Raw genomic sequence first — 57,671 nt, forward strand, 5'->3', positions numbered from 1 at the left:
GACCGGGTGTCCGGTCCCGGCGGCGCGTACGGTGACATCGTGTACGGCCACCGACGTCACTCGCCCTTCTGCGCGGTCTTCTGGATCTCGCCCAGGACCTTCGCCGGGTCCCCGTCGGCCACCGCCGTGCCGATGCGCTGTTTCACGGCGCCGTCGACCGCGGCCCAGGCGGGGTCGTCGGCGGGAGCGAACTCCGCGTCGGCGAGGGCGTCGACGAACGGTTTGTAGTAGGCGGCGTCGGCGCTGTCCGAACTGAGCGCGTCACCGGCCGACTTGGTGACCGACAGGAACCCCTCGGTGGAGACGAACTTGGCGGCGTTCTCCTTCTGGTAGACGAAGTCGAGGAACTTCTTCACCGTCGCCTTGTTCGACCCGCCGCTCTTCTTGAACGCGACCAGGTAGTCCTGCACGCCGAGCGTCTTGTGGGTGCTGCCGTCCTTGCTCGGCAGGGCCGCGACGCCGTAGTCGAGTTTCGGATCGACCGGGTCGATGAAGCCCTTCCGCATGAAGACCGCGCCGTTGAGCATGCCGATCTTGCCCTGGGCGAACTCGTTGAAGACGTCCTTGCGGTTGGTGGCCTCCGGGTTGGGCTGGGTGACCTTCTCCTTCGTCAGTTTGCGCAGATAGGTGAGGGTGTCGACGTTGGCCTGCCGGTCGATCGCCCACCTGCCCGAGGCGTCGGTCCAGCCGCCGCCGTTGTTCATCGCCCAGATCTGGAACTCGGCCTGCGCCTCCTCGGCCCCCAGGGGCAGCCCGAGGCCGATGTAACCGGCCTTCTTGATCTTCCTGGCGTCGGTCTCGACCTCGGCCCAGGTGGACGGCGGCCGGGCGATGCCGGCCTTGGCGAAGATGTCCTTGTTGTAGAAGAACAGGCGGGCGCTGGACAGCAGGGGCAGGCCGTACTGGACGCCGTCGTACTGCGCTTTCCGCCGGAACAGCGGGAGGAAGTCGCTCAGTACCGCGGGGCTGACGACGTCCTGCGCCTTGTGGAGCAGGCCGTCGCGGGCGAAGTCGGAGAACTTGTTGTAGTTGAGGATGTCCGGTTCCTGCTTGGTCTGGACGTACGTCTTGACCTTGGAGTCCATCTGCTCCCAGTCGACGACTTCGAGGTTCACCCGGTAACCGGGGTTCGCCGCCTCGAAGTCCTTGATCAGTGCCGTCCAGTAGGCCTGGGTGTCGTCGTCGTACTTCGCCGCGACGAACCGGATCGTCCTGCCGCCGGATCCGCCGCTGTCCGAGGAGCTGCCCTTGCCGCATCCGGTGATGGCCAGTGCCAGGGCGAGTCCCCCGGCGAGACCTGCGAGGTGCCGTTTCACGGACTGCCTCTCCGCACGCATCGCGTGCTTCGACTGACGCGTGCCCGCCTGATTGCAAGCTCGCGTTCATGCTTGTTTATGCTCGATTCGCGGTGCTATCAATCATCGAACGACATGATGCTCAATCAATTGCGCACGGTGTCAAGGGCCGCCACATCACGCATCGGTCACGCCGTGCGCCCCAGAGGGGAGATCTCCCTATGAGTCAGACCGAGATCGAGATCGCCACCCAGCCCGACTGCTGGCGGCAGGCCATGGCAATGGCCCAGCACCCCGAGGACAACCTCTCCGCGTCGCTGCCCCGGCCCGGCGAGCGGGTGGCTGTCATCGGCTGCGGGACGTCCTGGTTCATCGCCCAGGCCTACGCGGTCCTGCGGGAGTCGGGCGGCCACGGCGAGACCGACGCGTTTCCCGCCTCCGAGATGCCGGCGGGGCGTACCTACGACCGCGTGCTCGCGCTGACCCGGTCCGGCACCACGACCGAGGTGCTGGAGCTGCTGCGCCGGCTCCGCGGACGCATCCGCACGACGGCGGTGACCGCGGTACCGCGATCGCCGGTGACGGAAGTCGCCGACGCCGTGGTCCTGCTGGACTTCGCCGACGAGGCCTCGGTCGTCCAGACCCGGTTCGCCAGCACCGAACTGGTGCTGCTGCGGGCGCGGTTGGGCGAGGACCTCGGGCATCTGCCGCGGCAGGGGCGATCGGCGCTGACCGAACCACTGCCCCCAGCGGCCCTGGAGGCCGAGCAGTTCACGTTCCTGGGGCGGGGCTGGGCGTACGGCATCGCCCAGGAGGCGGCGCTGAAGATGCGCGAGGCGGCCTGTGCCTGGACGGAGGCGTATCCGGTGATGGAGTACCGGCACGGGCCGATCAGCGTCACCGGACCGGGCCGTGTGGCGTGGTGGTTCGGGGACCCGGCGGCCCTGCCGTCCGGTCTCGCCGACGACATCGCGCGCACCGGCGGGCAGTTGGTGGCACTGGGCCGGGACCCGCTGGCCGACCTCGTCGTGGTGCACCGCCTGGCCGCCGCCCTCGCCTCGGCCCGTGGGCTGGACCCGGACAATCCACGCCATCTGACCCGCTCCGTGATCCTGGCCTGACCCGGCGGACGGGGGCGGATCTCGGCGGGGTCGCAGAATTTACCCCTCCGTTACAAGCGGTTTCGGGGCTCGCCGAGGCCTCTCGGCGAGCCCTGAAACGGGCGGCCACCAGGCACGACAGCTGGTCGACGACAATCCCCGGGGCACTCGGGGGCCCACGCACCCGACCTGTTGACAGGTGGCGATTACAGCAAGAGCATGTGCGAAATCGCTTGAAATCTTGCATGAGCACGCAGCACCAAGCAGATCGCACGCCCTGCCCGGCACCGCATCGTCCTGGCCGTGCACTCCGCACGCCAGCCGCACCTCGCACCGCCGCTTCGAGCCCCCGTCCTGTCCGACAGGAGGACACGAGTGCACGCCCGACTGAGCAGCCCCGGCGGCCTGTTGATCGCTGCCGCTCTGACCGCCGCCCTGTTAGTGGCGCCGGTCACCGCATCCAGCGCTGCGGCAGCGGCCTCCGCCCGCCCTGCCGCAGCCTCCATCGGCGCGCCGAAGGTCACCCGCACCGCGCATGCCGTCACCGTCTCCGTGCCGGCCTCGGCCGACGCCCCCGGCTACACCCTCGACGTGGCCACCGACCAACTCGCCCTGACCACACGCCGCGCCGGGAAGACCGTGCTCGCCACCGCCTCCAGTGACACCGGCGCCCTGCGTTTCACCGCGGCCGACGGCACCTGGCAGCACGCGACCGCCGTCACCGACTGGACCTGGAAGAACGGCGTCCTGACCGTCACTGCCGAGAGCACGCTCGACGGCGCCACGGTGGAGGCCCGGATCACGCCCCGCGCCGACCGCTACGAGCTCGACTGGGACGTCCACGGCGGCGCACCGAAGCAACTCGGTCTCGTCTACGACCTGTCCTCGGCCGGCCACTGGTACGGCCACGGAGAGGCGCAGACGCCGCAGGGCGGACCGGGGGTCGACCAGCCCTGGCCCCTGGACAGCGGCCAGGTGGAGCACAGCGGCTTCGGCCCCGCCTCGTACAACATGATCGATCCGTTCTGGTACACCTCGGCCTCGACCGGGCTGCGCGTCGACACCGGCGACACCATGGACGTCTCCCTCAACGGCGGCAAGGACGGCCTGGGCCGTTTCACCGTCGACACGGCCTCCACCTACAAGGCCACCGTCTTCGTCGAGTCGACCCCGCTCGCCGTGTACCGCGACTACATCGGCATCGTCGGCAGACCGGCCAAGAGCGACGCCACGTACGAGCAGTACGCCAAGCCGCTGTGGAACTCCTGGGCGCAGTTCTACACCAAGGTCGACCAGCGGAAACTGCTCGCCTACGCCACCGAGCTCCACGACAACGGCCTGGGCGGGCACACCATCCAGCTCGACGACAAGTGGGAGTCGAACTACGGCAATCTCACCTGGGACCCCACAACCTTCCCCGATCCCAGGGGTCTGTCCGACAAGATCCACGACATGGGGTTCGACTTCGGCCTCTGGGTCACCCTGTGGATCAACCTCGACTCCGCCAACTACCAGTACGCGGCCGACCACGGCTATCTGCTCATGGACGCCAAGGACACCAGCAAGCCGTGCGAGGTGACCTGGTGGAACGGCCAGGCCGGGATCATCGACCTGGCCAACCCCGACGCCAAGGCCTGGTACGAGGGCAACCTCAAGACCCTGATGGACAAGTACCGCATCGACGGGCTGAAGTTCGACACCCGCTTCTTCGACGAGAAGTGCGCGCCACGAGCAGGCCACCAGGCCACGGACTACCAGAAGCTCGGCACCGAACTGGCCGACACCTACGACCTCCAGGGCGCCGGCATCCGGGTCCACTGGAACTCCACCGCCCACCGGGCGGGCTTCGTCACCCGCCAGGTCGACAAGGGCACCGGCTGGGACTCCCTGAAGGCATCGGTCAGCCAGAACCTGGCGATCTCCACGATCGGCTACCCGTTCGTCGAGTCCGACATGATCGGAGGCTCCGGCGGGCAGGCCGCTCCCAACAAGGACGTCCTGATCCGGTGGGCGCAGTCGGCGTCGCTCATGCCCCTGATGTACGCCTCCACCTCACCGGTGGAGACCAACGATGTCACCACCGGCCAGAAGGTGACCTACGACCAGCAGACCATCGACCTGTACCGAGCGGCCATCAAGGCGCACGAGCGACTGGCTCCCTACATCTGGGACCAGGTGCAGGCCACCCTGCGGACCGGCGACCCGATCATGCGTCCGCTGTTCTTCGACTTCCCGAAGGACCAACCGAGTTACACGGTCGCGGACGAATGGATGCTGGGCCCCGCCGTGCTGGCCGCGCCCAAGCTCGGCTCCGGCGCCACCCGCACGGTGTACCTGCCGTCCGGCGCCTGGTTCGACGTCAACCACGGCACCGTCATCCACGGCCCCGCGACCCTCAAGGGGTACGCGGCCCCGCTCGGAGTGACGCCCACGTTCGTCAAGCTCGGCGCCAAGGGCGCCACGAAGGCGATCCGGGCCCTGAAGCGCGACGACGTCCCGGCCGCGTCCGTCCTGATCGGCCCGGACGCGGCCAGCACCGGGTCGGGCAAGCCCTTCGAGGTCACCACCACCGCCACCAACTGGGGCACCACGGCCCTCAGGGCCGTCCACACCTCCCTGACCGTGCCCGACGGCTGGACCGCGCGGCCCACCGGCGCCGCGACCGCGCCCTCCCTGGCACCCGGCGCCGCGTACTCCACCACCTGGACGGTCACCCCGGCCGCCGACGCGGCATGGGGCGGCCACGACCTCACCGCCACGGTGACATACAGGACCGCCGCCGGCAGGACCACCGCCGTCGACGACACCGTACGGGCCACGGTGGAAGCGGCCCCCGGCGCCGTCCACGATCCGTACCGCACGACACAGACCACCGACGCCCAGTACGCACAGGCCGGCGACCAGTTCGCCATCTGGGCGGGCGGCCAGGACCTGTCCGGCTGGAAGGACGAGAAGGGCGCCGTCTACCTGGCCGGCGCGGCCGGCGAACACTCCACCGTCCAGACGCAGTTGGTCTCGCAGAGCGGCGCCAGCCCGGCGGCCAAGTCCGGGCTGGCGATCGCCAACGACCTGACCGACCCGGCGAAGGGCGGCTACGCCGTGCTGGCCATGACCAGGAGCTACGGGCTGGAGTTCATGACCGACAGCAACGGTGACGGCGTCCTGGACACCTGGGCCGGTGGCGGCTCGACGTACTATCCGGCCCATCTGCGGCTGGTCCGCGACGGCACCACGTACACCGCGTACACCAGCAAGGACGGCGAGACCTGGACGACGGTGGGCAGCGCGCAGGTGCCGTCGGCCGCGGGGAGTGAGGACGCGGGACTGGTCGCCAGCGCCGTCAACGCCAACTACCCCGGCTCCACCAGCGAGGCCGTCTTCAAGACCTTCTCCGTCACTTCCTGAAATCTGCCCGGCCTTCGACCCAGTCCAGTACGAGCCTGAGAGGGGCCCGGACCATGTCACGCGTTCCGACGGCCGTCGCCGCCTTCGTCGCCGGGATTGTCATAGCCGCGACAACCACGGCGATCGCCGGCACCGGCAGATCCACCTCGGACGTCAACGAGAGAGCGACGACCACCTGGCTGACCGTCAAGGTCGCCGACGCCATGGGCACCAGGGACACGATCACCTGGGTACCCACCGGCTCCTTCGCCTCCTCCGCCGAAGTCCGTGTCCCGCGCTACCCGACCAGGGCCATCCAGGGCAAGGACACCAGAGACCTGTCCCTGTCCGCCGTCCGCAACGAGCAGGTCTCCGCGCAACTGGCCATCGCCTCCGGACACGACCTGCACGACGTGCGGGCGAGTGTCGGCGACCTCACCGGACCCGGCGGGGCGCGGATCTCCGGCGCCGGGACACAGGTCCGGTTCGTGAAGTACGTGCCCGTGCAGCGTTCCAAGACCGAGATGGACTGGTCGGCCACCATCGACCAGGTCAGCTCCCCGACCGAGGTCTCCGGCGACCGGAACCCGGACGTCGTCGGCGACGCACTGCAGGAGGGCTCCTCGGTCGACGTGCCCGCCTACGCGGCGCAGCCGTTGTGGTTCACCTTCCACATCCCCAAGACCACTGCCCCGGGCACCTACACCGGCACGGTCAGGGTGACCGCCGCCGACGGCACCAAAGTCACCTACCCGCTCTCCATCGAAGTGGCGAACGCCGCCGTGCCGGACGCGAAGGACTACGACTTCTTCCTCGACGTGTGGGCCCAACCCGAGACGATGGCACTGAACAGCGGTGTCGAGCCCTGGTCGGACCGGCACTGGAAGCTGATCGAGGCGTACGACAGGGACCTGGCAGGCCACGGCCAGAAGGTCGTCAACACCACCATCGTCGACAACCCGTGGCACCACCAGTGGTCGCTGGGGACCCGCCGGTCGCAGACGGCCACGCCCTACTCCAGCATGGTCGCCTGGAAGTGGGACGGCACCCGGTTCTCCTTCGACTTCTCCCGCTGGGACAGGTACGTCCGTACGGCACTGAAGGCAGGCGTCGGGCCCGACATCGGGGCGTTCTCCATGCTGGCCTTCCAGGACGGCGAACACCTCACCTACACCGACACCCGGACCGGCAAGAGCGTCTACCAGAACGTCGACCTCGGCGGAGACCGCTGGCGCGAGGCGTGGGGGACCTTCCTGCCCGCCTTCGTCACACACCTACGGGCCAAGGGCTGGCTGGACCGCACCTATCTGTCCTTCGACGAGCGGCCGGTCGCCTCCATGACGGTCGTCCGGGACTTCGTCCACGAGGTCGCACCGGAATTCGACCGGCGCATCTCCGTCGCCGGCTCGGCCGGCACCGCTGACCTCGCCTCGGACCTGTCCGTCAGCTGGGACACCATCGACCAGATGACGGCCGAACAGGCCAAGGAACGCCGGGCCGAGGGCAAGGTCACCACCTTCTACGTCTACGGCACCCCGGCCCACCCCAACACCCTGTCCTACTCCCCCGCCGTAGAGGCCCGGATGCTGCCGTGGATCGCCGCACAGCGCCACCTGGACGGCTTCCTGCGCTGGTCGTACAACAGCTGGACGTCCGACCCCTTCAGCCAGCCGGTCTACATCTTCACGCAGGGCGACGAGTACCTGGTCTATCCCGGCAAGAACGGCCCGATGTCCAGTGTCCGCTGGGAGCAACTCAAGGAAGGCATCGAGGACTTCGAGCTCATCGACCAGCTGCGCAAGAAGTCCGGCGGCACCCGCGACAGCGACGCCCTGACCCAGGCCCTCACCACGGCGACGCGCGACCTCGACGGCCGTACGAAGGACGTCACCGATGTCGAGACCGCGCGGGCCGCGGTGGTGAAGGCACTGACCTCATGATCATGAGAAGAACGTGGCTCGCCCTGCTCACCTCCGCGCTGCTGGCCGCCTGCTGCCTGGCCGCGCCCGCCGTACAGGCCGCCACCCCTCGGACGACGCCGGCTGCCGCATCACAGGCACACACCGTCACCTACGACCAGTACTCCGTGCGGATCGACGGCAAGCCGGTGTACCTGTGGGGCGCCGAGCTGCACTACTTCCGGCTGCCGAGCCCCGACGCCTGGCGCGACGTGCTGCAGAAGATCAAGGCCGCCGGATTCAACTCCGTGTCCCTGTACTTCGACTGGGGATACCACTCCACCGCCCCCGGCTCCTACAACTTCACCGGCGTCCGCGACGTCGAGCGGCTCCTCGACGAGGCCGAACGCGCCGGCCTGTACGTCATCGCCCGCCCCGGCCCCTACATCAACGCCGAGGTCTCCGGCGGCGGCTTACCGGCCTGGCGCAAGACGCACGCGGGCGTGAACCGCACCGCCGACGAGGGGTACATGAAGGACGCCCGGGAGTGGATGAGCCGCATCAACCCGATCATCGCCCGGCACCAACTCACCCGCGGCACGGGCTCGGTGATCCTGTACCAGGTCGAGAACGAGTACCAGGGCGGCGGCCTGTCCGCCGACTACATGCAGACCCTCATCGACTGGGCGCGTGAGGACGGCATCGACGTCCCGACCTTCGTCAACGACGGCGGCCCCAACAGGAACTGGGTCAGCGGCAAGGGCGCTCCGGACATCTACGGCTTCGACGCCTACCCCCAGGGCTTCGACTGCTCGGCCCCCGACGCCTGGAAGGACCTGCCCGACTATTCCTACGTCAACGACTTCAAGCCCGAATCCCCGCTGATCATCCCCGAGGCACAGGGCGGCGCCTTCGACCCGTGGGGCGGCTCCGGCTACGCAGCCTGCCGCCAGCTCACCGGTACCGACTTCACCCGCGTGTTCAGCAAGATGAACATCGCCGCGGGCGTCACCGGCCAGTCCTTCTACATGACCTACGGCGGCACCAACTGGGGCTGGCTCGCCGACCCCAACGCCGTCTACACGTCGTACGACTACGGGGCGCCGATCACCGAGTCCCGGCAACTCACCGACAAGTACCAGGAGTTCAAGCGGCTCGGCTACTTCGTCAACGCGGTGCGGCCGCTCGCCCGCACCGACCGGGCCGAGGCGCCCGCGCCGAGCGACGACGCCCTGCGCATCGACCGGCGGGTGAGCCCCGACGACGGCACCCAGTTCTTCACCGTCCGGCACGCCGACACCCGGGTGAAGGGCACCGACAGCACCACCTTCTCCCTGTCCGGCCGGGACGGCGACTACCCGCGCGTTCCGCAGCAGGGCACTGTCACGGTCGCCGGTCGGGACGCGAAGATCCTGGTCGCCGGCTATGACCTCGAACGGCAGCGGCTCGTCTACTCCACCTCCGAGATCATGACCCACGCCCGCATCGGCGCCGACGACGTGGCGCTGCTGTACGGGAGGAGGGGCGAGGCGGGAGAGACCGTGCTGCGGTACAGGTCCCGGCCCAAGGTCACCGTCCTGGACGGCAAGGCGGACGTCACCTGGGACGCCGAACGCGGTGACCTGCGGCTGAACTACACCCACCAGGGCCTCATCCGGGTCCGCGTGGGCGACCTCGTCCTCCTCATCGCCGACGATCAGGAGACCGCGCACTGGTGGCGGCAGGACACCGGCGCCGGACCGGTACTCGTACGCGGCCCGTCCCTCCTTCGTACCGCTCAAGTCGACCACGGGACATTGAAGTTGACCGGCGACTCGACCAAGGCCGGGAAGATCGAGGTCATCGCCGACGCCCCACGCGTGACATGGAACGGACGCCGCACCGCGGTCACCTCCGCACCCCGCCCGGTGGAACTCCCCGCCCTCACGGACTGGCGCTCGCACGGCGAAAACCCGGAGTCCGCACCCGACTTCGACGACTCCGCATGGACCGCGGCCGACCATCTCACCGCCAACAACCCCGACCTCGCGGGGAACTTCCCCGTCCTCGCCATGGACGAGTACGGCTTCCACCAGGGCGATGTCTGGTACCGGGGCCGCTTCCGCACCACGGGCCGCACGAGTTCGGTGACCCTGAACGCGAACACCGGCCCGCACGGCCTCTACGCCGCCTGGCTCAACGGCCGCTACCTCGGCCATTCCGGCGACGGCAGGCACACCTTCGACATCCCCGACGGAGCCCTCGCGGACGGCGGCGACAACGTCATCTCCGTCCTCGTCGAGAACGCCGGGCACAACGAGGAATGGGGTCACGACTACTCCAAGGAACCGCGCGGACTGCTCTCCGCCGACCTCATCGGCGCCGACTCCACCCTCACCTGGAAGATCCAGGGCACCCGAGGTGGCGAACACCCCCTCGACACGGCACGCGGCGGATACAACAACGGCGGCCTGTACGGCGAGCGTTCGGGCTGGTCGCTGCCCGGATACCCGGACGGATCCTGGACCCGTACGACACTGGCCGCGCAGTCCGCGAGGTCCGGCCCGGGCGTGCGCTGGTACCGCACCACGGCCCGGCTCGACCTGCCCCGCGGCCAGGACACGCCCCTCGCCCTCGAACTCACCGACGGGAACGGCGGAAAGGACTACCGGGCCCAGATCTTCGTGAACGGGTGGCTCATCGGCCGCTATCTCGCCGACACCGGTCCGCAGTCCCGTTTCGTCATCCCGAGCGGTCTGCTCGACGAGCACGGCACCAACACCATCGCCCTCGCGGTCTGGTCCACACGCGACGGCTCCGGCCCTGGCTCCGCACTCCTCGTCGACCTCGGCGCGAGCGCGGGCGGCATCCCCATCGGAACCGTACGGGCACCGTCGTACGACGCGAAGACGTACACGGATCCGCCGAGAGGTGCCCAAGTGACCGTGACCGCCGCGCCCTTCCTGAGCGCGGGTGAGGCGGGCCGGGCGACCGTCTCCTTCCACGTCCCACGGAAGGCGGCGAGCGATGTGGACCTGTCGCTGAAGGCCCCCGACGGCTGGATGACCAAGGCGGACGGCCCGACACACTTCGCCCGGGTCGCCCCCGGTGCCACGGTCACCGCCGAGTACACCGTCACGCCGCCCGCCGACACGGTGCCGTACGCCCTCCTGTCGGCGACTGCCTCCTATCGGCAGGGCGGACGCGCCGCGACGACCACCGGGGAACGGGCCGTGCAGGTGCCGCCGGCGGCACCCGGCGGGGACGTGTACGTGAGCGATCTGCCGCTCGTGCGGGCCGTCAACGGCTGGGGCCCGGTCGAGAAGGACACCTCCAACGGTGAGAACGCGGCCGGTGACGGCCACACCCTGACCATCGACGGCACCACTTACCCCAAGGGCCTGGGCGTGCACGCCGACAGCCAGGTGCGCGTCTATCTCGGCGGCGTCTGCACACGGTTCACGGCCACCGTCGGTGTGGACGACGAGGTCGGGGACAGCGGCAGCGTCTCCTTCAAGGTCACCGCGGACGGGCGCGACCTCTTCACGAGCCCGACCCTCCTCGGCTCCGACCCCGGCGCGCCGGTCGACGTGGACGTCACCGGCGCCCGCTGGCTGGACCTGTCGGTGGACAGCGGCGGGGACGTCTCCACGGACCACGCCGACTGGGCCGCCGCCCACCTCACTTGCACGGGAGGCACCGAATGAGCATCGCCAAGCGATGGCGTTCCGCTCTTGCCTGCCTCGCGTCCGCCCTGCTGCTGACCGGGCTCGTGTCCACGGCCCCGGCCAACGGCGCCACCGAACCTTCCGACCGGACGAAGGCCGCCGCACCCTCCGCCCCCGCCTCACCCCACGCCATCACCTACGACCGCTACTCCGTCACCGTCGACGGCAGACGCGTCCTGCTCTGGTCCGGCGAGTTCCACTACTGGCGGCTGCCCAGCCCCGGCCTGTGGCGCGACGTGCTGCAGAAGATGAAGGCCGACGGGATGAACGCCGTCTCCATCTACTTCGACTGGGCCTACCACTCCCCCGCCCCGGGACAGTACGACTTCTCCGGTGTCCGTGACGTCGACAGGCTGCTCGACATGGCCCAGGAAGCGGGGCTGTACGTCATCGCGCGCCCCGGCCCGTACATCAACGCCGAGACGGACGGCGGCGGTTTCCCCGGCTGGCTGATGACGCAGAAGGGCCGCGCCCGCTCCACGGCCCCCGACTACCTGGCCGCGGCGCACGAGTGGCTGCGGCACATCGACAAGATCCTCGCCCGCCACCAGGTCAGCAACGGCACCGGACCGGTCCTGCTCTACCAGGTCGAGAACGAGCTGTACGACCCCGACGGCCGGCCGTACATCGTCGACCTGAGCAAGCAGGTGCGCTCCGACGGCATCACCGTCCCGCTCGTCGGCAACGAGCCGAACGCGCAGTACGCGGGCGGCGACGGGCTCGACTTCGTCGGCGAACTCGACCAGTACAACTCCTTCTGCAAGGGCCAGTGGTGGCTGCCCACGCTCGGACGGCAGGACGAGACCAAGCCCCTCGCCGTCCTCGAGGCGGGCACCGGCTGGTTCCAGACCTGGGGCAACACCGGCTACGACGAGTGCCGCGAGAAGATGGGTCCCGCCTACGAGAAGATCGTCGACAAGCACGAGATCATGCAGGGCACCACCGTCCAGAACCTGTACATGACCTACGGCGGCACCAACTGGGGCTGGCTGGCCGATCCGCGGCAGGTCTACACGTCGTACGACTACGGCGCCCCGATCACGGAGGCCCGGCAGACCGGCGCCGACTACGACGAGCTGAAGCGGCAGGGCCTCTTCTACACCACCACCGCCCCGCTCACGGCCACCGAACCGGCGGACGCGCCCACACCGTCCGACGACGCCGTCCACATCGAGGCGCGCGCCAACCCCACCGCCAAGACGCAGTTCCTGTACGTCCGCCACACCGACCCCATGGCCGGCTCCGACGCGACCACCACCTTCGACTGGAAGACCCCGGACGGCACCTATCCGGTGAGCGTGCGGCTGAACGGGCAGACCGGCAAGATCCTCGTCGCCGGCTACGACCTCGGCGGACAACGCCTCGTCTACTCCACCAGCGAACTGATGACCAGCACGAAGGCCGGAAGCAGGGACGTGGCGGTCCTGTACGGCGCCGAGGGCGACCCCGGGCAGACGATGCTGCGATACACCTCGAAGCCGGAAGTCACCGTGCTCGACGGGACCGCCAAGAGCACCTGGGACGCCCAACACGGCGACCTCCGACTGGACTACGACCACAAGGGCCTGACCCGGATTCTCGTCCACGGCGGTGGCAGCCCCGACCTGCTGCTGCTCATCGGCACCGACGCCGAGGCGGCCGGTTTATGGCGGCCGGACGGCACGACCCTGGTCCGCGGCGCCGAGCTGGTCCGCACGTCGGCCGTCCACGGCTCCGCCCTCGCCCTCACCGGCGACGCGGCGAAGCCCGGCCCGCTGGAGGTGTTCGCGGCCCCGGGCATCCACACGGTCACCTGGAACGGCACCCCGGTGACCACCGAACGCACCTCCTCCGGCAGCCTGCTCGGCAGGATCCCCGGCCCCCGAACGGTCACCCTGCCCGAACTGACCGACTGGCGGACATCCGCCGAAAACCCCGAATCCGCCCCGGACTTCGACGACTCCACCTGGACCTACGCCGACAAACTCACCACGGACAACCCGACCGAGCCGGGCACCCTGCCCGTCCTCTACCAGGACGAGTACGGCTACCACTACGGCTACGTCTGGTACCGCGGCCACTTCAAGGCCACCGGAACCGAGAAGTCCCTCTCCCTCACCGCTCTCGCCACCAACCCGGACACCGCCTCGAAGGCGGTCGGCGGCTACTCGGTGTGGATCAACGGCCAGTTCGCCGGAACCAGCCAGACCGGCCGCCACACCATCTCCCTCCCCGCAGCCCTGCTGAAGAAGGGAGCGGACAACGTGATCTCCGTGCTCGTCGGCACCATGGGCCACAACGAGGACTTCACCTGGAACAGCGACGACCACAAGCAGCCCCGCGGTCTGACCGAGGCGTACCTCTCCGGCTCCGACGCACAGATCACCTGGCGCATCCAGGGCGCCAGGGGCGGCGAGCGGCCCGCCGACACGGTACGCGGGCAGATGAACAACGGCGGCCTGTACGGGGAGCGTTCGGGCTGGACCCTGCCCGGCTACCCGGACCGCTCCTGGGCCCACACCGCTCTGCCGGCCGCAGACACCACCCCCGGGCTCGCCTGGTACCGCACCACCTTCGACCCCCGCCTGCCAAAGGACCAGGACGTGTCCATCGGCGTCACGATCACGGACGACCCGCAGCGCGACTACCGTGCGCTGATCTACGTCAACGGCTGGCTGATGGGCCAGTACATCAACGACACCGGCCCCCAGCACAACTTCCCGATCCCCAACGGCATCCTGCGCACCGACGGCAGGAACACCATCGCCATCGCGTCGTGGAGCGAGGACGCGAAGAGCGGCGGCCTCGGCAAGGTGAGCCTGACGACCCTGGGCAACGTCACCTCCTCCCTGCGGGTCGCCGACGTGGCCTCCCCGGCGTACGACCCCGGCCGGTACGCCGATCCGACGGTCCCGGCCCGGGTGGGTGTCGACGCCCCGGACACCGTCGAGCCCGGCGGCCACTACCAGGTCACGGCCACGGTCTCGGTACCGCGCGACGGCCGCACCCTGCGCGGCACGTCTCTGTCGCTCGGCCTGCCCGAGGGCTGGAGCGCGAGCCCGCACTCCCCGGTCGGGCTGGGCACCGTGAAGCCCGGCCGGTCGGCCGAGGCGACCTGGACGGTCACCGTGCCCGACGACCAGAAGACCGGCACGATCGCCGTCCTGCGCGCCACCGCGCGCTTCACCCGCAGCTCGTCAACAGGCCCGGCACCGGGCTCGGCACCGGGCTCGGTCACCGGCTCCGTCACCGGCGAGAAGACACTCGCGGCCCAGCCCCCACCGCTCACCACGGGCGAGCACTACGTCAGCGATCTGCCCTTCCAGTCGTCCAGCAACGGCTGGGGACCGGTCGAACGCGACCAGTCCAACGGCGAGAACGCCCAGGGCGACGGACTCCCGCTGCGGCTGCACGACATCACCTACGCCAAGGGCCTCGGCGTGCACGCGGCCGCCTCGGTGCGGGTATGGCTCGGCGGCACCTGCACGAGGTTCACGGCGGCACTGGGCCTGGACCAGGAGACGTACGGACGGCCGGACGGTCCCGCCACGGTCGCCTACAGCGTCCTCGCCGACGGAGTGACCGTCTACGAGAGCGGAACCGTCGACCGCGACACGGCGACCAAGGCGATCGACGTGGACGTCACAGGGGCCCGGCGGCTCGAACTCGTCGTCTCGGACGCCGGGGACGGCAACGCCCTCGACCACGCGGACTGGGCCGACGCCAAGCTCAGTTGCGGAGGCGCGGCCTGATGCCCCGACACGGACAGGCGGTCGGACCACAGCGCAAGAACGCCGGACGAAGGGGAGGACCCGTGCTCGGACAGCTTGGACACCCGCTCGGTCACCGAAGACTCACGGCCATGGTCACGGCCGTGGGGGCCGTACTGGCGGCCCTGTCACCGGCGACTTCCGCTGAGGCCGGAACCCGGCCGCAGGCGTGGACGGGGACGTGGTCGACCGCGCAGCACGCCTCCTACGACCCGGGTACGTCCGAGGTGACCGTGCGGATCCCGGTGCACGTGAGCGCGGGCGGGACGAGCGTGCGGATCCGGTTGACCAACGAGTTCACCGACCAGCCGGTGACGATCGGACACGCGACCGTGGGGCGGCGCACGAGCGGCTCGTCCGTGTCCGGCCCGCGCGAGTTGACGTTCGGCGGGAAGGCAGCCGTGACGATCCCGGCCCACGGGCAGGCCGCGAGCGACGGCGTACGGATTCCCGTCGCGGCCCGCAGCGACCTGGTGGTCAGCCTGTACTTCCCCGGCAGGCTCACCCACGTCAGCCAGCACTGGATGGGGGTGCAGACCGTCTACTGGACGCCCGACGGCGGCGGCGACCACGCCGGGGACGCCGGTGGGGAGGCGTTCACCAAGACGGACTCCACCTTCCCCTTCCTCACGGGAGTCGATGTGCGGGGCGGTTCGGCGCGGGGCTCCGTGGTCGCGCTCGGTGACTCCATCACCGACGGGGCCGCGTCCACCTCGGACGCCAACCGGCGCTGGCCCGACTACCTCGCGGCGCGGCTGTCGGCCTGCACCTCCACTGCCGGAGTGCTGAACGAGGGCATCAGCGGGAACCGCATCACGGCCGGCACCGACGGCAACCCCTCGGCACTGGACCGACTGGAGCGCGATGTGCTGTCCCAGCCGGGCGCCCGCACGGTGCTCCTCTTCGAAGGCGTCAACGACTTGAGTTGGGGCGGCGCCACCGGCGACCAGGTGATCGACGGCATGAAGGAGATCGCCCGCCGGGCCCACGCGCGCGGGCTGCGGGTGATCGGCGCGACCGTCGTTCCGTACCGGGGCTGGGGCGACTACTGGACCGAGGCCAAGGAGGCCGACCGGCAGAAGGTCAACACGTTCGTCCGCGACGGCGGCGTCTTCGACGGCTACGCCGACTTCGACAAGGCGGTCCGCGATCCTGACGACCCCACCCGCTACGCCGCCGCCTTCGACTCGGGCGACCACCTGCACCCCAACGACAGCGGTATGAAGGCGTTCGCCGACGCCGTCGACCTCGCCGGTCTCCGGGTGGCCCGCGACTGCCCCTCGGCCCGCGTCCGGTTCAGCCCGTCCCGTCCGAGTCTGCCGGCCGGACGCGCCACGGAGATCACCGCGACCGTCACCAACTCCGGCCCCAGGGCGGTCACCCGGGTCACGACCGGGCTGCGTCTGCCGCACGGCTGGAGCGCCGAGGCGGAGAGGCCGACGGTCACCAACTCCCTTGCACCCGGCGGGAGTTCCACCATCACCTGGCGCGTGACGCCGTCCGCCGACGCGCCATGGGGGCCGTACGACATCGGCGTGGCCACCTCCTTCCGGCAGGACGGCCGGACGCGCCATGACACCGACACCGAGACAGCCGATGTCGCGCCTGTTCCGTCCGGGGTCCGGCCCCCGTACCGCACGTTCTCCACCGCCGACGACGCCCAGTACGCCCAGAGCGGCGAGCAGTTCGCGATCTGGGCGGGCGGTCAGGACCTGGCCGGCTGGAAGGACGAGAAGGCCGCCATCCATGTGCCGGACTCCGTACCCGCCTCCGGCAGTGTCACCGCCCGCCTCGTCGAGCAGACCGGCAGCGGACCCTCCGCCAAGGCCGGGATCGCCGTAGCCAACGACCTGACCGCCCCGGAGAAGGGCGGCTACGCGGTGCTGACCATGTCCAGGAGCTACGGCGTCGAGTTCATGACCGACAGCGACGGCGACGGGAAGCTCGACACCTGGGCGGGCGGCGGCTCCTCGTACCACCCGGCCTGGCTCAGGCTCGTCCGCGACGCCACCTCCTATACCGCGTACGCCAGTAGCGACGGCACCACCTGGCAGCTGATCGGGACCGCGACCGTGCCGTCCGCGGCCGACGGCGGCCTCGACGCCGGGATGGTCGCGAGCGCCGTCAACCTCGACCACCCCGGCCAGACCACCACAGCCGTCTTCGACTCCTTCTCGACCACCCCCTGAGAGGCCCCCTGTGAACGTCAGCCGTAGACGCTTCCTGACCACGGCCACCGCTCTCGGCTCAGCGGTGCTCCTCGCCCCGCCCGGCGCCGCCCACGCGATCGGCGCCGGCATCCCCGACTACCGGCCCACGAAGGCATCCCTCGACACCCATCCCGTACCGCGCTGGTACAAGGACGCCAAGTTCGGCATCTTCGTCCACTGGGGTGTCTACTCGGTCCCCGCCGGCTCCGCCCGGCAGATGGCCGCCGAGTGGTACCTCTGGTACCAGAGCTTCGACACCGACCCCACCTGGAAGTACCACCGCGACACCTACGGCCAGGACTTCCTCTACGACGACTTCATCCCGCAGTTCAGGGCCGAGAACTACGACCCGGACGCCTGGGTACGGCTGTTCGAGCAGGCGGGTGCCGAGTACTTCGCGCTGACCAGCAAGCACCACGACGGATTCGCCCTGTGGCCCAGCAAAGTGACGGACCGTCACGCGGGCAAGTACGGGCCGAAACGGGACCTGGTCGGCGAGCTGATGGCGGCCGCCCGCAGACGCGGCACGGTACGGCCCGGCCTGTACTACTCGCTCGGCGAGTTCTTCAACCCGGCGCTGGGACGGCCGATGAAGAACTTCTACACCGGCGCAGAGGTCCCGATGACCGGCTACCGCCCCGTCGAGGACTACGTCGGCGACTACGAACTCAAGCAGCTGTACGAGATCATCGACCGCTACGACCCGGAACTGCTGTGGGCGGACGGCCAGTGGTTCCGGCCGGCCGGCAACCCGCCGTGGCGCAGCGAGGAGCCCCTCGCCCACTATTACAACCAGGCCAAGAACCGCAGCCGCCCCAAGGGTGTCGTGGTCAACGACCGCTTCGACACGCATTTCGACTACGCCACCTACGAGCAGCGCACCAACCCCACGATGGACGCCCAGAAGTGGGAGTGCTGCATCACGATGGGCTACTCCTGGGGCTACAACAAGTTCGAGATCGAGGAGGACTACAAGACCTCCGAGTTCCTCGTCCATCTGCTCGCCGATGTCACCAGCAAGAACGGCAACCTGCTGCTGAACATCGGGCCGAAGCCGGACGGCACCATCCCGGACGTCATGCAGCGGCGGCTGCGGGACATCGGCGCCTGGCTGAAGGTCAACGGGCCCGCGGTGTACGGCTCGACGCCCTGGCTGCGGGCCGAGGAGGAGGGCAGCCCGCTCGGCATCCGGTACACCGTCAGCCCGGGCAAGTTCAACATCATCGTCCTCGGCACGCCCAGCGGCACCCTCTCCGTACCCGCGGACATCCCCCACTCCGCGACGTCGCGGATCCGGCTGCTCGGCCACAACCGCCCGCTGAAATGGACCCGTTCGGACGGCAAGCTCCACATCAGCGTCCCGGAGACCCTGCCCAGCGAGATCGCCAACACCTTCACCGTCGACTGGGAGCGGCGGTGACCGGCGTGAGCACACGGACGGACACGCTCGGTCCCACCCTCAGCGTCACCACGGAACCGGCCGAACCGGCCGTCGGCGACGCCGTCACCGCCACCGCGGTCCTCGTCAACGACGGCCCGTTCCCGCTGCGCGGCGCCGTGCTGTACCTGGTGGACCCGGGCGCGACTTCCGCAGCCCGCACCATCCCGCTCGGCGACCTGCGCCGCGGCGAGAAGATCACCCGAAGTTGGCGCACGTCGATGCCGTCCGACGCCGCCGGGGACATCGCGTTCACCGCGCACCTCGTCTTCGACGTGGACGGACGCAGCTCCGACTGCGCACGGGCCGCGAAGACCGTCAGCGTGCCCTACGAGCCGAACGGCGTGCGGGATCCGTACCGGACGTTCGCCACGACGGACGACGCCCGGTTCGGCCAGTACGGCAGCCAGCTGGTGATCTGGACCGGCGGCGCCGACCTGTCCGGCGGCCGTGACGAGAAGGGCGGCATCCGCCTTCCCGGCGCCGTCGCCGCATCCAGCGTGGTGCAGGTCAAGACGGTCGGTCTCACCGGGAGCGACAACCCGAGCGCCAAGTACGGGATCGCCGTGGCGAACGACCTGACCGCGCCGGAGAAGGGCGGTTACGCGGTGCTGACCATGTCGCAGTCCTACGGTGTGGAGTTCATGACCGACAGCGACGGTGACGGGCACCTCGACACCTGGGCGGGCGGCGGTGCCTCCACCCATCCCGCCTGGCTGCGCCTGATCCGCTCCGGCACCACCTACACCGCGTACTCCACCACCAACGGCCTCGCCTGGAACGAGATCGCGAGCGCGACCGTGCCCTCCGCGACCGGCGCCCTGGACGCCGGCGTGGTGGCCAGTGCGGTGAACCTCAACCATCCCGGCACGACGGTCCGGGCCGTGTTCGACCACTTCACCGTGGAGGAGTCGTGACCGCCTACCGCCCCGAGGAGGACTTCCTCCCGCCGCCCGTCTCGCTCACCGTCACCCCGGCCGCCCCGGAGCCGGGCAAGGCCGTGACTCTGACCGCCACCCTCACCAACACCACCAGGATCGCGCTGCGCGGCACCGTTCTCTATCTCGCCGTGAACGGCACCGGACAACCGGACGGGCTGGGCGGCCTCGCGCCCGGCCGGTCGGTGACCCGCACCTGGCGGACCCGTCTCGCCGACGACGCCGAGGGCCGGATCGTGTTCACCGCGCACGCCCTGTTCGACGTGCACCGCCACGGCTCCGACTGCACGCGCACGACCTCCTCCGTGATGTTGCCGTACCGCTCGCTGTCCGGAGCCTTCGACAACGCGGGGATCGCCTCCGACGACGCCCTCACCGTCGCCGACATCGACGGTTCGCACTCCAGCCTGTCCGCCGAGGCGCTGGCGTCGGTCGGGCTGACTCCGGGCGCCGAGGTCACGTACGACCGTGTGACCTTCACCTGGCCGGACACCGCGCCCGGCAACCTCGACAACGTCGTCAGTGCCGGCCAGACCGTGCTGCTGTCCGGCTCCGGCACCCGCCTGTCCTTGCTCGGCACCAGCACCTGGGGCACGGGCAGGGGCGACGGCAAGGTCATCTACGCGGACGGCACCGAACAGCCCTTCTCCGTCGCCGTCCAGGACTGGTACGGGGCGAACTCCTCCGCCGCCGTGGTGGTCCCCTACCGCCACATCGCCACCGGGCGGGACGACACCCCCGTCAGCCTGTTCACCTTCGGCGTCGACCTGGCGGCCGGCAAGGAGCTGCGTTCCCTGGTCCTGCCCAAGGTCAGTGACGGCCTCCAGTCGGGCGTCCCCGCCCTGCACATCTTCGCCATGACGGTCAACTGAGCTCTGCCGGAGGGATGTTCATGCACACCAACCGAGGCGACCTCGGCAGCACGGGTGTCACGCGGAGAGGAGTCCTCACGGGCGCGGTCGTCCTGGGCGGCGCGGCTCTGCTGGCCCGCCCGCAGGGCGCGTACGCCGCCGGCGGCGCCGTGTTCGACACCGCTCCGGCCGTGGCCGCGCTGAAGCGGCTGCTGCCCGACCATCACCGGCAGATCACCCTGCGGGCCGTCGCCGACGGCACCGACCGCTTCCGGGTCACCGGCCGGGCCGGGCACATCACGGTGGAGGGCACCAGTACCGGGGTGCTGCTCGCCGGCCTGCACACCTACCTGCGGCGGACCGCGCATGCCTCCGTCTCCTGGACCGGCGAGCAGCTGAACCTGCCGCGCACCCTGCCCGCGCCCGCCGAGGAGATCACGGGAACGGCCAACGTGCCGCACCGCTTCGCCTTCAACGACACCAACGAGGGCTACACCGGCGCCTACCGCACCTGGGACGCCTGGCAGCACGAACTGGACGTGCTGGCCCTGCACGGCGTCAACCGGGTCCTCGTCTACATCGGCGGCGACGCGGTGTACTACGACACCTTCCGCCGCTTCGGCTACTCCGACGCGGCGCTGCGCGCCTGGATCCCGGCCCCCGCCCACCAGCCCTGGTGGCTGCTGCAGAACATGTCGGGCTTCGGCGGACCGGTCTCCCGGCAGCTCATCGAGCGGCGGGCCGCACTCGCCGAGAAGATCGTCGACCGGATCCGCGACCTGGGCATGACACCGGTCCTTCCCGGCTACTACGGCACCGTCCCGGACGACTTCCCCGCCAAGCACGGCGGGGACGCGGCGGTGGTGGCGCAGGGCACCTGGGGCGCCTTCAAGCGCCCCGACTGGCTCGACCCGCGCGCCACGGCCTTCCGCGAGGTGGCCGCCGCCTTCTACCGGGCCCAGACGGAGCGGTTCGGGGACAGCACGATGTACAAGATGGACCTGCTGCACGAAGGCGGAAACCCCGGTGACGTACCGGTGGGCGAGGCCGCGAAGGCCGTCGAGGCGGCGCTGCAGAGGGCGCACCCAGGGGCCGTCTGGGCCATCCTCGGCTGGCAGACCAACCCGTCCAGGGCGCTGCTCGACGGCGTCGACAGGAGCCGGATGCTGATCGTGGACGGTCTGTCGGACCGCTACACCACGGTCACCGACCGGGAGAGCGACTGGGGCGGCACCCCGTACGCCTTCGGCAGCATCTGGAACTTCGGCGGCCACACCCCCATCGGGGCCAACGCCCCGGACTGGGTGGAGCAGTACCCCAAGTGGCGTGACAGGAAAGGCAGTTCACTCGCCGGGATCGCGGCGATGCCGGAGGCCGCCGACAACAACGCGCCCGCTCTGGCGCTGTTGACGGACCTCGCCTGGACGCCCGGAACCATCGACCTGGACGACTGGTTCGCCGCATACGCCCTCTCCCGTTACGGCGGCCCTGACCGGCACGCGGCCGCGGCCTGGCGGACGATCCGCGACACCGCGTACGGCATGTCCCGCGCGGACTCCTGGAGCGAGGCACCTGACGGCCTGTTCGGCGCCCGTCCGAGCCTGACGGCGAACAAGGCCGCCGCCTGGGGCCCGGAGAAGGACCGCTACGACACCACCGCCTTCGACACCGCTCTCACCGAACTCCTGGCCGTACGAACCGAGTTGAGAGACAGCTCGGCCTACCGCTACGACGTCGTCGACGTGGCCCGGCAGGTCCTGTCCAACCGCAGCCGGGTGCTGCTGCCGCAGATCAAGGCCGCGCACACGGCGGGAGAAGAGGCTCTCTTCGGCAAGTTGACCAGGACGTGGCTGGACTGGATGGACCTCCTCGACGATCTGCTGGCCACCTCCGGCCGGCACCTGCTGGGGCGGTGGCTCGCCGACGCCCGTTCCTGGGGCGCCGACCGGACCGAGAAGGACCGCCTGGAGTACGACGTCCGCTCCCTCCTCACCACCTGGGGCGGACGCGCGAGCAGTGAAGAGGGCCTGCACGACTACGCGAACCGGGAGTGGGCCGGGCTGGTCGGCGGCCTGTACCGCACCCGCTGGAAGAAGTACTTCGACGCGCTCGCCACGGGCGAGGACCCGGCGACGATCGACTGGTTCGCCCTGGAGGACCGCTGGGCGCACGCGCACGAGACCCATCCGACCGAACCCCATGGCTCCCCGTACGCCCTGGCCCGCCGTGTGCGCGACCTGCTCGCCGCCACTCCCCATCAGGCGGCCCTCACCGCGGCGGCCGACCGGGCGGCGGTGGCCGAGGGCACACCCGCGACGGTGACGGTCACCTTCACCAACAGGAACGGGTTCACGGCGGCACGCGATGTGACCCTCTCCGTCACCCTCCCCCAGGGCATGACGGCGAAGCCGCTCGATCCGGTGCGCACGGCCTCGGTGACATCCGGCGCCACCTTCGCCGCCCGCTTCGAGGTGTCTCTGGCGGGCGAGCCGACGGAACTGGTGGGCCAGGTCGTCGCGGCGGCGGTGTACGCGGGCGGTGGGAGGGCTGTCGCGCCGGTACGGCTGCTCGCCGCGACCGGAGTCTCGGACGCGTACCGCACGGTCTCCTACAACGACGCGGTGTTCGGCCAGTCCGGCGAGGAAATCGCCATCGAGGGCGCCGGGGCGGATCTGTGGGGCGCCACCAACGAGTTCGGGGCGGTGTACCGGGCGGGCGCCTGCCTCGACAAGACCGTAGCCGAGGTCACGGTCACCGCTCAGGACACGACCGGGGGCTGGGCACGGGCGGGGCTCGTGGTCCGCGACGACCTGGCTGTCCAGGGCAGCGCGGGCTATGTGAACCTGGCCATCACGCCGTCCAACGGGTGCGCGCTGAGCTGGGACGCGGACGGAGACGGCCGTTTCGACTCGATCGAACTGTCGGCCTCCTTCACCACGCCGGTGCGGCTGCGGCTGACCAGGTCCGGTGCCTCGTACCTGGGGGAGGCCAGCACGGACGGCATCACCTGGACGACGGTGGGCACCGCCACGCCTTCGGGTGCGGCGACCGCACAGGACATCGGGGTCTTCATGACCGCGGCCAACGGCTGGACGGGCACACGAGGCATGGCCACGTTCGACGGCTTCAAGGTGACCTGAGCCCTACGACCAGGCATCCAAGGGGTTCCTGCATTCGCCGCTCATCCACGCGTTCGACTCCACCCCGCACACCTTTCACCCAGGAGGACGAAGACGAAGCCCGGTCCAGTGACAACGGAATGGCCGGCGGCCCGCACGGGCAGCACTCGGAGGACCCCACACCGCGTTTCGACCACCACGGAGCACCCTCGTGAGCGATGTCGTCTTCACAGCCGACTTCACCTCGGAACGCCAGTGGGTCGCTGGGCGTTCCTGGGCCTATCCCGACGGCGGCCCGATTAACCCGGGCGACAACAAGCTGGACCACCTCACCTCGGACCCGGCCTACTCCCGTACGGGAACCTTCCGTGCCACCCGCCGGACGGACGGCTGGTGGGACACCGGTCTGCTCACCACCGAAGGAAGCGAGGAGGGCTTCACCGTCCGCACCGGTGACCAGCTCCGGAGCAGGGTCTGCCTGCCCGCCGGGGCGGGTGCGTGGCCGGCGATCTGGACCTGGCGGGACGGAGGCAACGAGGTCGACGTCTTCGAATACCACCCCGACAACCCGGACCTCCTGGAACTCTCCAACCACGTCCGGCAGGGGCAGAAGTATCTCCGCAGTCCGGCCGTGCGGCCTGGCGCGACCGTCGAACTGCAGGTCACGTTCGGCCGCCACGATGTGGTGTGGGAGCTCGACGGGACGCGGGTCTTCGCCGACGGACGGGGTGTGGGCGCCCGCTGGCACGCGTATCTGATCGTCAACCTCTCCGTCTGCGCGGGCCGCTACCACCCGCCTCCCGACCCCACGGCCACCGAGCTCTCCTTCCGAGTCGAGACCCTCACCGTGCACCGCCCCTCGATGCCCTCGGTGCCGCATCCGGCAGTCCCGGAGGTCCGCAGCGAGTGGGTGGCAGGCGCCGAATCCTGATCGGCGATCAGTGCCGGCCACGTAGCAGGATGCGCGCGCCGCACAACAGGATGCGCGTGCCGACCGCACGTGTCCCGGCCCTCGGCATGGGCACCCGGTGGCCATGGAGATGCCGACCTCGCCCTTGATCGACCGTTCACTGCCCGCTCTCGCCAAGGGCTACACGTGGCTGCCGGGCCTGCTGCGCGACCGACCCGACGGGGTGACCCGCACCCGGGTCATGGGCAAGCCCGCGCTCGTCGTACGCGGACCTGAAGCGGTGCGGTTCCTCTACGACGAGGACCATGTGCGCCGCGGCGGCGCCCTGCCGGAGCCGGTGCTGAGAACCGGCGCGGGTGCGCGCGGTGGCTTCGCCGTACGGGACGTGCGCGTGCCGAGCGTGCGTACGCTCACGGCCGTGTGACACCCCGCGACATGGGCCGTGGCGACCGGGGTGTCCGCACTCCGGTCGCGCGCGTCGACGACGCTCTCACGTCATTCCGTCGGCTGCTCGGGGTCCTTGCCGGCTCCTGGTTCCGCCATCCGCCGGTGCGCCGCGGCCTTGACCCCGTCGGGCAGCACCTTTCCGGCCAGCTCCTGAGCCTTCGTCTTCAGCGAGCCGGCCACGGTCTTCTTCTCGCCCTTCACGATCGCCTCGTACACCTGCTCGGCCACCGTGGCGGGATCGTCCTTCTTCATCGTGCCGATCCGGGTGTCGTCCGCCATGCCGGCCCGGCGGAAGAAGTCCGTGTCGGTGCGCCCCGCGCTTCACCATGGCCCGCAGCAGTGGCTTGGCCAGCCGCACGGCGGCAGTGACGTTGAGGTCGATGACCTCCTGGTCGTCGGTGAGGTCGGTGTCCACGAACGCGCCGCCCCGGCCGACTCCGGCGTTGAGGACGACGACGTCGACGGTCAGTCCGTCGAGTGCGTCCAGCAGCCGGTACCGGCCCTCGGCGGCCCGTAGATCGGCGCGCACCGCGCGGACCTCGGCGCCGGTCTCCCGCAGGGACAGCGCGGCGGACTCCAGCCGGTCGTCCTCGGCGTTCACCACGAGGTCGTAGCCGTGCAGCGCGAACTGACATGCCAGCTCGTCGCAAGCACCGGCCCCCTCGTTCGGGTACAGGTTTCCTGTTCGCTGGCTTTCAGACATGTGATGGAGAACAATGCTCATGCCTTCCGTACCATCACTACGACACAGCTGTGCGGCAGCAACCATGGCAACTCACGGGTCACCAGGCTGCGCAGCGTCCGTGCGGGACACCGCACACGCAGCAGTCTGCCGACCGGCGGCCGACGCAACCGGAAGAGGGAGTCAGGACCATGTCCGAAACCAAAGCTGTCACCACCGAGTTGACGGCACAGTACGGAGCGCAGGTGGCCAACGACCTGGAGCGCAACCTCAAGGAGCAAGACCGTATCCGCGAGGAGATCGAGGGACTTGAGGCGCAGTTGGCCGCCCTCCAGCACGACCACACCATCCTGGTGAACGTCCAGGAAGCCCTCGGCCTACCCAGCACGCCCGCGCAACCAGCACCCGAAGAAGCAGTCGCAGCGGTGCCCGCGCCCCGCGAGAAGGCGCCCGCGCCCGCGGCACGCCCGGGCAGGCAGAGGAGGGCCGCCAAGGCAGCCGAGAAGACAGCACCGTCCGCCAAGAAGCAGAGCCGTAAGCAGAGCACCGCCGCCTCATCGGCTGGAGCACGGGCTGTGCCCAAACTCGTCGACCTCGTCCGCGAGAACCTGACTGGCCAGAGCGAGCCGCGCTCCGCCGCCGAGATCTCCACCGAACTCGAACAGCTGCACCCCGACAGGGAGATCAAGACCAAGATCGTGCGCCTCACCCTCGAAGGACTCGTGGCCAAGAACCAGGCGCAGCGCACCAAGCAGGGCCGCTCGGTCTTCTACACCACCCCGGACGCCTCCGAGGCCACCCAGCCCGACTCCAAGGACGAAGCCGAGACCGAGTCCGCCTGACGACTCCGCCTCCTGTTCACATCACAGACTGGACGGAGGGCGTCACCCCCCGTGGGCGCGAGCCGGACTCCGCACCGCATCCTCCGTGGTGCTGCATGGGACGGTGTTCACACCATCAGGCGGGCACCCGACGACGGCGTCCGGCATGGCTCCCATGCCGGACACCTGCCTCGTGTCCGCTGACACCGAGGCCGAACCCTGGGGTTGCCTGCCCTCCGCCGGCGGCATGCCCGCCCCGATCCGCCTACGCGACGATCTTCGCTACGGAGTCACAGGCCAGGTTCGCGATGCGGTCGTCGGTGGTGTCGTCCGCTCCGCCCACCCCGATGGCACCGATGACCTCCCCGTCGGCCGTCACGATGGGCACTCCGCCGGCGACCGGCAGAAGGTTGGCATCGACGAGGTGGGGAGGTGCCACCTGCATCCGCGGGGACGCGGCGAAGGCCGCGAACTTGGCGGTCGGGACGCCGCTCACGGCTGATGTGTACGCCTTGCGTCGCGCGGTCTCCACACCGAGCAGGCCCACACCGTCGTCGCTGAGCAGGACCTTGGTGACGCCGCTTCGGTTGACCACGACAGCGCACACCTTGTGCCCCTCGGCCCTTCCTGCTTCCAGAGCGGCGAGTGCGGCGCCGTGGGCGATCTCGTAGCTGAGCGGCTCTCGCATGGAGCGGTTCCTTCCCTGGCCGGCCGCAGGGTCTCGCGGCCGTCGTCCGTGGCGGAAGGCCAGTATGTCGCCGCCGAGCCATGAATGTGAAGAGGTGCTCGCATTCACATATGCTCACCAGTCAGCGACTGCGCGTCACCGCCCCGGCGCGCCGAGCAGGGACAGGCAGGCGACGTTCACCAGTTCGTCGGTGAGCTGACGCCACGTCAGCGGCCGGTCGGACTCGAAGAGATCGCCGTAGAGCACGCGGTTCTGGCAGGCCCCGTAGATCAGGCGGTAGACGACGTCCAGGCGTCGCTCCGGATCCGGCGCGGCGATCATCGGAATGATCGGCTCCAGGAACCGGCGGAAGACCCGGTCGGCGTGGATGGCAGCCTCCGAACCGACCCGGGCCACCACGGGATCGGTCGCCCCCGCGGCCAGGAAGACGCGCATCAGCCGCTCGTGCGTCTGATAGGTCTCGGCGAGTCCGGTGACCGCCGAGGCGACCAGCGCGGCCGGGTCCGTGCTCAGCGGGGCGAAACGGCGGACGATGTCGGCGTTGAACTGCTCGATCATGTCGTGCTGCAGGGCCGCGATCAGACGGTCCTTGTCACCGAACCGCCGGTAGACGCTGCCGACCGAGACGCCCGCCCGGGAGGCTACGGCCGCGACGGTGAGCGCCTCGGTGCCGCCCTCTTCGAGCAGGGCCGTGCCCGCTTCCAGGATCCGCTGCTGGGTCAGCCGACTGCGGGCCTGCTGCGCCGGCGGCAGATCGAGTGACGGTTCGGTACTCACCGTCCCAGCCTATACACCGACGGCATCCGCTCCGAGGGCCCGCCCGCTCGGCCGCCCGGTGAACCCGGCCCTTGACGACCGCGGAACGTAATGCGAATGTGAATACACAATCCTATTCAAGGACCACGCACGACGGCGCCCTCGCAGACGGCCCTCCCCCACCCCTGCACGCGCCCCGGCTGTGCGCCAGAGCCGCACGGGAGACAGCACATGACCACCACCGCTTCAGAGTTCGACACCGGTACGGGTTACGGCCGCCCGAAGCCCTCGTACAACGCCCGGCTGCGCGAGGTCGGGCCCGGTACGCCCATGGGCGAGGCCCTGCGCCGCTACTGGCACCCGATCGCCAGCTCCGAGACTCTCGTCGCCGGCGCCCTGCCGCAGAAGACCCGAGTCCTGGGCGAGGACCTCGTCGTCTTCCGGGACGGCCAGGGCAACCCCGGCGTCGTGATCGAGCGCTGCACCCACCGCGGCGCCAGCCTCTTCTACGGCCGCGTCGAGGACGACGGCATCCGCTGCTGCTACCACGGCTGGAAGTTCGACGTACAGGGCCGCTGCGTCGAGCAGGCCTGCGAGCCGGCCCTGGGACGCCGACGCGACGCCGCCCGCCAGCCCTGGTACCCCGTCGAAGAACGCTACGGTCTGGTCTTCGTCTACATGGGCCCGCCCGAGCTGAAGCCCGAACTCCCCCGCTACGACGCGCTGGAGAACCCCGCCGAGGACGAGAGGTACTTCGCGAGCTGGCCGGTGCCGCACGCGGCGGTCCTCGGCATGCCGACCGACTTCAGCTGGCTCAACATCTACGAGAACTCGGCCGACCCGACCCACGTCACCTGGCTGCACTCCACACACAGCGGATACCAGATGCTGGGCACCGGCACCTTCGGCTTCCCCGAGAACTTCTACGACCCGGCGACCATCGCCGAGCGTGTGACGTACGAGCGCACCGACCACGGCGTCAAGTACACCCAGCGCTTCGAGGCCGAGGGCGAGGGCGGCGAGGTCACCGAGTACAGCTTCGAGGTCGAGCAGCACCTTCCGAACGTCTTCGGCCTGCCGGACTTCGTGAAGGTGACCCCCGACGCACGGCACGACCAGTTGCTGTGGGTCGTCCCCTCGGACGACACCAGCCACCGGCTCTTCTTCTCCATCCGCGGCAACGACCCCGAACGCATGGTCCGCTTCGTCATCGGCATCACACAGAACGGCAAGCAGAACCACGAACTGACCGACGAGGAGCGCCAGAAGTTCCCCGGAGACGCCGAGGCCCAGGGCTCGCAGGGCGCGATCACCCTGGACTCCGAGGAGACCCTCGCCACCGGAGACCGCGGCGTCGTCATGCTGCGCCGGATGCTTCTGACGATGGCTGACGATGTCGAAGCCGGCCGCGACCCGATCAACATCGTCCGCGACCCGTCGCAGATCCTCCATGTCGACTCCGGCATCTTCACCCTCGGCAAACGCCGGGCGGACGACAGCGACGCCAAGGCCGACGACACCGACACCAACGCCGGTGTCACGGCTGGAATCTGAGCGAGCCCCATGAGCGACGAATGGCTCGACACCATGGTGATCACCAGGCGCGACGCGACCGCGCGGATCGTGGTGCTCGACCTGATCAGCCCCGACGGTGCCGACCTCCCGGAGTTCGCCGCCGGCGCCCATGTCGACGTACTCCTGGAAGGTGAGGGCGCCGCGGGACTGGTCCGCCAGTACTCGCTGTGCGGGCCGCCCCAGGACCGCACCCGGTACCAGCTGGCCGTGCTGGCCGAGACGGCCTCGCGCGGCGGTTCACTCGCGATGCACCGGCTCCGCGCGGGAGACACACTGCGCATCTCGCGTCCGCGCAACAGGTTCGGCGTCTCGGACCGGGCCCGCCGCCATCTGCTGGTGGCGGGCGGCATCGGCATCACCCCCCTGCTGGCCATGGCCCACGCGCTCCAGGCCACGGGCGCGGCATACGAGTTGCACTACTGCGCGCGCAGCCGTCCGGACGCCGCCTTCCTCGACGAGCTGGAACGCGATCCGCGCGTACGGCTGCACTTCGACGACGGCCCGGACGACCAGCGCTTCAGCGTCGACGCCCTCGGTCCGGCCGCCCCCGACACGGCGCTCTACGTGTGCGGGCCCGGAGGCTTCATGGACTTCGTGATCTCCTCCGCGCGGGCGTCGGGCTGGCCCGCCGACGCGATCCACAAGGAGCGCTTCGCCCCCGTGCAGGACGCCGACGCTCACACGGAGGGCGGCGCGTTCACGGTGCGGCTCGCCAAGACCGGTGGCGAGTACGAGATCAAGGACGGCGAGAGCGTCCTCGACGTCCTGCTCGCCAAGGGCATCGACGCTCCCCACTCCTGCCGGCAGGGGATCTGCGGCGAGTGCATCGTGCGCGTACTCGCGGGAGAACCCGACCACCGCGACGACATCCTGACCGACCGGGAACGCGCCGACGGCCTGTTCACCACGTGCTCGTCCCGAGCACACTCACCGATTCTGGAGCTGGACCTGTGACGACGGCATCCACCTCGACCAGCAAGGCGGTTCAGGCGATCGAGGAGGCGGAGTCCGCCTGGCTCGTGGCACTCACCGAGGGCGAAGAGGCCATGACCGCCCTCATGCTCGACGACAGCCGGGCGGTCCACGGCCCGGTCGGGAAGATCGACGACGGCCGGACCTTCGCCCACTTCACCTGGACCCGCCGCCGCCATGTCTTCGCGAAGGCCGAGGAGCTCACCGTCACCGTGCGCGGCAACACGGCCATCACGACGTGCCTCCAGGAGATGCACATCGTCTTCGACGAGAACCTCCCGCCGTTTCCGGTGCAGGAGGCCGTGACGCGCGTATGGGAGGAGACCTCCGAAGGCTGGCGCCTGGCACACATGCACCAGGCCAAGCGCATGCCGCCGGTCTGACGCCCCGAACGGCGGGCAGCCGTGTCCGAACGCCGCTGTTCGATGAACGGACAACAGGCTTCAGGACCGGCCGCCTGCCCAGGAGAGTTCGACATGCAGGGTTCGTGCGGCAGTGAGCCGCTGTCGTGGAGATGAGGCAACACATGTCAGCCACTCAGACCGAGGCACCCACGTCCGGCGCGGTCCGGACCAGCGACCTCCTCATCGCGGGCGAGCGCGTCGCGGCCAGGGACGGCCGCTACTACGAGACGACCGAGGCCCTGACCGGTGAACCGATCGCCCGGGTCGCCGCGGCCTCCGTCGAGGACGTCGACCTCGCGGTGGACGCGGCGGCGGGCGCCCTCGCGGAGTGGTCGGGCCTTCCGCCCGCCGCCCGACGGTCCGTCCTGGAGCGTGCGGCCGCCCTGCTCGGCGAACGCACCGACGAGATCGTGGCCACGATGAGCCGCGAGATGGGCGCCACCCTGCCCTGGTGCGGCTTCAACGTCCATGTCGCCAAGGGCATGCTCGTCGAGGCCGCCGCGCAGGCCTACGCCGCCGTCGGCGAAGTGATCCCCTCGGACGTGCCCGGCCTCACCGCCCTCGGCGTACGTCAGCCGGTCGGTGTCGTCGTCGGCATCGCACCATGGAACGCTCCGCTGATCCTGGGCGTGCGTGCCATCGTGTGGCCGCTGGTGTGGGGCAACACCGTGGTGCTGAAGTCCTCCGAGCAGACACCGCTCACCCAGGCCGCCATCGTCCAGGTGCTGCACGACGCCGGCATACCCGCCGGGGCGGTCAACCTCATCAGCAACGCGCCCGACGACGGACCGGCCGTCGTCGAGGCGCTCATCGCCCACCCCGCCGTCACGCGCGTGAACTTCACCGGGTCCAGCAAGGTCGGCCGGATCATCGGCGAACTCGGCGGCCGCCACCTGACCCGCGTGGTCCTCGAACTCGGCGGCAAGGCACCCTTCCTGGTGCTTCCCGACGCGGATCTGGAGGAGGCCGCCGCGGCGGCGAGCTTCGGCGCCTTCATGAACCAGGGCGAGATCTGCATGTCCACCGAGCGCGTCATCGTGGACCGGAGCGTCGCCGACGAACTGTCCGTCCGGCTGGCCGAGCGGGCCGCCAAGCTGGTCGTCGGGCCCCCGAGCGACCCCGGCTCCCAGATCGGCCCCCTGGTCCACGCCGCCGCCCGGGACCATGTCGTCGCGCTGATCGAGGACGCCCGTGACAAGGGTGCTCGGGTCCTGACCGGGGGCACGGCCGACGGCCTGTTCGTGAAGCCCACGGTCCTGCGCGGTGTCACACCGGACATGCGTGTCTACCGCGAGGAGTCCTTCGGCCCGGTCGTCTCGATCATCGAGGTGGATTCGACCGACGAGGCCGTCGCGGTCGCCAACGACACCGAGTACGGCCTCTCCGCCGCCGTCTTCGGCAAGGACGCGGCCGCCGCGCTCGACGTGGCCCGCCGGATCAAGTCCGGTATCTGTCACATCAACGGTGCCACCGTCCACGACGAACCCCAGATGCCCTTCGGCGGGGTCGGCGCCAGCGGCTGGGGCCGCTTCGGCTCCCGCGCCGCCCTGGAGGAGTTCACGGAACTGCGCTGGATCACCATCCAGTCGGGCTCCCGCCACTACCCCATCTGATGGCCCGACGAGGTGTACTGGGGAGACCCCGTATTGCGGATCTCCGGCCCTTCCAAGGAGTCAACAATGTCGCAGAGTGACAAGGATCGCCACGAGATCCGGCAGCTCGTCGAGAACTGGGCGCTGTGGCGCGACGCCGGGGACTGGGACCGCTTCGCCACGGTCTGGCACCCGAACGACGGCTGGATGAACGCCACCTGGTTCCAGGGCAGCGCCACCGACTTCATCAAAGCCAGTCGTGACGGCTTCGAGAACGGGGTGAGCATCCTCCACTTCCTGGGGGGTCACACCGCGGACATCGCCGGCGACCGCGCCGTCGCCCAGACCAAGATGACCATCAACCAGCGCGCGAACATCGACGGCGTGGAGGTCGACGTCGTCTGCACGGGCCGCTTCTACGACTTCCTCTCCCGCCACGCGGGACGCTGGACCCTGGTACGCAGGCAGCCGATCTACGAGAAGGACCGGCTCGACGTCGTCGACCCCGCTGCCTCACTCACCCTTGACGCCGACCTGCTGAACCGGTTCCCGACGGGTTACCGGCACCTGGCCTATCTGCAGACGAAGGCGGGTTTCACGGTGAAACAAGGACTCCCCGGCCTCACCGGCGCAGCGGTCGAGCAGCTCTACTCGGAAGGCAGACAGTGGCTCACGGAAGCCTGATGCGGTTCACCCACGAAACCCTCCCTCAGCGCGTCGTGTTCGCGGCGGGAGGATCGCCCGCCGCCGTGGCGGCGGAGGTCGGGGCACTCGGGGGCACCAAGGTCATGCTGATCGCCTCCGACCGCGAGAAGGAGCCGGCCGACCCGATCGCCAAGGAGACTCCGGTCGTGCTGCGTCATGAGGAAGTCGTGATGCACGTACCGGTCGAGGTCGCGGAGCGAGCCCGACGGGCCGCGGCCGACGCGGGCGCGGACATCCTGGTCAGCGTCGGAGGCGGCTCTACCACCGGCCTGGCCAAGGCCGTGGCGATGACCACCGGTCTGCCCATCGTCGCCGTGCCCACCACCTACGCGGGCTCCGAGGCCACCAACGTCTGGGGCCTGACCGAGGGCGAGACCAAGACCACCGGCGTGGACGCCAGGGTGCTGCCCTCCTCCGTCGTCTACGACGCCGCTCTGCTGACCACGCTCCCCGGTGAGATGACCGTGGCCAGCGGTCTGAACGCGATGGCCCACTGCGTCGACTCGATGTGGGGACCACGCGCCGACCCGATCGACCGGGCCTTGGCACAGGAGGGCATCCGTGCCCTGGCGGCCGGCCTGCCCGCGGTGGCCGAGGACTCGGCCGACGTCCCGGGCATCGAGCAGACCCTGTACGGCGCCTACCTCGCCGCCGTCGCCTTCGCCTCGGCCGGCTCCGGCATGCACCACAAGATCTGCCATGTCCTCGGCGGCATGTTCAACCTCCCCCACGCCCAGACCCACGCGGTCGTCCTGCCCTACGTGCTGGCCTTCAACGCCCCGCACGCCCCGGAGGCGGAGGCTCGGATCGCGCAGGCCCTCGACCCGGGCGGCACCCACAGCACGGCGAGCGCCGGACTCGCCGCCCTGCGTGAGGTGCTGGGCGCGCCCCGGGCCCTGCGCGACTACGGCATGCCCGAGGACGGTATCGCCAAGGCGCTCGGGCCGATCATGAAGGCGATCCCGGCCAACAATCCCACCCACGTCACCTACGCGAACCTGACTCTGCTGCTGCAGGCGGCATGGGCCGGCGAACCGATCAGCTGAAAGAGGCCGCCATGGCTACCCACGTCAACCCCGACTCGGCCCGCACCGACGCCTCCGGCGCGATCCACCGCGAGGTGTCGCCGGAGCAACAGGCCGTCGAGCAAGGGCTGGTGGACCATGTCGTCGCCTCCTTCGCCGCCTGCGCAGACCCCCGGCTGCACGAGCTCATGGTCTCCCTCGTGAGGCACCTGCACTCCTTCGTCCGTGAGGTCCGGTTGACCGAGGAGGAGTGGGGGACGGCGATCAACTTCTTCACCGAGGCCGGTCACATCACCGACGACGTCCGGCAGGAGTTCATCCTGCTGTCCGACACCCTCGGCGTGAGCATGCAGACGATCAACGTCAACAACCAGGCGTACCAGGGCGCCACGGAGGCGACCGTCTTCGGCCCGTTCTTCGTCGAGGACGCCCCACGGATCGAACTCGGCGAGGACATGGCCTTCGGCGCCCCCGGCGAGCCCTGCTGGGTCGAGGGCACCGTCACCGACACCGACGGCACCCCACTCCCCGGCGCGCGGATCGAGGTCTGGGAGGCCGACGAGGACGGGCTCTACGACGTGCAGTACGACGCCGCGAAGCGCGCCGGCCGCGCCCATCTGTTCTCGGCTGCGGACGGCGGCTACCGGTTCTGGGGGCTGACCCCGACGCCGTACCCGATTCCCGATGACGGTCCGGTCGGCAAGATGCTCGGCGCGGTCGGCCGCTCGCCGCTGCGCGCCGCCCACCTGCACTTCATGGTCTCCCACGAGGAGGCGCGCACGCTGGTGACGCACATCTTCCCCGAGGGCGATCCCATCGGCCGCGAGGACACCGTCTTCGGCGTCAAGGACTCGCTGATCAAGCGGTTCGAGCGGCAGCCCGCGGGCACGCCGACTCCCGACGGCCGGGTCGTCGACGGTACCTGGAGCCGGGTGCGCTTCGACGTCGTCCTCGCTCCCACGGGTGTGTGACGCCGACGTGCGACGAGGGGCGGTCCTTCCGGACCGCCCCTCAACTGTGCTGGCCGCTAGGTCAGTTGGGCAGCAACTCCGCGAAGTCGCGTACCGGTCGCGATCCGTCCCAGCCGACCGATGCCCGCCAGACAGCGGAGAACATGTGCCGCGTGAGCTCGCTGTCCTGGACCAGCTCGATCATCCCCGGGGCGCCTTCGCCGCCGTCCAGGAAGAAGACCTCGCCCCCCGGCGCCACGTCACGGAAACACACCACCGCACCTCTCGACGCGCGGTGTTCGACCTCGGCCACGACGTTCGGGACGACCTTGGCGACGTGGTGGAAGCCGTAACCCCGGCGTTCGCGGGCCTCCTTGTAGATGGAGGGCTGGTCGTCGAGGGTCTGGACGAGCTCGATCATCATGTGCCCCGAGAAGGCGAGCGCGAGGGTGAACTCCGCCTTCCCGGGCTCGCCTCGGTAGGTGGAGCCCTCGCCGCCCATCCGCTGGTTCACGAACCAGGGTCCGACGCCGAGTTGGCCGGTCCACCAGCGCATCCCGGCACCGAGATCAGGGACCGCGTACGCGAACTGGACTACGGCGTCGGTCGGTTGACCGAAGGGAAACTCCACGGTGGTCGTCCTCTCTACGCCACTGGGCGGATGAAGCTGGTGAGGCCGCCGTCCACCAGGAGGGCCGTACCGGTGATGTAGCCGGCCTCCGAGGAGGCCAGGAAGAGTACGGCGTCGGCGAGTTCCTCCGGCTCCCCTTCCCGGAGCATGGGCGTGCTGAGCCTGATCCGCTCCCGGAAGGCGTCCGCTCCCCCGGGCGCGAGGCCTGTCGTACGGGAGGCGATGTCGGTGTTCATACCGGCCGGAATGACGATGTTGACGCGGATACCGTCGGCGACGACCTCGGCGGCGAGAATGCGTGTCAGGTGCTCCAACGCGGCTTTGCTGGCTCCGTAGGCGGCGGTTCCCGCGCTGGCCCTCCGGCCGGCGGCCGACCCGCAGAAGACGACGGCCCCGCCGGGTGTGAGCAGGGGCCTGAGCCCCTGCACGAGGAAGTACGAGCCCTTGACGTTGGTGTCGAACACGCTGTCCCAGGTGGCTTCGTCCATGTCGCCGAGGCGCTTCATGCCGGCGCGACCGGCGTTGATGTACGCGGCGTCCACATGGTCGACCTGCTCGGCGACCTCACTCAGCGCGGCCTTGACGCCGGCCACCGAGGACAGGTCGGCCGACACGGTGATCGTGCCGTCGCCGATGAGAGCTCTCGCGACCTTCAACTGGTCGGAATCGCGCGCGATGATGACCACGCGCGCGCCCTCCCGCGCGAAGGCCTGTGCCGTCGCAAGGCCCAGTCCTCTGCTGCCGCCCGTGACGAGGCAGGTCTTGCCGAGGAAGCGCCGGCGTCGGTCCTCGACGGGCAGGTCGCGGCTCATGCGTCCACCTCAATGCCACCGAAGGGAGCACCGCCGTTGAGGACGCGCTCCTCGGGAGGAATGGGCGCGAGGCTCACTCGTACGTCGATGCAGGTCGGTCGGCGGGCGGCGAGGGCCGCCTCGATCGCGGGCCGCAGCCGGCCCGGCTCGGTGACGTCGACACCGTCCGCGCCGAGGGCTCGTGCCACACCGCTGTAGGAGCCGTTCTCCAGACGGTTGTTGGTGACACGGTCCTCGCCGAAGATGAACTGCTGGGTGTGCAGGGTGGCGCCCCAGGCCCGGTTGTTCAGCACGATCACGACGACCGGGAGTCCCGCCCGGACGAGGGAGTCGAACTCGGCGAGGCTGTAGCCGACGGCGCCGTCGCCGGTGACGAGGATCGTCGCCCGGTCGGGACGGGCGTACTGCGCTCCCAAGGCCACGCCGAAGTTGCTGCCCATGGCGCTGAGGTAGCCGTGGCCGAGGTAGTGGGACAGCGGTGCGAGCGCGATCGTCTCGGAGAGCCACAGCTCGGTCAGGGCGCCGTCGACGACGACGGTGGCCTGCTCGGGGACGCTCCCGGCGATCGTACGGACCGCGAGGTAGGGGTGGATCGCGGCGTCCTCGTGTTGCTCGGTCTCGGCGGCGAGCGCGGAGCGGCGGGTGGCGGAGATGTCCCGCAGGGCCGCGAGCCAGTCCTCGCGTCCCGAAGGCATGCCGCTGTCACCGAGCCGTTCGTTCAGCAGGGCGATCGTGCCGACCGGGTCGGCCTGGACGCCGAGTTCGACATCCTGCAGTCGGCCCAGCTCACGTCCGTCGGGGTCGATCTGGAAGATCCGCGCGCTCTTCGGGAGGAGCCGTCCGGTGCCGAACTGGGTGGCCATGCCGAACCGCAGCCCGAACATCAGGACCAGGTCGGGCCGCTCGTCCTCGGGGACGGTGGCCAGGGTCTGGAGGAGGCCGACGTGCTGTGCGGAGCCCACGATCGCTCCGAGGCCCTCCCAGTCGGAGAAGAGGGGCACTCCGGTGCGGGCGGCGAACTCGTGCAACTGCGCCCGTGCTTCGGCGGTGACGAAGGACTTGCCGACCAACGCGATCGGGCGCCGGGCGGTGCCGAGCGCCTCGACGATACGGTCGACGGCACCGGCCGGGGATGGACCGGTGCCGTCGACCTCGACGCGGTAGTCGTCGACAGCGTCGACGTCCACCGACTGGCGCAGGACGTCCCAGGGAATGTCCAGAAGCACCGGGCCCTTGGGCTCCGACCGCGCGATGCGGATCGCCTGGGCGACCAGCCGCGGGATCAGCTCGGTGCGGGTGACTCGGTGCGCGAACTTGGTCACCGGGGTCGCCATGGCGACCTGGTCGAACCCGGCCTGCTGGTCGTTGACCTGGTCCGTCTCCAGGGGGCCCGAGCCCGCGATGTACAGGACCGGGGTCCGGTCCAGGTAGGCGTTGGTGACCGAGGTCAGGACGTTGGTGAAGCCGCCCCCGGCCGTGACGACGGCGACGCCCAGCTCCCCCGTGACCCGTGCGTATCCCTCGGCCGCGTGACCGGCGTTCACCTCGTGACGTACGTCGACGACCCGCAGCTTGGCGTCCAGGGCGTCCTGGAGGATGCCGTCGATATGTGCTCCGGGCAGTCCGAAGGCCACGTCGACCCCGGCTCGCCGCAGCGTTCTGACGACGAGCCCACTACCGGTTGCGGTTGCCATGCGATGGTCCGCCTCTCAAGACGTACTCGGGGTTTCGACAAGGGGCGCTGAGGCCGGGCCGCGTCTCGGGCCGCCCGTGCCGCAGTCTGGGTGGGGTCGTGGGGGACGACAATGGCTGTGTTCGTTGGACGGCCAATGTCTTGATCGGCATCACACGGTCGTGACCCCGCCGACCGGGCTGTTCATGGAACCGCTTTCAGGTCTACGGCATCCTGAGCACAGCCTTGATCACCCGCCCGGAACCGGTTTCCGTCCACGCCCGGGCGAAGTCGCCGAACGGGAACTCCTCGATCATGCGGTCGAAGGGGAACCGTCCCGCCCGCCAGTACTCGACGAGTTGAGGGATCAGCACATGGGGGTTGGCCGAGCCCCCGATGATCCCCTGGAGCCGGCGCCCGCCGGCGAGCAGGAAACCGGTGTCCGGGATCCATTCGCCCGCGGGTGCCACCACATAGCCGAGTGTGCCTTCGACAGCGAGGCATGTCGTCGCCGTCGCGTAGACGGACGGTACGTCCGCGGTGACGTACGCGAAGTCGAAGCCCTCGGGCTCGATGTCCCGCAGCGCCTGTTCGGCACCGGCACCGCCCAGCACGGTGTCCGTCGCTCCCAGCTCCCGGGCGAGGTCGAGCCGGGGCTGGTCGATGTCGACGGCGACGATGTGCCGGGCCCCTGCGAGACGGGCCGCCATGACGGCCGAGAGCCCCACGCCTCCGGTGCCGAACACGGCGATCGACTGTCCGGGGCGCAGCCGGAACGCCTCCAGGACCGAGCCCGCTCCCGTGATGACACCGCAGCCCAGCGGTCCCATCAGGTGCAACGGGATGTCCTTCGGCAGCAGGACCGCGCTCCGCGCGGGAGCCAGCGCGTACGTCGCGAAGGACGACTGTCCGAAGAACATCGCCGCGATCCGGTCACCGTCCTGGGAGACGGGCGAGCTGCCGTCGAGGCGTGCGCCGCCGAAGGCCACCCGCATCGCCTCATGGCAGTAGGTGGGCCGTGCGTCGAGGCAGCGGGGGCACACACCGCAGGAGTTGCCCGAGAGCACCACATGGTCACCGGGCACGAGGCGGGTCACGCCGGCACCGACCGCCTCCACGACGCCCGCGCCCTCGTGTCCGAGCACGATCGGGCGGGGAACGGGAACCCCGCGGCCGTGGTGCGCGTTGATGTCGGTGTGGCAGATGCCGGTCGCCACGATACGTACCAGGACCTCGTCCGGCCTCGGTTCACCGAGGTAGGCCTGCTCCAGGCCGGGGGCGGTGCCGCTCTCACGTGACACCGCCGCGGTGATCTTCATGAGACGGCGGCCTCCGGGTCGTACTCGTAGATCCAGCCGTTCTTCTTGAGCGGGTCGGCCTGCGAGTACCGCAGGTCGCGTGCCTGCTGCTCGGGGCCGTCGGGGAGGTGGTTGATGTGCGACCTGCCGTGCGACACCTCCTGCAGACGGGCGGTACGGCGTCGGCGCAGCTCCTCGTAGCGGGCCAGCGCGGCGATCGGGTGGTCCGGGTCGGCCGCGAGGCACAGGGCGAGGACGGCGCCGTCCTCGATCGCCTGGGCGGCGCCCTGCGCGAAGAACGGGAACATGGGGTGGGCCGCGTCGCCGAGCAGGGTCGCGTTGCCGCGGTTCCAGCGGTCGAGGGGTTCACGGTCGAGCAGCGCCCAGCGCCCCGGGGTCTCGGCCGCCCTGATCAGGTCCACCAGCCGGGAATCCCAGCCGGCGAACTCGGCGAGCAGGTCCTCGACCGTCGCGGTGGCCGTCCACGATTCCACGCTGTCGGCTCCGGCCGGCGCGAAGGCGACGAGGTTGATGGCCTCCTCGCCGGAGACCGGGTAGTGCACGAGGTGGTGTTCCGGACCGATCCAGAGCGTCTGCGCCCGCCGCCTGGCGAAGTCGGGCGCCTTCTGGGCCGGTACGAGGGCCCGGAAGGCGCAGATGCCCGACTCCCGCGCCTGGGTCGGGCCGACGATGGCGGCGCGCACGCGTGAGTGGACGCCGTCGGCGCCGATGAGGATGTCGGGCCGGACCGCCTCGCCGTCCTCGAAACGCAGAACAGCCCGGTCGCCTTCGAACTCGACCGCGACGCAGCGTCTGCCCAGGTGGAGGGAGCTCTCGGGGACGGCCGACCGCAGGGCGTCCAGGAGGTCGGCGCGGTGGGCGGTGTAGGTGTGCTCGCCGTACAGGCGGATGCACCCCTCCTCCAGGTTCTCCGCGGACAGGACGGCGCCGTTCTCCCAGCGCCGGAACTCCCAGCCGACCTCCATCCGGACCGCGCGTTCGACGAACCGGTCCAGGACGCCGAGACGGCGCAGCAGGCGGCCGGCGTTGGGCGCGATCACCAGGCCGGCGCCGACCTCGGTCAGGGCGGCGGCCTGCTCGTAGACGTCGGCGTGGAAGCCCTGGTCGCGCAGGAACGCCGCGGCGGCGAGGCCTCCGATGCCACCACCGAGGATCGCGATCTTGGGGCCGTCTTCTGTGCTCATCATGCTCCTAGTGTTCGACACGCTGACCATTCGAAGAACTTCCATATCCATTCAACGAACAGCGAAGGTAGGGTGGCCGGGGTCACGAGCAATGACCGGGTCACGAGCAATGAAGGAGAGGCCATGCCTCGCGCGAACGAGCCCGGACGGACCGTCAGCTCCCGGCTGTGGGACCTGCTGTTCTCCTTCGACCCCGACCACACCGAGCTGAGCCTCGCCGACCTCGTCAGACGCACCGGAATGCCGCATGCCACCGCGCGGCGCCTCACACTCGAACTCGTGGAGGCCGGTGCGCTGGAGCGCACCAGCGACAACCGCTTCGCGATCGGCCTGCGGCTGTGGCGGCTCGGCACGCTCGCCCCCCGGGCCGAGACGCTCCGCAGCGCGGCCCAGCCGTTCGTGGAGGACCTGTACACGGCTCTGCGCCAGCATGTGCAGCTGGCCGTCCTCCAGGGCGACCAGGCCGTGATCATCGAACGCCTCTCGGCGGTCAACGCCGTCGGGCTCACCTCGCAGGTCGGCGGCCATCTGCCGTTGCACTGCTCGGGCGTCGGCAAGGTGCTGCTGAGCCACAGCAGTCCGGAGTTCATCGACGAGGTGCTGGCGGGCAGGCTGCGGCGCTTCACTCCGAAGACGATCGTCGACCCGGCCGAACTCCGCCGCGAACTGGCGTCCTGCCGCTCGACCGGAACGGTCGTCGTCAAGGAGGAGCTGAGCGAAGGGGCCGAGTCGGTCGCGACGCGTATCGTCGACGGCCGCGGCAAGGTCGTCGCGGCACTGTCCGTCGTGGTGGCGGCCGGCTCGATCAAGCTGCAGGCGGCCGTCCCCTCGCTGGTCGCGAGCGGACTGGGGCTGTCCCGGAGTCTGGGCTGGCGGCCGGGCATCCCCATCCGCGCGTCATGACCTCGCGCGAGGCGGGGAAGCCGGCGTGTCATACCGCGGGTTGTCGCCGGGAGAGCTGCATGTGCCCGAGCCGCCAGCCCTCGTCGGTCGCGAACCATACGCGAGTGGCCACTGCCTGCACCAGGAACGGCGGCAGGTCGGGCACCCGTAGGATGCGCATCTTCTGAAAGCACGTCACGATGGCGCGCCCCCCATCCTCCCGGCAGGTCACCTCGCTGGTCTCGGCTTCGAGAGTGGCTCCCATCGACGCGTTGTGGGCGAGGAAGCGCTCGCGGTCATGGATGTTGCCGACCGGCCCGTGCACGATCACGCAGTCGGGGAGCATGAGCGCACGCTGCTCCTCGTCCCCTTGCGTGATCGCGACGAGCCAGGCCGCCTCGGCCTGGGAGACCGTGGTGGTCGTGGTGGTCGTGGTGGTCGTGGTGGTCGTAGTGGTCATGGTGCGATTCCTGTCCGAGCGGGTCGTGTGATCGTTGTAGGGGTACGGCGCCGCCCGCCGCGGGCCTCCTGACGGGGAGGAGTCGCGGCGGGCGCGCCCGGTGTTCCCGGCCGGGCTGCTGCCTTCGCCAGGCACCGGCGGGGGCGGCTGCTGCTTTCGCCCGGCACCGGCCGGTTCGTTTCGTTCCGCCGTCAGTCGTCGAGCGTGTGCGGATCGTCGTCGAGATGCGTCTGTCCCGGACGACCGCGCCCGCCGGCGAGGGTGAGGGCAGCGGCCACGAGAGCGGCCACGCCGCCGAGCACGTACGCGTGGGAGTAGCTGTTGCTGAGGGCGTGGAACGCGACGTCCTTGAGCGGGTTGAAGGGGATGACCTGACCGCCCGGTGAAGTGACGGTCGCCGGAACGGAGTTGGCGCCCAGTGGTCCCGAGGCGACGGCGTGCACCGCGGCCTCCAGCTGGGGTCTCTGCTCGGCGGGAGCATGAGCCGGAGCGGCCTGGAATGCCGCGTACGCCTTGGTCAGACCGGGGTTGCCTGCCACCTCGCGGGCCATCTCCTTGGCGGCCTGGCCCAGCGCGACGGCGCCCGCGATCGCGGGGCCGAAGGCGAACCCGAGGTCCCGGAACGTGCTCGTGGCACCGCTCGCCATCCCGGCGAGATGGTTGGGCAGCGAGTTGACCGCGACCGCGCTCATGGCGGCGAAGGCGAGTCCCGATCCGGTACCCGCGAGGATCAGCGGCCCGACGATGGAGCCCAACGCCCGGTCGCTCGCCGGAACTCCGGCGAACCACAGCCCGCCGACACCGATGAGGAGCAGGCCCGCGAAGAGAACCCAGCGGGGGTTGTAGCGCTCCAGCAACTTCTGCGTGAGCGGCAGCAGCACAAAGCCGATGCCTCCGAAGAACAGGTAGGCGATGGAGCTCTTCAGCGGACTGAATCCCTGGACGCTGGTCAGACGGATGCTGGTGGAGTACATGACCGCGAGGAAGCCGAACATGCCGACCAGGGTGACCACCGAGTTGACGGCGAACGCCCGGTTCTTGAACGCGCTCAGGAGGAGGAGCGGCTGCGCCACGCGCCCCTCCGCGAGGACGAACAGCACGAGCAGCACACCCGCCGCGATGAAAGCGACGACGATCTGCGGGCTGCCCCAGCCGCTCTCGGGGCCCTGGATCACCGCGTACAGCAGAGCGAACAGACCGAGCGCGGCGGTGATCTGCCCCGGCCAGTCCAGGGAACGGCCCTCGGGCGCGGCGGAGTTCTGGGCGAGGAGCAACGACAGGGCCACGCTGACGGCGGCGATGACCAGGACCCCGACGTAGGCCCAGCGCCAGTTCCCGGTCCCGTCCCAGCCGGTGTGGATCTTGGCGGCGACGCCTGCCAGCAGCGGACCGAGGAAGCCTCCGATCGAGAGCGACGCGGCCCAGACCGCCACGCCACGCGCACGGGTGACGGTGGTGTGCGTGCCGGCCGCCACCATGGCGAGGCTCGTCGGGAAGATGGCCGCGGCCCCTATACCGCTGAGGAGTTGGGCGACGATCAGCAAGGTCACCCGGGTGTCGGTCGAGGATCCCTGGCCCGGGACCAGGACCGCGACCGCCGAGCCCATGACGATCAGCGCGGCTCCGCCGACGAGCAGACGCTTGCGGCCGAAGAGGTCACCGAACACGCCGAAGCCCAGTTCCAGCGCGGCGACGGGGATGAAGAAGGCGTCGACGATCCACGTCAGCTGCGCCGAGGACGGCGCGAGATCCTGCTGGATCAGGCCGGTGATGAGCGAGGGGACGGAAAGGGCCATCTGCGAGAGGCACACGGCGAGCACCACCGCGGCCAGCGTGCCCGGCCGCAGGGTGTATCTGGCACTCTCCCCGCTCGCCTCGGCGGGTGAATCGATCTGGACCATGGACGACTCCTTGCGCGCGGCGCGCGCTGCTGTCGGAACCGGCGTTCACCGCCGGACCTTGCTGGGGGTGCTTCTGTAAGGCCGTGCGGAGACACCGCTGCCGAACCGCCCCCGGGGCCTGCGCGGACCGCCTCCGCGTGGCTCTGCGACCAACCCTGACTGAGGTCGCCCGACGGGGTGGGGGACCTGCCGAGCAGCGACAACGTAGGAAGTGACCGCCGTCACGCTCAATGGACATGTTCATTGGACGAACAAGCCCGCGGGAGACGGCGGCAAGATGACCCAGCGGCGAAGCGTGTGATCAGCGCGGAGTCAGGCTCCCCCGGAAGACTGAGGCCTGTCCCCTCCCGAGGCGGGCCCGGAGGGCGTGGGTGGAAGAGTCGACCGGGCGTACCAGCCGGCGAGAATGCGCAGCTTCTGGAGGTCGTCGTCTGTCGACTGGGCGCAGTCTGCCCGCTGCCCGGGCGTGACGATCAGCGAGAGAGGTCGGCACCTGCCGCCCGCGTGCCTGCCGTGCCGGCTGTGGGCTCGACCAGGCGACGGTGCTCATGCTTCCAGACGATCCAGCCAGGCTCCCTGGCCGTCCGCCAACGGGAAGGCCAGGGGCAGCGGCTCGAAACGGCAGTGGAACGTCATGCCGTTGTCGCGCCCCGCGCCCGTCACGTGGTGGTCCCACGCATCCGGGACATCCGCGTCGTCGTCCACCTCCAGTTCGAAGAAGGTGGTGTGGCGGGGGAAGCGGCGGATCGGGTGCGGCGTGTGCTCCTCAGCGAGGGGGCGCAGCACCCGCACGCGGGTCAGCCCGCACTCCTCCGCGACTTCCCGCAATACTGCCTCTTCCAGCGGCTCCTCCGGGGCCACACCCCCCGCGGGGACATGCGTGCCGGGCGGCAGGTCCGCGTCGTGGTCGAACACGAGCAACTCCACCGACCGTCCCGCGCGCCGGCGCAGGACGTAGGCAGCCACCCGGATACGCATCGTCAACTCCCGCATTCCCGCAGCCTAGGGGTTACAGGACCGCCGAGTACTCGAACCGGCCCGGGCCCGCTGTCAGTTCCTGTCCGTCGGGCATCACGACCGTGGCGGTGCAGGTGGGCGGTACGTCGAGCGTGAGGTGCAGCGTGTCCCCCTGGGTGTGCCAGTCGACCGCGATGGTGCCGCGCGGGCTGTCGAAGGTGCCGCGAGCCCAGGTGACCGACGCATGGGGTACAGGGGCGACGACGAACCGCTGCCAGGCCATCGAGTTCGGCGCCTGCCGCAGGCCGAGAAGGTGGGTGTGCAGGAACTGGATGACGGCGCCCTTGCTGTAGTGGTTGAGCGAGTCGTGGGCGACACCGTTCTCGTCGACGCCGTCCCAGTCCTCCCACACCGTCGTGGCACCGCGATCGAGCATGCCGAGCCAGGACGGCGAGGTGCGCTGGAGGAGCACCCGGTAGGCGAGGTCGACATAACCGGTATCGGCGAGGACGGGCAGCAGGTGGGCGGTCGAGAGGAATCCCGTGCCCAGGCGAGTCCCGGCCGCCTCGATGAGCGCCGTCAGCCGCGCGGCGACGGCGTCGCGCAGCTTCTCCGGCGCCAGACCGTAGGCGAGGGCGCGGACGTAGCTCGCCTGTGTGTCGACGGTCGTACGGCCGGTGTCGTCGAGGAACTCCGTCCGCCACGCCTCCTTGATCCGCTCCCCCAGCCCGGCGTAGCGGGCGGCGTCGGCCTCGCGGCCGAGGACACGGGCGATCGCGGCGAGCGTGGCGGTCGAGCGGTAGAGGAACGCGGTGCCGACCTCGCCCTTGTCGGTCTTCATCCACGCTTCGGGCTCGTCGTCCGTCGGTTCGAGGAGCGAGCCGTCCTCGGCGCGGGGTTTCGGCTCGGCCCACTCGCCCCAGTGGAAGGAGCCGTCCCAGATGAACTCCTCGTGCGGCAGCGGCACTTCGGAGCGGGCCACGCGAGAGGGGTGGCGGGCGGTGCGCGCGGTGGCGAGCGCCCATTCGACCCAGCGGACCATCGCGTCCCAGTTCTCGGCGAGGACCTGGCGGTCGCCGTAGGTCCGGTACAGCTCCCACGGTACGAGCACGATGGCGTCGCCCCAGCCGGCGGAACCGGTCATCATGTCCAGGCGTTTGTCACCGCCGAGCTTGATGCGCCGTCCGTCCGGGGAGAAGTTGGCGATACGTCCGTCGTCGAGTTGGTCGTCGCGCACCGAGCGCAGCCACTTGCGGCTGAACCCGGAGACGTCGTAGAGGCGGGCGGCGCTGGGGAGGAAGACCTGGTAGTCGCCGGTCCAGCCGATGCGTTCGCGGGTGGGGCAGTCGGTGGGCACGTCGACGGCGTTGCCCCGGAAGCTCCAACGAGCCACCTCGTGCAGGTGGTTGAGGTCCGGGTGGGAGCAGGTGAAGGTGCCGGTGGGCCGCAGGTCGGTGTGGACCACCCGCATGGTCAGGCCGGATGCGTCCAGTGGGACGTCGCCGCGTTGCAGGCGGGCGTAGCGGAAGCCGTGCACGGTGTGGCGGGGTTCGAAGGCCTCGTCGGCGGCGCCGGAGGAGACGGCTTCGTCGTGCTGGACGAAGACCGTCACCGGGTCGCCGGGGCGCTGGATGTCGAGGTGGGTGGTGGTCAGGTCGCCGGTGGTGGGGTCGAGGTGCTCGCCGTGGTCCATGACAGTGCGGGTGCCGACCGGGCCGAGGTCGGTGAGCGCGATCCAACCGGAGGCGTTCTGGCCGAAGTCGGCGATCCAGGCGCCGTCCGGCATGCGGGTGAGGGAGGCGGCGGGGCGGTCCTCGATGACGCGTACCGGCGGGGCCGGGGACCAGTCGATCGGGGGTGCGGTCACGGCGTCGACGAGGACCGGTTGTTCGGGACCGCGGGGCGCGAGGAAGTCGGTGATCTGACCGTCCATCAGGTCGGCTCGGGTGATGGGGCTCAGGGCCGAGGTCCAGTGCTCGTCGGTGCGTACGATCTGACGTGAGCCGTCGGCGAGCTCCAGGTGCAACTCCAGTCGTGCGGCGAGGAGTTCGCCCCATCCGGCGGGTTTGCGGAAGGCGCCGACCTGCCCTCGGTACCAGCCGTCGGACAGCGTGATCTCGAGCGTGTTGACTCCGAGGCGCAGGGAGGAGGTGACGTCGGCGGCCTGGGCGTACAGGGTGCGGTCGTACGAGGTCGAGCCCGGGGCGAGTTCGACGGTGCCCGCGCGCTCGCCGTTCAGGAGGACCTCGTAGACGCCCAGGGCCGTGGAGTACAGGCGGGCGCGGACCACTTCGGCCGCGGTGAAGGTGGTGCGTAGGACGTGCGCCGGGCGGGTGCCGGGGGGCAGGAGCGCGTGCTGCGGGTCGTCGGCGGGTGTGATCCAGTGTGCCGTCCAGTCCTCGTCGAGGAGACCGGCCTCGAAGTCGTGCCAGGCGCTCCACGGTGAGATCAGTGACTCGGCGCGGGAGCGGACGCGCCAGCGGACGCGTTCGCCGCTGCGCAGGGGCGGGGCCGGCCAGTCGACGTAGAGATGGTCGTGGGCGGGGGTCGTCAGTGGCGGCCTGTCCTCGGCGTGGATCTCCAGTTCGTGGACGGCGTGGGCCGGTATGCCGGTGGGGGGTTTCCACGACAGGCGGGGGCGGCTGCCCGAGACGGGGAAGAGGTCGCCGCCGAAGTCGATGGCGAGGTCGTACGGAGCAGGCGTGGCCATCGGTGCCGTCGCCTCCCTTTCCGTGGGGGTGGCCGGTCGGTTCAGGCCGTGGCGTCGCTCGGGGCCGACAGTGCCCGGGTCGATGCACGGACCACCAGGCGGGTGGCCAGCTCGACGTGGTGGGAGTCGATGTCCTCGGCGGCCGCCAGGCGCAGTGCGGTGCGCAGGGCCACGCTCCCCATCTCGGGGACGGGGCCGTGGATGGTGGTCAGCGGGGGTGAGATCACCTGGGCGAGCGGGGTGTTGTCGAAGCCGACGACGCTGAGGTCGTCCGGGACGCGCAGTCCGCGCAGCCGGGCGGCCTCGATGACGCCGGCGGCCAGTTCGTCGGAGGCGGCGAACACCGCGGTGGGCGTGGGCTCGACGGAGAGCAGCCGTCCGCCGTGCTCGACGCCCTCGGCGGCGTGGAACGTACCGGCGTGGCGGATGAGTTCGCCCGGCACGGGCACGCCGGCCGCCTCCATGGCACTGCGGAACCCGTGCAGCCGGGCCTGGTTGGACCAGGCGTGCTCGGTGCCGCCGAGGTAGGCGATACGGCGGTGACCGAGGGAGAGCAGGTGGGTGGCGGCGGCGTTGCCGCCGGCGAAGTTGGTCGCGCCGACGCTGACGATCGAGCCGTCGGGCAGGGACTCGGGGTCAAGGAGGACCACGGGCAGCCGGACCCGGTTGAGGGCTTCGAGGATCGGGCCCGACAGGGTGTTGGCCGTGACGGCGATGACCGCGCGCCGGCCGGCGGCGACCAGTCCGCGGGCCCAGGCGGCGGGGTCGGCCGCCGGATCGTGGTCACCGCGTCGGCCGACCACCACGGCGACGCCCTCGCGGGCCCCGGCGTCCACCACGCTCTGGATGATCTCGGTGTGGTAGATGCTCAGCCGCTCGAAGCCGAAGAACAGCTCGACGGTGGGGTGGGCGCGCAGGTCGTCACGGTTGCCGCCGTAGTTGTACTGCCGCATCAGGTCCAGCACCAGGTCGCGGGTCTGCTGGGCCACGTCGGGGCGCCCGTTGATGACCTTGGACACGGTGGCCACCGAGACACCGGCGTGCTCGGCGATCTGCGCCAGTGTCACGCGGCTGGAAGCGGATGCCATGACTCCCCCTTTGACGAGCGTGCCGGTCAGACTACTTCCTCACGGGGAGCACCGTATCACCGAAACTTTTTTCGCTCACCTATCGGGCCAAAGGTCGACCCATCTCCTGCTGAAACAAGCAGTGTTCAAAGGGTTGACGAAGACTTCGCCCATATCTAGCGTGCACCGTCAGTAAAGCCGACGGAAATCTCTTTCGGTCAATCACGCCGCTAAATTTCGAAGCGGTCGTGAAGTTTCGAATCGAACCACCCACTGACCCATGAGGAGGCTCGCGATGAGGCGAGACCACACCGCGGAGGCGGCTGCGCCGGCCACCGCCCCCTTCCTGTCCCGCCGCGGTTTCCTCGGCGCCGTCGGTGGCGGACTGGCCGCCACCACCCTGGCCGCCTGCGGGTCCGGCGGAAGCAGCACCTCGGGCGGAAGCTCCGAACTCGTCTTCATGAACCAGTCACGGGGCCAGGCCGCGACGCTGAAGGCGCTGGCCAAGCAGTACACCCAGCAGTCCGGCGTGAAGATCAGGATCGACGACGTCGGCCCGACCGACTTCCTGACCAAGCTCCAGTCGAGCTCGCAGTCCCGCGACATGCCGGACATGTACTCGGTAGTGGACGGCCACTCCATGGCCCCCTATTACAAGGCCGGCTGGGCCATGGACCTCACCGACCAGATGAAGGACGGCTGGGGCGACACCTTCCGGCCCGCCACGCTCAAGACCACGACGTTCGGAGCCGACAACCCGCAGCATGTGAAGCCGGGCATCTACAGCGCCCACTGGGAGACCCCGGCTCTCGGCATCTTCGTCAACGCCGCCATGTACAAGGCCGCAGGGCTCGATCCGGACCAGGCGCCCGCCTCCATGAGCGAGTTCATCGACCAGCTGCGGAAGATCAAGAAGTCCGGCAAGGGCCCCTTCTGGTTCGCCACCAGCCTCTCCAACCAGGTGATCCAGTCCTACGCGTCCAACTACATGTCCGACGACGAGCTCAACGCCACCTTCGTGGGCAAGAACAGCTGGAAGAGCGAAGGCTGGCGCAAGACCCTGCAGCTCGTGGTCGACCTGCGGGACGCAGGCGTGATCGCCAACGGCTCCCTGCCGAGCGGCACCACCGACAACCCCAACGTGGAGAAGGCGTTCTTCAACACCCAGGGCGTCGCGGCCATCTTCGACGGCACCTCTGCCGTCGGCGTGGCACGCGCGACGGCCCCCGACTTCACGGACTTCCGCTCCTTCCCGCTGCCCAAGGCCGATGACGGCACCCAGACCCCGCGCCTGGTCGGCGGCGCGGCCAAGGGCGCGGCGGTCAACCCCCGCAGCAAGAAGGCGGCCGAGGCGCTGAAGTTCCTCAAGTGGCTGACCGCCGCCAAGCAGCAGCAGGCCTGGGCCAAGGGTGTCCCGCTGATCCCCTCCGCCCGCACCGTGTCCGACAAGGACGTCCCCCCGCAGCTGGCGGGGATCGCCGCGAAGATATCCGACATCCAGCTCGTCCCGAACCAGATCCTGGAACAGGTCAACACCGCCCTGCAGAAGGGCACTCAGGCGCTCGTCCTCAAGGAGCGCACGGTCGACCAGGTCCTCGGCGACCTCGACGCGGCGCAGAAGAGCGCGTAGTGCGGCGCCGCAGTCGCGTCCTGGCGGCCTGGCTGTTCCTCGCACCGGCGCTCGCAGTGATCGCCCTGTTCACGGTGGTCCCCTTCGTGCAGGGCATCCTGCTCAGTTTCCAGTCCTGGGACGGGGTCAGCCTGGACACGCCCTTCGTCGGGCTCGACAACTACCGTTACGTGCTGCACGACACCCAGTTCTGGGGCTCGATGAAGAACGCCGTCCTGTACGGCGTGGTCGGCCTGGTCGTCGCCAACGCGGTGTCGATGGTCATGGCCCTGGCCGTGCATCGCGCCCGCCGCGGGTCGGCGTTCTTCCGCACCGTCTACTACCTGCCCGGGGTGTTCTCCACCGTGGTGGTGGGTGTGATGTTCTCCTGGTTCCTCGACCCGAACATCGGGGTCGTCAACCAGACGCTCAAGGCCGTCGGCCTGGACGGGCTTCAGCACAACTGGCTGGGTGATCCCAAGACCGCCGTGATCGCGGTCGCCGCCGTGTTCGTCTGGTACCACTGGGGATTCGGCTTCATCCTCTTCCTGGCCGGCCGGCAGGACGTGCCCAAGGAGCTGTACGAGGCCTCGTCGCTGGACGGAGCCCGCGGACTGGCCCAGTTCCGCTACGTCACCTGGCCTGGCATGTCCCACGTCACCGGCATCGTCAGCGTGCTGACCCTGCTCAGCGGCCTGCAGATCTTCGGCACCGTCCAGGTGCTCACCAACGGCGGCCCCGCGGGCCACACCGAGGTCCCCACCCTGCACATCTACCAACAGGCCTTCCAGTACAGCGAGTACGGCCGCGCGGCCGCGATGTCCGTCATCTTCGGGCTGTGCCTGATCGCCCTGGCCTGCCTCCAGCTGTGGGCCTCCCGCAGGCTCGGCGGAAGCACCGACTCCCTGCCGCAGAAGGGAAGTTGACCATGAACACGCTTCTCGACCGGGCACGGAAGCCCGAGACGGCGAGGCAACTGCCCATACCGACCCCACAACACCGCCCCAGACGCCCGCGCCTGCCCCGCATGGCCCTGTACGCGCTGCTCATCGCGGGCGCGCTCGAGGCTCTGGTTCCCGTGCTGTGGGTGCTGAGCGGCTCCCTGCAGAGCGCCAAGCAGCTCTACAAGGGGACGGACCCCGTCCCCCGCCCCTTCCAATGGAGCAATTTCTCCACCGCCTGGAACGAGGGCGGGTTCAGCCAGTACCTGCCCAACAGCCTTCTCTACACATCGGCGGCGGTCCTCGGGATCCTGGTCATCGCGAGCCTGGCCGGATACGCCCTCGCGCGCATCGAGTTCCCCGGCCGGGGCGCCGTCGTGGCCGCCATCCTCGTCATCATGATCATCCCGATGCCGGCCTCGTTCATCGCCCAGTACAAGCTGCTGATCACGCTCGGGCTCGCCAACACCCGGATCGGCTACATCCTCGTCCTCATCGCCGGCGGCCTGCCCATCTCCATCCTGATCATGCGCGGGTTCTTCGCCAGCCAGCCCAAGGAACTGGAGGAGGCAGCCGCCATCGACGGCGCCTCCCTGCTCGGCACCTTCTGGCGGATCATCCTGCCCCTGGCCAAACCGGGTCTCGTCGCGGTGGCCGTCATCCAGGCCATGGGCGTCTGGAACGAGTACCTCATGGGCCTGGTGCTGTTCAACGACAGCTCACGCATGCCCGTACAGCGCGGGCTCACCAACTTCGTCTCCGCGGACTCCCCGCAGCAGCAGATCCTTCTCGCCGCCTCACTCATCGCGGTGCTGCCGATCGTCATCTTCTACGCCGTCGCACAGCGCCACATCATCAGCGGGCTGTCTGCGGGAGCACTCAAATGACCACGCAACGACCAGGGAGGTAGCCGCAATGATCAGGCGAGTTCACCGAACGTGCTCCATCCTCGCGAGATCCGCCGCGGCCGTGCTGATGCTCGCCGCGGTCCTGTCCGGCACCCGGGTCCAGGCCGCCGACGCGTCGCCCGCGGCCGACGGACCGCGGGTGGACATCAAGGAACTGCCGGTGCCGCCGACCGTCCCGGCGGACGGGATATGCACCCACCCCACGGGATGCGTCTCGGCCGACTGGAGCGGAATCGGTTCACCCGGCCCGGCCAGGGACCCGAAGTACGTACTCCTCGGAATCACCTACGCAGGGGCGCCGGACTCCGGTCCCGCGAGCGTCTACACCGGCAACCAGGTCCTGGTCGTCCGCACCGACGGCACCACCTTTCCGAACGGCGAGGCATGGAAGTGCCTCACCTGCGGGGTGTCGTACAGCTCTGACATCGACACCAGCCAGTTCGTCTACCCGCCCGCCAACGAACTGCCCGACCGCAGACGGGTTCTGGTGAGCAACGGCATCCTGGAATGCGGCCCGCACGGAGCCGACTACTCGGTCACCGACCCGCGCTGCACCCCCGCCAACACCCGCGTCACGCCCATCTACTGGAACGACAAACCGCTGTTCACCCGCGACGCCGCCGGTATCAACAACGGCCGCGAATGGCGGCTGAGCCCCGACGGGGTCCACCTGGTGTGGGACGTCCTCGACTTCAGGGCCCTCACGGAGATCCCCTACGTCGGCCGGCTCGCCTACGACGACCAGAATCGGCGCTACCACCTCATCAACGTCTCCGTCCTGGCCAGTTCAGCACCCGCCTACCAGCCCCTGGTCGTCGAGCACGGCAACCGACTGCGGTTCCAGCACGCCGGCATGATCGGCGAACCGCGCGGCTTCACCGCCGACGGACGGGCGGTGCTCGGCATCCAGAGCCTCAACTCCGACAGCATGGACGCCTGGGCCACCGACCTGGCCACCGGCAGCTCGCGGCCGATGACCCGGCAGGCCCACTACACCGACCCCATGGCCGCGTCCCCCGACGGCAAGTGGCTGCTCGCCGAGGAGGTCAACGGCTCCGGACGCCTCGATTTCATCTCCGGAATGCCGGGCATCCCGCCGCTCACCTCCCAGCTGTCCACCTCCCCGTACATCTCGGGGATCCGCAACAACGGCAACCGCCGGTTCTTCTCACCCTGGCTGGTCGACACCACGACCGGTCGCGGCTTCCGGATCAACGCCGGATCCGACCCGAACTGGAACATCGCCGCCGACCCGGCGTGGCTCGCCGACAGCACGGCCGTCGTCTACACCGAGAACCTGGCCTGCGGTGCCAACCCCACACCGCATCCCTGCGCCGACTCGACGGAACCAGGAGGCCGCAACAGCCGGCTGATGATCGCCCGCTTCCCCGGCCTCAAGCCCAGCAAGCCGGTGTCCCCGGCCCCGGTTTCCGACCGGACCTGGGGCGTGCCGTACACGCCGGGCCAGAACCCGCCGAAGGCCGCGCCGGTACCGACCGGCACGTACACCCTGCGCGGCAAGGAGGGCGGCTCGGCCACCGTACGGATCACCAACAACGGCGCCGGTGACCAGACCCTCAGCATCGGCGTCACCTACGACGGCTACAGCGACGACGGCACGAACATCATCAACGGCACCGAGAAGGTGGAGCGTGTCTCCGACACCGCGCTCGGCTGCACCCCGGGTACCGCCTCGGCCCTCGCCTGCGTCACCTGGACCGAGGACCTGACGCTGACCGGCCGGCACACCGGCACCAAGCGCACCGGTCCCGAAGGCTTCACCCTCGGCCCGTCCGTGATGCTCGCCAACAACTTCCAGGCCGTCGGCACGCTCACCACGACCATCGACGGGACCACCTACACCCAGCCGGCCAACGGCGGCTGATCCAGGGGCGGCGGAACCTCCCCTCCGCCGCCCTCCACCCTCTCTGCCTCCAGGAGGCCCCCTTCATGGCGGACCTGCCCGCCCACGTCCTCTTCGGCGCCGCGTACTACCACGAGTACCGGCCCCCCTACGGCACCGACCACCCCGACGAACGGCTCAAGGCCGACCTCGACCTCATGGCCGCGGCCCGCTTCACCGTCATCCGCGTCGGCGAATCGGTGTGGTCGACGTGGGAGCCGGAGAACGACGTCTTCGACCTCGACTGGCTCCAGCCCGTCCTCGACGGCGCCCACGAACGCGGCATCTCCGTCATCCTGGGCACCCCCACCTACGCGGTCCCGCCCTGGCTGGCACGCCAGTACCCCGAGATCGCGGGCGAACGACGCACCGGCGAACCCATCGCCTGGGGCGCCCGCCAGGAGGTCGACTACACCCACCCCGCCTTCCTCTTCCACGCCGAGCGGGTCATCCGCCGTATCCTCGCCCGCTACGCCCGCCACCCGGCGGTGATCGGCTTCCAGGTCGACAACGAGCCCGGCCTGGAGCTCTTCCACAACCGCGGCGTCTTCCAGCGCTTCACCGACCACCTCCGCCAGACGTACGGCGACGTGGAGACCCTCAACCGCGAATGGGGTCTCGTCTACTGGTCGCACCGGCTGACCACCTGGGCCGACCTGTGGCGGCCGGACGGCAACACCCAGCCGCAGTACGACGTCGCCTGGCGGGAGTTCCAGGCGCGGCTGACCACGGAGTTCGTCGCCTGGCAGGCGGGCATCGTCCGTGAGTTCTCGGCACCCGGGCAGTTCGTGACGACCTGCGTCTCCTACCCCCGCCCGGGCATCGAGGACCACGAGCTCAACGAGGCCCTGGACATCGCCGCGGGTAACCCCTACTACGGCATGCAGGACGCCCTGTCGTACGGCGAACGCGCCTGGTCCGTCTCCCAGATCGGGGACTGGATGTACGCCTCCCGCCAGGCGCCGTTCCTCGTCACCGAGACCAACGCCGGCACCATCGGCCCGCCCTGGGACAACCGCCCCGCCTACGACGGCCAGTGGCGCCAGGCCGCCTGGGCGCTGGTCGCCCGCGGGGCGCGGATGATCGAGTACTGGCACTGGCACACCCTGCACTTCGGGGCCGAGACCTACGTCGGCGGCATCCTCCCGCACAGCGGACGGCCCGGCCGTACGTACGACGAACTGGCCCGGCTGGGAACCGAGTTCGAGACCGCGGGCCCCCTGGTCGCCGGACTGGAGCCGGACGCGGACCTCACGCTGGTCCACTCGACGCCCAGCAAGTGGCTGATGCAGAAGTACTCGCCGCTGGCCGACCCCGACGGCGGCCCCGACCGCAACGCCTACCACGGGATCTTCGACCCCTTCTACCGCGGCGCCTTCGCCTCGGGCCGCCAGGTCCGCATCGTGCACGCCCGCCAGCTGCACGACCCGACCGGTGAGCGCGAGGGCACGGCACCCGAGGAGGCGGCACGCCGTCACCCCGTCCTGGTCGTCCCGGCCCTGTACCTGGCCGCCGACTCGACCCTGGACTGGCTCGCCGCCTACGCCCACGCCGGCGGCCACCTGGTCCTCGGACCACGCACCGGCTACGCCGACCACGAGGCCCGCGCCCGCCACGAACCCGCTCCGGGGCGCCTCGTCGAGGCCGCCGGGGCGAGCTACGAGGAGTTCAGCAACCTCACGGCCGACATCCCGCTGCACTCCGCGCCCGGCAGTCCGCTGCAACTGCCGGAGCAGGCCACGGCCACGCGTTGGATCGAGGGCCTCACCCCGGTCGACGCCGAGGTGCTCGCCGGCTACGACCACCCGCACTTCGGCCGCTGGGCCGCCGTCACCACACGCCGTCACGGCGCGGGCCGCGTCACCTGTGTCGGCACCGTTCCGGGCCCCGAGCTCGCCCGCGCCCTGGCCGAATGGCTCGCGCCCACTCCCCGCGGCGGCTGGCGGAACCTGCCCCCGTCAGTCACGGCCGCCACGGGCACCTCTCCCCACGGACGCCGCGTCCACGTCGTCCACAACTGGGGCTGGGATCCCGTACATGTCACCGCCCCGGACGCGCTGACCGACGTACTGGACGGCACCGCCACGCCCGCCGGCACGGAACTGCGCCTGGGTCCCTGGGACGTACGGGTCTTCGTCGCCGTAGACGAATCCGCTCGGGCCTGAACCCCGCCTCCAACCCCACCGAGAAGGATTTCGCCGCCTTGGCCACCACACCCTCCTCCGCCCCCAACCCTCTTCTCAAGGTCTCCGGCACCAGGCTGGAGACATACGACGGCACACCCGTCCGCCTCCGAGGCGCCGGCCTCGGCGGCTGGATGAACATGGAGAACTTCATCACCGGCCATCCCGGCAACGAGGCCGCGACGCGGACCGCCCTACGAGAGGTGCTCGGCGAGCGCCGCCACCAGCTGTTCTTCGACCGCCTCCTGACGGCCTTCTTCGGCGAGGCCGACGCGGCGCTGCTCGCCGCCAAGGGCGTCAACAGCCTTCGTCTGCCGGTCAATTACCGCCACTTCGAGGACGACGCCCGCCCCTTCGAGATCCTTGAGGAGGGCTTCGCACAGCTCGACCGTGTGGTGGACCTGTGCGCTCGACACGGCATCTACACCATCATCGACCTGCACTCCCTGCCCGGTTTCCAGAACCACCAGTGGCACTCCGACAACCCCACACACCTGCCGTTCTTCTGGGACCACCCGCACTTCCAGGACCGCGTGGTCCACCTGTGGGAGGTCATCGCCGACCGCTACAAGGACAATCCCTGGGTGGCCGGCTACAACCCGGTCAACGAGCCCGCCGACGACTCCGGCCAGGTCCTGCCCGCCTTCTACGACCGCCTCGCCTCGGCGATCCGAGCGGTGGACCCCCACCACATCCTCTTCCTCGACGGCAACCAGTACTCCACCGACTTCGACCTCTTCGACGAGCCCATCGACAACGCCGTCTACACCTGCCACGACTACGCACGCGCAGGCTTCGCCCGCAGCGGCGGCTACCCGGGCGAGACGGACGGCACCTGGATCGACAAGGAACAGGTCGAGGAGGCCTTCCTGCGCCGGACCGCCTATATGCGCAAGACCAACACCCCCGTGTGGGTGGGCGAGTTCGGCCCGGTCTACACCGGCGACCCGGCGCGTGACGAACAGTGCGCCCGGCTGCTCGCCGACCAACTGGAGATCTACCGGCGGCACGAGGCGAGCTGGTCCATCTGGACCTACAAGGACGTCGGCCTCCAGGGGCTTGTCCATACCGCACCGGACAGCGCCTACCAACGGCACTTCGCCGACTTCATGGCGAAGAAGCACCGCCTGGGTGCGGAGGCATGGGGTTCCCCTGAGGGCGTGATCCGCGAACTGGCCAAGCCGCTGGAGCAACTGATCGCCGACGAGTTCCCGGGCTTCTCGGGCCGGCCGTTCAGCACCCGCCAGTGGATGGACGTCCTCCTGCGGCACATCCTGCTGGGCCGGCCTCTGGTCCAGGAGTACGCCGGGCTCTTC

Annotated in this window: 40 protein-coding genes and 1 pseudogene (1 of these 41 running past the window's edge); 27 read left to right on the forward strand and 14 right to left on the reverse strand. The window is 70.1% G+C overall.

Annotation, left to right across the window (positions count from 1 at the left end; all coding sequences use genetic code 11):
* Positions 1-56: 56 nt before the first annotated feature.
* Positions 57-1,316 carry an extracellular solute-binding protein gene (locus ABZT17_RS21790; RefSeq protein WP_356351128.1) on the reverse strand — a complete coding sequence of 420 codons (1,260 nt, stop codon included), beginning with the start codon at positions 1,314-1,316 and terminating at the stop codon, positions 57-59.
* A gap of 200 nt (positions 1,317-1,516) precedes the next feature.
* Here ABZT17_RS21790 and ABZT17_RS21795 point away from each other — a divergent pair, with 200 nt between their 5' ends.
* The 12 genes from ABZT17_RS21795 to ABZT17_RS21850 all read left to right on the forward strand — a co-directional run bounded on the left by ABZT17_RS21795 (position 1,517) and on the right by ABZT17_RS21850 (position 25,023).
* Positions 1,517-2,416, forward strand: a complete 900-nt coding sequence (locus tag ABZT17_RS21795; protein ID WP_356351129.1) for an SIS domain-containing protein — start codon at positions 1,517-1,519, stop codon at positions 2,414-2,416.
* A 354-nt stretch (positions 2,417-2,770) separates the two neighbouring features.
* Positions 2,771-5,800, forward strand: coding sequence for a TIM-barrel domain-containing protein (locus ABZT17_RS21800; RefSeq protein ID WP_356351130.1), 3,030 nt, complete (start codon positions 2,771-2,773; stop codon positions 5,798-5,800).
* Between the two features lie 53 nt (positions 5,801-5,853).
* Positions 5,854-7,719 (forward strand): glycoside hydrolase domain-containing protein, encoded by a 1,866-nt coding sequence (locus ABZT17_RS21805; RefSeq protein WP_356351131.1) that lies wholly within the window; start codon positions 5,854-5,856, stop codon positions 7,717-7,719.
* Between the two features lie 2 nt (positions 7,720-7,721).
* Positions 7,722-11,363 carry a beta-galactosidase gene (locus tag ABZT17_RS21810; RefSeq protein WP_356351132.1) on the forward strand — a complete coding sequence of 1,214 codons (3,642 nt, stop codon included), beginning with the start codon at positions 7,722-7,724 and terminating at the stop codon, positions 11,361-11,363.
* Positions 11,360-15,115 (forward strand): beta-galactosidase, encoded by a 3,756-nt coding sequence (locus ABZT17_RS21815; RefSeq protein WP_356351134.1) that lies wholly within the window; start codon positions 11,360-11,362, stop codon positions 15,113-15,115. Before ABZT17_RS21810 ends, ABZT17_RS21815 begins: the two co-directional genes overlap by 4 nt.
* 110 nt (positions 15,116-15,225) lie before the next feature.
* The gene (locus ABZT17_RS21820) at positions 15,226-17,322 is read left to right on the forward strand and encodes a GDSL-type esterase/lipase family protein (protein WP_356351136.1); all 2,097 of its coding nucleotides are present in this window, start codon (positions 15,226-15,228) and stop codon (positions 17,320-17,322) included.
* 10 nt (positions 17,323-17,332) lie between these two features.
* Entirely contained in the window at positions 17,333-18,763 is a 1,431-nt protein-coding gene (locus ABZT17_RS21825; protein ID WP_356351138.1) for an alpha-L-fucosidase, read from the forward strand.
* 5 nt (positions 18,764-18,768) lie between these two features.
* On the forward strand, positions 18,769-19,698 hold the full coding sequence (locus tag ABZT17_RS21830; RefSeq protein ID WP_356351140.1) for a hypothetical protein: 930 nt from the start codon (positions 18,769-18,771) through the stop codon (positions 19,696-19,698).
* Complete coding sequence (locus ABZT17_RS21835) at positions 19,695-20,591, forward strand: beta-glucosidase (protein WP_356351142.1); 897 nt, start codon at positions 19,695-19,697, stop codon at positions 20,589-20,591. Before ABZT17_RS21830 ends, ABZT17_RS21835 begins: the two co-directional genes overlap by 4 nt.
* 20 nt (positions 20,592-20,611) lie before the next feature.
* A complete protein-coding gene (locus tag ABZT17_RS21840; RefSeq protein WP_356351144.1) occupies positions 20,612-23,710 on the forward strand; it encodes an alpha-N-acetylglucosaminidase in 3,099 nt (1,032 codons plus the stop codon).
* A 190-nt stretch (positions 23,711-23,900) separates the two neighbouring features.
* Positions 23,901-24,620 (forward strand): beta-glucanase, encoded by a 720-nt coding sequence (locus tag ABZT17_RS21845; protein ID WP_356351145.1) that lies wholly within the window; start codon positions 23,901-23,903, stop codon positions 24,618-24,620.
* Positions 24,621-24,723: 103 nt separating this feature from the next.
* Complete coding sequence (locus tag ABZT17_RS21850; RefSeq protein ID WP_356351146.1) at positions 24,724-25,023, forward strand: hypothetical protein; 300 nt, start codon at positions 24,724-24,726, stop codon at positions 25,021-25,023.
* Between the two features lie 71 nt (positions 25,024-25,094).
* On the opposite strand, the pseudogene ABZT17_RS21855 reads toward ABZT17_RS21850, so the two are convergent.
* Positions 25,095-25,749: pseudogene (locus ABZT17_RS21855) on the reverse strand (SDR family NAD(P)-dependent oxidoreductase).
* 170 nt (positions 25,750-25,919) lie between these two features.
* Between ABZT17_RS21855 and ABZT17_RS21860 the strand changes: the two are divergent.
* Positions 25,920-26,570 (forward strand): hypothetical protein, encoded by a 651-nt coding sequence (locus tag ABZT17_RS21860; protein WP_356351147.1) that lies wholly within the window; start codon positions 25,920-25,922, stop codon positions 26,568-26,570.
* A 244-nt stretch (positions 26,571-26,814) separates the two neighbouring features.
* Here the strand turns inward: ABZT17_RS21860 and ABZT17_RS21865 are convergent, their stop codons facing one another.
* Positions 26,815-27,237 (reverse strand): heme-binding protein, encoded by a 423-nt coding sequence (locus ABZT17_RS21865; RefSeq protein WP_356351148.1) that lies wholly within the window; start codon positions 27,235-27,237, stop codon positions 26,815-26,817.
* A gap of 135 nt (positions 27,238-27,372) precedes the next feature.
* Complete coding sequence (locus ABZT17_RS21870) at positions 27,373-28,014, reverse strand: TetR/AcrR family transcriptional regulator (RefSeq protein WP_356351149.1); 642 nt, start codon at positions 28,012-28,014, stop codon at positions 27,373-27,375.
* Positions 28,015-28,224: 210 nt separating this feature from the next.
* On the opposite strand from ABZT17_RS21870, the gene ABZT17_RS21875 reads away from it, so the two are divergent.
* The 7 genes from ABZT17_RS21875 (at position 28,225) to ABZT17_RS21905 (ending at position 35,237) form a co-directional block, all read left to right on the forward strand.
* Complete coding sequence (locus ABZT17_RS21875; RefSeq protein WP_356351150.1) at positions 28,225-29,547, forward strand: Rieske 2Fe-2S domain-containing protein; 1,323 nt, start codon at positions 28,225-28,227, stop codon at positions 29,545-29,547.
* A 9-nt stretch (positions 29,548-29,556) separates the two neighbouring features.
* Positions 29,557-30,522 (forward strand): PDR/VanB family oxidoreductase, encoded by a 966-nt coding sequence (locus tag ABZT17_RS21880; RefSeq protein WP_356351152.1) that lies wholly within the window; start codon positions 29,557-29,559, stop codon positions 30,520-30,522.
* Positions 30,519-30,923, forward strand: coding sequence for a nuclear transport factor 2 family protein (locus ABZT17_RS21885; RefSeq protein ID WP_356351153.1), 405 nt, complete (start codon positions 30,519-30,521; stop codon positions 30,921-30,923). Before ABZT17_RS21880 ends, ABZT17_RS21885 begins: the two co-directional genes overlap by 4 nt.
* Positions 30,924-31,066: 143 nt before the next feature.
* A complete protein-coding gene (locus ABZT17_RS21890) occupies positions 31,067-32,557 on the forward strand; it encodes an aldehyde dehydrogenase (protein WP_356351154.1) in 1,491 nt (496 codons plus the stop codon).
* Between the two features lie 66 nt (positions 32,558-32,623).
* Positions 32,624-33,220 carry a nuclear transport factor 2 family protein gene (locus ABZT17_RS21895; protein ID WP_356351156.1) on the forward strand — a complete coding sequence of 199 codons (597 nt, stop codon included), beginning with the start codon at positions 32,624-32,626 and terminating at the stop codon, positions 33,218-33,220.
* Positions 33,220-34,287 carry a maleylacetate reductase gene (locus ABZT17_RS21900; protein ID WP_356351158.1) on the forward strand — a complete coding sequence of 356 codons (1,068 nt, stop codon included), beginning with the start codon at positions 33,220-33,222 and terminating at the stop codon, positions 34,285-34,287. The genes ABZT17_RS21895 and ABZT17_RS21900 overlap by 1 nt, the downstream gene beginning before the upstream one ends.
* 11 nt (positions 34,288-34,298) lie before the next feature.
* Complete coding sequence (locus tag ABZT17_RS21905) at positions 34,299-35,237, forward strand: dioxygenase (RefSeq protein WP_356351160.1); 939 nt, start codon at positions 34,299-34,301, stop codon at positions 35,235-35,237.
* 61 nt (positions 35,238-35,298) lie between these two features.
* Here ABZT17_RS21905 and ABZT17_RS21910 read toward each other — a convergent pair whose 3' ends face one another.
* From ABZT17_RS21910 to ABZT17_RS21930, 5 genes are all read right to left on the reverse strand, one after another.
* Entirely contained in the window at positions 35,299-35,847 is a 549-nt protein-coding gene (locus ABZT17_RS21910) for a VOC family protein (RefSeq protein WP_356351162.1), read from the reverse strand.
* Positions 35,848-35,861: 14 nt separating this feature from the next.
* Entirely contained in the window at positions 35,862-36,659 is a 798-nt protein-coding gene (locus ABZT17_RS21915; RefSeq protein ID WP_356351163.1) for an SDR family oxidoreductase, read from the reverse strand.
* Entirely contained in the window at positions 36,656-38,353 is a 1,698-nt protein-coding gene (locus ABZT17_RS21920) for a thiamine pyrophosphate-binding protein (protein ID WP_356351164.1), read from the reverse strand. Before ABZT17_RS21920 ends, ABZT17_RS21915 begins: the two co-directional genes overlap by 4 nt.
* Before the next feature lie 202 nt (positions 38,354-38,555).
* Complete coding sequence (locus ABZT17_RS21925) at positions 38,556-39,650, reverse strand: NAD(P)-dependent alcohol dehydrogenase (RefSeq protein ID WP_356351166.1); 1,095 nt, start codon at positions 39,648-39,650, stop codon at positions 38,556-38,558.
* Complete coding sequence (locus ABZT17_RS21930) at positions 39,647-40,837, reverse strand: FAD-dependent monooxygenase (RefSeq protein ID WP_356351168.1); 1,191 nt, start codon at positions 40,835-40,837, stop codon at positions 39,647-39,649. The genes ABZT17_RS21925 and ABZT17_RS21930 overlap by 4 nt, the downstream gene beginning before the upstream one ends.
* Positions 40,838-40,957: 120 nt before the next feature.
* Here ABZT17_RS21930 and ABZT17_RS21935 point away from each other — a divergent pair, with 120 nt between their 5' ends.
* Positions 40,958-41,737: an IclR family transcriptional regulator gene (locus tag ABZT17_RS21935; RefSeq protein WP_356351169.1), complete on the forward strand. Its 780-nt coding sequence runs from the start codon at positions 40,958-40,960 to the stop codon at positions 41,735-41,737.
* A gap of 28 nt (positions 41,738-41,765) precedes the next feature.
* Here ABZT17_RS21935 and ABZT17_RS21940 read toward each other — a convergent pair whose 3' ends face one another.
* From ABZT17_RS21940 to ABZT17_RS21960, 5 genes are all read right to left on the reverse strand, one after another.
* Entirely contained in the window at positions 41,766-42,176 is a 411-nt protein-coding gene (locus ABZT17_RS21940) for a nuclear transport factor 2 family protein (protein WP_356351170.1), read from the reverse strand.
* 191 nt (positions 42,177-42,367) lie between these two features.
* Complete coding sequence (locus tag ABZT17_RS21945) at positions 42,368-44,077, reverse strand: MFS transporter (RefSeq protein WP_356351171.1); 1,710 nt, start codon at positions 44,075-44,077, stop codon at positions 42,368-42,370.
* Positions 44,078-44,623: 546 nt separating this feature from the next.
* Positions 44,624-45,070: an NUDIX domain-containing protein gene (locus ABZT17_RS21950; protein WP_356351172.1), complete on the reverse strand. Its 447-nt coding sequence runs from the start codon at positions 45,068-45,070 to the stop codon at positions 44,624-44,626.
* 16 nt (positions 45,071-45,086) lie between these two features.
* A complete protein-coding gene (locus ABZT17_RS21955) occupies positions 45,087-47,744 on the reverse strand; it encodes a family 78 glycoside hydrolase catalytic domain (RefSeq protein WP_356351173.1) in 2,658 nt (885 codons plus the stop codon).
* 41 nt (positions 47,745-47,785) lie between these two features.
* On the reverse strand, positions 47,786-48,832 hold the full coding sequence (locus ABZT17_RS21960; protein WP_356351175.1) for a LacI family DNA-binding transcriptional regulator: 1,047 nt from the start codon (positions 48,830-48,832) through the stop codon (positions 47,786-47,788).
* Between the two features lie 274 nt (positions 48,833-49,106).
* On the opposite strand from ABZT17_RS21960, the gene ABZT17_RS21965 reads away from it, so the two are divergent.
* The 6 genes from ABZT17_RS21965 to ABZT17_RS21990 form a co-directional block, all read left to right on the forward strand.
* On the forward strand, positions 49,107-50,441 hold the full coding sequence (locus ABZT17_RS21965; protein WP_356351176.1) for an extracellular solute-binding protein: 1,335 nt from the start codon (positions 49,107-49,109) through the stop codon (positions 50,439-50,441).
* The gene (locus ABZT17_RS21970) at positions 50,441-51,346 is read left to right on the forward strand and encodes a sugar ABC transporter permease (protein ID WP_356351177.1); all 906 of its coding nucleotides are present in this window, start codon (positions 50,441-50,443) and stop codon (positions 51,344-51,346) included. Before ABZT17_RS21965 ends, ABZT17_RS21970 begins: the two co-directional genes overlap by 1 nt.
* 2 nt (positions 51,347-51,348) lie before the next feature.
* On the forward strand, positions 51,349-52,248 hold the full coding sequence (locus tag ABZT17_RS21975; protein ID WP_356351178.1) for a carbohydrate ABC transporter permease: 900 nt from the start codon (positions 51,349-51,351) through the stop codon (positions 52,246-52,248).
* A gap of 28 nt (positions 52,249-52,276) precedes the next feature.
* On the forward strand, positions 52,277-54,154 hold the full coding sequence (locus ABZT17_RS21980) for a hypothetical protein (RefSeq protein ID WP_356351179.1): 1,878 nt from the start codon (positions 52,277-52,279) through the stop codon (positions 54,152-54,154).
* 65 nt (positions 54,155-54,219) lie between these two features.
* Complete coding sequence (locus tag ABZT17_RS21985; RefSeq protein WP_356351180.1) at positions 54,220-56,337, forward strand: beta-galactosidase; 2,118 nt, start codon at positions 54,220-54,222, stop codon at positions 56,335-56,337.
* Positions 56,338-56,375: 38 nt separating this feature from the next.
* Positions 56,376-57,671 carry the 5' portion of a glycoside hydrolase family 5 protein gene (locus ABZT17_RS21990; RefSeq protein ID WP_356351181.1) on the forward strand. The gene runs 102 nt beyond the window's last position, so the window shows 1,296 of its 1,398 coding nt (coding positions 1-1,296); its start codon is at positions 56,376-56,378; its stop codon lies beyond the right edge, outside the window.

This window comes from Streptomyces sp. NPDC005648, assembly GCF_040605395.1.
Taxonomy (GTDB): Bacteria; Actinomycetota; Actinomycetes; order Streptomycetales; family Streptomycetaceae; genus Streptomyces.

Coding starts and splice junctions, on each gene's coding strand:
- ABZT17_RS21915 (WP_356351163.1), bottom strand. CDS start 36,659: ATGAGCCGCGACCTGCCCGTCGAGGACCGACGCCGGCGCTTCCTCGGC.
- ABZT17_RS21850 (WP_356351146.1), top strand. CDS start 24,724: ATGGAGATGCCGACCTCGCCCTTGATCGACCGTTCACTGCCCGCTCTC.
- ABZT17_RS21950 (WP_356351172.1), bottom strand. CDS start 45,070: ATGCGGGAGTTGACGATGCGTATCCGGGTGGCTGCCTACGTCCTGCGC.
- ABZT17_RS21890 (WP_356351154.1), top strand. CDS start 31,067: ATGTCAGCCACTCAGACCGAGGCACCCACGTCCGGCGCGGTCCGGACC.
- ABZT17_RS21805 (WP_356351131.1), top strand. CDS start 5,854: ATGTCACGCGTTCCGACGGCCGTCGCCGCCTTCGTCGCCGGGATTGTC.
- ABZT17_RS21985 (WP_356351180.1), top strand. CDS start 54,220: ATGGCGGACCTGCCCGCCCACGTCCTCTTCGGCGCCGCGTACTACCAC.
- ABZT17_RS21935 (WP_356351169.1), top strand. CDS start 40,958: ATGCCTCGCGCGAACGAGCCCGGACGGACCGTCAGCTCCCGGCTGTGG.
- ABZT17_RS21930 (WP_356351168.1), bottom strand. CDS start 40,837: ATGATGAGCACAGAAGACGGCCCCAAGATCGCGATCCTCGGTGGTGGC.
- ABZT17_RS21815 (WP_356351134.1), top strand. CDS start 11,360: ATGAGCATCGCCAAGCGATGGCGTTCCGCTCTTGCCTGCCTCGCGTCC.
- ABZT17_RS21965 (WP_356351176.1), top strand. CDS start 49,107: ATGAGGCGAGACCACACCGCGGAGGCGGCTGCGCCGGCCACCGCCCCC.
- ABZT17_RS21900 (WP_356351158.1), top strand. CDS start 33,220: ATGCGGTTCACCCACGAAACCCTCCCTCAGCGCGTCGTGTTCGCGGCG.
- ABZT17_RS21840 (WP_356351144.1), top strand. CDS start 20,612: ATGCACACCAACCGAGGCGACCTCGGCAGCACGGGTGTCACGCGGAGA.
- ABZT17_RS21875 (WP_356351150.1), top strand. CDS start 28,225: ATGACCACCACCGCTTCAGAGTTCGACACCGGTACGGGTTACGGCCGC.
- ABZT17_RS21865 (WP_356351148.1), bottom strand. CDS start 27,237: ATGCGAGAGCCGCTCAGCTACGAGATCGCCCACGGCGCCGCACTCGCC.
- ABZT17_RS21945 (WP_356351171.1), bottom strand. CDS start 44,077: ATGGTCCAGATCGATTCACCCGCCGAGGCGAGCGGGGAGAGTGCCAGA.
- ABZT17_RS21820 (WP_356351136.1), top strand. CDS start 15,226: ATGGTCACGGCCGTGGGGGCCGTACTGGCGGCCCTGTCACCGGCGACT.
- ABZT17_RS21795 (WP_356351129.1), top strand. CDS start 1,517: ATGAGTCAGACCGAGATCGAGATCGCCACCCAGCCCGACTGCTGGCGG.
- ABZT17_RS21925 (WP_356351166.1), bottom strand. CDS start 39,650: ATGAAGATCACCGCGGCGGTGTCACGTGAGAGCGGCACCGCCCCCGGC.
- ABZT17_RS21810 (WP_356351132.1), top strand. CDS start 7,722: ATGAGAAGAACGTGGCTCGCCCTGCTCACCTCCGCGCTGCTGGCCGCC.
- ABZT17_RS21960 (WP_356351175.1), bottom strand. CDS start 48,832: ATGGCATCCGCTTCCAGCCGCGTGACACTGGCGCAGATCGCCGAGCAC.
- ABZT17_RS21905 (WP_356351160.1), top strand. CDS start 34,299: ATGGCTACCCACGTCAACCCCGACTCGGCCCGCACCGACGCCTCCGGC.
- ABZT17_RS21980 (WP_356351179.1), top strand. CDS start 52,277: ATGATCAGGCGAGTTCACCGAACGTGCTCCATCCTCGCGAGATCCGCC.
- ABZT17_RS21920 (WP_356351164.1), bottom strand. CDS start 38,353: ATGGCAACCGCAACCGGTAGTGGGCTCGTCGTCAGAACGCTGCGGCGA.
- ABZT17_RS21880 (WP_356351152.1), top strand. CDS start 29,557: ATGAGCGACGAATGGCTCGACACCATGGTGATCACCAGGCGCGACGCG.
- ABZT17_RS21955 (WP_356351173.1), bottom strand. CDS start 47,744: ATGGCCACGCCTGCTCCGTACGACCTCGCCATCGACTTCGGCGGCGAC.
- ABZT17_RS21860 (WP_356351147.1), top strand. CDS start 25,920: ATGTCCGAAACCAAAGCTGTCACCACCGAGTTGACGGCACAGTACGGA.
- ABZT17_RS21895 (WP_356351156.1), top strand. CDS start 32,624: ATGTCGCAGAGTGACAAGGATCGCCACGAGATCCGGCAGCTCGTCGAG.
- ABZT17_RS21940 (WP_356351170.1), bottom strand. CDS start 42,176: ATGACCACTACGACCACCACGACCACCACGACCACCACGACCACCACG.
- ABZT17_RS21975 (WP_356351178.1), top strand. CDS start 51,349: ATGAACACGCTTCTCGACCGGGCACGGAAGCCCGAGACGGCGAGGCAA.